Origin of the sequence: Nocardioides sp. Iso805N (assembly GCF_000364605.1) — a bacterium.
GTDB lineage: Bacteria > Actinomycetota > Actinomycetes > Propionibacteriales > Nocardioidaceae > Nocardioides.
In genome coordinates this window covers 118,343-175,163 of the sequence record NZ_KB822580.1, presented here as the reverse complement: position 1 = coordinate 175,163, position 56,821 = coordinate 118,343, and the positions used below count along the sequence as shown (strand labels likewise).

The 56,821-nt window shown below is 69.5% G+C and carries 55 protein-coding genes (2 of these 55 cut by a window edge); 15 read left to right on the top strand and 40 right to left on the bottom strand.

What is annotated here, in order from left to right:
- The 4 genes in view from glgP to H036_RS0114655 are tightly spaced (at most 48 nt apart) and all read right to left on the bottom strand, a layout consistent with a single transcriptional unit that may run on beyond the window.
- Positions 1-2,215: the 5' portion of an alpha-glucan family phosphorylase gene (gene glgP / locus H036_RS0114670; RefSeq protein WP_017935554.1), read on the bottom strand. The gene continues 398 nt to the left of window position 1, outside the view; only the first 2,215 of its 2,613 coding nucleotides appear in the window; its start codon is at positions 2,213-2,215; its stop codon lies off the left edge, out of view.
- A gap of 48 nt (positions 2,216-2,263) precedes the next feature.
- Positions 2,264-2,656, bottom strand: a complete 393-nt coding sequence (locus H036_RS0114665; protein ID WP_017935553.1) for an arsenate reductase ArsC — start codon at positions 2,654-2,656, stop codon at positions 2,264-2,266.
- A complete protein-coding gene (locus H036_RS0114660; protein WP_017935552.1) occupies positions 2,653-3,318 on the bottom strand; it encodes an aquaporin in 666 nt (221 codons plus the stop codon). The genes H036_RS0114665 and H036_RS0114660 overlap by 4 nt, the downstream gene beginning before the upstream one ends.
- The gene (locus tag H036_RS0114655) at positions 3,315-3,671 is read right to left on the bottom strand and encodes an ArsR/SmtB family transcription factor (RefSeq protein WP_017935551.1); all 357 of its coding nucleotides are present in this window, start codon (positions 3,669-3,671) and stop codon (positions 3,315-3,317) included. Before H036_RS0114655 ends, H036_RS0114660 begins: the two co-directional genes overlap by 4 nt.
- Positions 3,672-3,756: 85 nt before the next feature.
- On the opposite strand from H036_RS0114655, the gene H036_RS0114650 reads away from it, so the two are divergent.
- The 5 genes from H036_RS0114650 to H036_RS0114630 are packed head-to-tail and all read left to right on the top strand — an operon-like array spanning position 3,757 to position 12,005.
- On the top strand, positions 3,757-5,730 hold the full coding sequence (locus H036_RS0114650) for an alpha-1,4-glucan--maltose-1-phosphate maltosyltransferase (RefSeq protein WP_017935550.1): 1,974 nt from the start codon (positions 3,757-3,759) through the stop codon (positions 5,728-5,730).
- 23 nt (positions 5,731-5,753) lie between these two features.
- On the top strand, positions 5,754-7,472 hold the full coding sequence (gene treS / locus H036_RS0114645) for a maltose alpha-D-glucosyltransferase (protein ID WP_036488633.1): 1,719 nt from the start codon (positions 5,754-5,756) through the stop codon (positions 7,470-7,472).
- Complete coding sequence (locus H036_RS0114640) at positions 7,469-8,995, top strand: maltokinase N-terminal cap-like domain-containing protein (RefSeq protein WP_017935548.1); 1,527 nt, start codon at positions 7,469-7,471, stop codon at positions 8,993-8,995. The genes treS and H036_RS0114640 overlap by 4 nt, the downstream gene beginning before the upstream one ends.
- A gap of 14 nt (positions 8,996-9,009) precedes the next feature.
- Positions 9,010-11,181, top strand: coding sequence for a 1,4-alpha-glucan branching protein GlgB (gene glgB / locus H036_RS0114635; RefSeq protein WP_232421876.1), 2,172 nt, complete (start codon positions 9,010-9,012; stop codon positions 11,179-11,181).
- 59 nt (positions 11,182-11,240) lie between these two features.
- Positions 11,241-12,005, top strand: a complete 765-nt coding sequence (locus H036_RS0114630; protein ID WP_017935546.1) for an NUDIX hydrolase — start codon at positions 11,241-11,243, stop codon at positions 12,003-12,005.
- An 18-nt stretch (positions 12,006-12,023) separates the two neighbouring features.
- On the opposite strand, the gene H036_RS0114625 is transcribed toward H036_RS0114630, so the two are convergent.
- The gene (locus tag H036_RS0114625) at positions 12,024-12,941 is read right to left on the bottom strand and encodes an EamA family transporter (RefSeq protein WP_017935545.1); all 918 of its coding nucleotides are present in this window, start codon (positions 12,939-12,941) and stop codon (positions 12,024-12,026) included.
- A gap of 72 nt (positions 12,942-13,013) precedes the next feature.
- On the opposite strand from H036_RS0114625, the gene H036_RS0114620 reads away from it, so the two are divergent.
- Positions 13,014-13,916, top strand: a complete 903-nt coding sequence (locus tag H036_RS0114620; protein ID WP_017935544.1) for a LysR family transcriptional regulator — start codon at positions 13,014-13,016, stop codon at positions 13,914-13,916.
- Positions 13,917-13,943: 27 nt separating this feature from the next.
- Here the strand turns inward: H036_RS0114620 and H036_RS0114615 are convergent, their stop codons facing one another.
- The 4 genes from H036_RS0114615 to H036_RS0114600 all read right to left on the bottom strand — a co-directional run bounded on the left by H036_RS0114615 (position 13,944) and on the right by H036_RS0114600 (position 19,591).
- On the bottom strand, positions 13,944-14,903 hold the full coding sequence (locus H036_RS0114615) for a tetratricopeptide repeat protein (RefSeq protein ID WP_017935543.1): 960 nt from the start codon (positions 14,901-14,903) through the stop codon (positions 13,944-13,946).
- Between the two features lie 66 nt (positions 14,904-14,969).
- The gene (locus H036_RS0114610) at positions 14,970-17,294 is read right to left on the bottom strand and encodes an arylsulfatase (protein ID WP_157417408.1); all 2,325 of its coding nucleotides are present in this window, start codon (positions 17,292-17,294) and stop codon (positions 14,970-14,972) included.
- A gap of 122 nt (positions 17,295-17,416) precedes the next feature.
- On the bottom strand, positions 17,417-18,394 hold the full coding sequence (gene meaB, locus H036_RS0114605; protein WP_017935541.1) for a methylmalonyl Co-A mutase-associated GTPase MeaB: 978 nt from the start codon (positions 18,392-18,394) through the stop codon (positions 17,417-17,419).
- Positions 18,395-18,403: 9 nt separating this feature from the next.
- Positions 18,404-19,591, bottom strand: a complete 1,188-nt coding sequence (locus H036_RS0114600; RefSeq protein ID WP_017935540.1) for an acetyl-CoA C-acetyltransferase — start codon at positions 19,589-19,591, stop codon at positions 18,404-18,406.
- 141 nt (positions 19,592-19,732) lie between these two features.
- On the opposite strand from H036_RS0114600, the gene mce reads away from it, so the two are divergent.
- A complete protein-coding gene (gene mce / locus H036_RS0114595) occupies positions 19,733-20,179 on the top strand; it encodes a methylmalonyl-CoA epimerase (protein WP_036488631.1) in 447 nt (148 codons plus the stop codon).
- A 30-nt stretch (positions 20,180-20,209) separates the two neighbouring features.
- Here mce and H036_RS23000 read toward each other — a convergent pair whose 3' ends face one another.
- Positions 20,210-22,147 carry an esterase-like activity of phytase family protein gene (locus H036_RS23000; RefSeq protein WP_157417406.1) on the bottom strand — a complete coding sequence of 646 codons (1,938 nt, stop codon included), beginning with the start codon at positions 22,145-22,147 and terminating at the stop codon, positions 20,210-20,212.
- Between the two features lie 227 nt (positions 22,148-22,374).
- Here H036_RS23000 and ccrA point away from each other — a divergent pair, with 227 nt between their 5' ends.
- From ccrA to H036_RS0114575, 3 genes are all read left to right on the top strand, one after another.
- Positions 22,375-23,715, top strand: coding sequence for a crotonyl-CoA carboxylase/reductase (gene ccrA, locus H036_RS0114585; RefSeq protein ID WP_017935537.1), 1,341 nt, complete (start codon positions 22,375-22,377; stop codon positions 23,713-23,715).
- Positions 23,716-23,848: 133 nt separating this feature from the next.
- The gene (locus H036_RS0114580; RefSeq protein ID WP_017935536.1) at positions 23,849-25,270 is read left to right on the top strand and encodes a hypothetical protein; all 1,422 of its coding nucleotides are present in this window, start codon (positions 23,849-23,851) and stop codon (positions 25,268-25,270) included.
- A complete protein-coding gene (locus H036_RS0114575) occupies positions 25,267-26,385 on the top strand; it encodes an AI-2E family transporter (protein ID WP_017935535.1) in 1,119 nt (372 codons plus the stop codon). Before H036_RS0114580 ends, H036_RS0114575 begins: the two co-directional genes overlap by 4 nt.
- On the opposite strand, the gene H036_RS0114570 is transcribed toward H036_RS0114575, so the two are convergent.
- The gene (locus H036_RS0114570; protein WP_017935534.1) at positions 26,382-27,404 is read right to left on the bottom strand and encodes an EamA family transporter; all 1,023 of its coding nucleotides are present in this window, start codon (positions 27,402-27,404) and stop codon (positions 26,382-26,384) included. The two genes, H036_RS0114575 and H036_RS0114570, sit on opposite strands and share 4 nt — an antisense overlap.
- Positions 27,405-27,443: 39 nt before the next feature.
- On the opposite strand from H036_RS0114570, the gene H036_RS0114565 reads away from it, so the two are divergent.
- On the top strand, positions 27,444-27,983 hold the full coding sequence (locus H036_RS0114565) for a CGNR zinc finger domain-containing protein (RefSeq protein WP_017935533.1): 540 nt from the start codon (positions 27,444-27,446) through the stop codon (positions 27,981-27,983).
- A 3-nt stretch (positions 27,984-27,986) separates the two neighbouring features.
- Here H036_RS0114565 and H036_RS0114560 read toward each other — a convergent pair whose 3' ends face one another.
- The 5 genes from H036_RS0114560 to H036_RS0114540 all read right to left on the bottom strand — a co-directional run bounded on the left by H036_RS0114560 (position 27,987) and on the right by H036_RS0114540 (position 32,234).
- Entirely contained in the window at positions 27,987-29,081 is a 1,095-nt protein-coding gene (locus H036_RS0114560; protein WP_017935532.1) for a hypothetical protein, read from the bottom strand.
- Positions 29,074-29,601 carry an RNA polymerase sigma factor gene (locus H036_RS0114555; protein WP_017935531.1) on the bottom strand — a complete coding sequence of 176 codons (528 nt, stop codon included), beginning with the start codon at positions 29,599-29,601 and terminating at the stop codon, positions 29,074-29,076. Before H036_RS0114555 ends, H036_RS0114560 begins: the two co-directional genes overlap by 8 nt.
- Positions 29,602-29,667: 66 nt before the next feature.
- Positions 29,668-30,465: an alpha/beta fold hydrolase gene (locus H036_RS0114550; RefSeq protein ID WP_017935530.1), complete on the bottom strand. Its 798-nt coding sequence runs from the start codon at positions 30,463-30,465 to the stop codon at positions 29,668-29,670.
- Positions 30,462-31,256 (bottom strand): hypothetical protein, encoded by a 795-nt coding sequence (locus H036_RS0114545; protein ID WP_017935529.1) that lies wholly within the window; start codon positions 31,254-31,256, stop codon positions 30,462-30,464. Before H036_RS0114545 ends, H036_RS0114550 begins: the two co-directional genes overlap by 4 nt.
- Positions 31,257-31,271: 15 nt before the next feature.
- Positions 31,272-32,234, bottom strand: a complete 963-nt coding sequence (locus H036_RS0114540; protein WP_017935528.1) for a helix-turn-helix transcriptional regulator — start codon at positions 32,232-32,234, stop codon at positions 31,272-31,274.
- Between the two features lie 124 nt (positions 32,235-32,358).
- Here H036_RS0114540 and H036_RS0114535 point away from each other — a divergent pair, with 124 nt between their 5' ends.
- Positions 32,359-32,946, top strand: a complete 588-nt coding sequence (locus H036_RS0114535) for a DinB family protein (RefSeq protein ID WP_017935527.1) — start codon at positions 32,359-32,361, stop codon at positions 32,944-32,946.
- A gap of 11 nt (positions 32,947-32,957) precedes the next feature.
- Here H036_RS0114535 and H036_RS0114530 read toward each other — a convergent pair whose 3' ends face one another.
- The 3 genes from H036_RS0114530 to H036_RS0114520 form a co-directional block, all read right to left on the bottom strand.
- Entirely contained in the window at positions 32,958-33,494 is a 537-nt protein-coding gene (locus tag H036_RS0114530) for a TMEM175 family protein (RefSeq protein ID WP_017935526.1), read from the bottom strand.
- 27 nt (positions 33,495-33,521) lie between these two features.
- On the bottom strand, positions 33,522-35,057 hold the full coding sequence (locus H036_RS22995; RefSeq protein WP_017935525.1) for an MFS transporter: 1,536 nt from the start codon (positions 35,055-35,057) through the stop codon (positions 33,522-33,524).
- A gap of 81 nt (positions 35,058-35,138) precedes the next feature.
- Entirely contained in the window at positions 35,139-36,314 is a 1,176-nt protein-coding gene (locus tag H036_RS0114520; protein WP_017935524.1) for a 3-hydroxyacyl-CoA dehydrogenase family protein, read from the bottom strand.
- A 102-nt stretch (positions 36,315-36,416) separates the two neighbouring features.
- Here H036_RS0114520 and H036_RS22990 point away from each other — a divergent pair, with 102 nt between their 5' ends.
- Positions 36,417-38,213, top strand: coding sequence for a putative bifunctional diguanylate cyclase/phosphodiesterase (locus H036_RS22990; protein ID WP_017935523.1), 1,797 nt, complete (start codon positions 36,417-36,419; stop codon positions 38,211-38,213).
- Positions 38,214-38,280: 67 nt separating this feature from the next.
- Positions 38,281-38,967 (top strand): endonuclease NucS, encoded by a 687-nt coding sequence (gene nucS, locus H036_RS0114510; protein WP_026146068.1) that lies wholly within the window; start codon positions 38,281-38,283, stop codon positions 38,965-38,967.
- A gap of 61 nt (positions 38,968-39,028) precedes the next feature.
- Here the strand turns inward: nucS and H036_RS0114505 are convergent, their stop codons facing one another.
- The 5 genes from H036_RS0114505 to H036_RS0114485 form a co-directional block, all read right to left on the bottom strand.
- Positions 39,029-39,553, bottom strand: a complete 525-nt coding sequence (locus H036_RS0114505) for a ferritin (RefSeq protein WP_017935521.1) — start codon at positions 39,551-39,553, stop codon at positions 39,029-39,031.
- A 75-nt stretch (positions 39,554-39,628) separates the two neighbouring features.
- Positions 39,629-39,814, bottom strand: a complete 186-nt coding sequence (locus tag H036_RS0114500; protein WP_017935520.1) for a hypothetical protein — start codon at positions 39,812-39,814, stop codon at positions 39,629-39,631.
- A gap of 38 nt (positions 39,815-39,852) precedes the next feature.
- Entirely contained in the window at positions 39,853-41,904 is a 2,052-nt protein-coding gene (locus H036_RS0114495; RefSeq protein ID WP_081615563.1) for a protein meaA, read from the bottom strand.
- Between the two features lie 80 nt (positions 41,905-41,984).
- Positions 41,985-42,293: an STAS domain-containing protein gene (locus H036_RS0114490; RefSeq protein WP_017935518.1), complete on the bottom strand. Its 309-nt coding sequence runs from the start codon at positions 42,291-42,293 to the stop codon at positions 41,985-41,987.
- Positions 42,294-42,355: 62 nt separating this feature from the next.
- Positions 42,356-43,732 carry an FUSC family protein gene (locus tag H036_RS0114485; protein ID WP_017935517.1) on the bottom strand — a complete coding sequence of 459 codons (1,377 nt, stop codon included), beginning with the start codon at positions 43,730-43,732 and terminating at the stop codon, positions 42,356-42,358.
- A 35-nt stretch (positions 43,733-43,767) separates the two neighbouring features.
- Here H036_RS0114485 and H036_RS0114480 point away from each other — a divergent pair, with 35 nt between their 5' ends.
- Entirely contained in the window at positions 43,768-44,355 is a 588-nt protein-coding gene (locus tag H036_RS0114480; RefSeq protein ID WP_017935516.1) for a cob(I)yrinic acid a,c-diamide adenosyltransferase, read from the top strand.
- A 12-nt stretch (positions 44,356-44,367) separates the two neighbouring features.
- On the opposite strand, the gene H036_RS0114475 is transcribed toward H036_RS0114480, so the two are convergent.
- From H036_RS0114475 to prfA, 16 genes are all read right to left on the bottom strand, one after another.
- Complete coding sequence (locus tag H036_RS0114475) at positions 44,368-45,501, bottom strand: MFS transporter (RefSeq protein WP_332308800.1); 1,134 nt, start codon at positions 45,499-45,501, stop codon at positions 44,368-44,370.
- 53 nt (positions 45,502-45,554) lie between these two features.
- On the bottom strand, positions 45,555-45,962 hold the full coding sequence (locus H036_RS0114470; protein WP_036488625.1) for a DUF2550 domain-containing protein: 408 nt from the start codon (positions 45,960-45,962) through the stop codon (positions 45,555-45,557).
- Between the two features lie 58 nt (positions 45,963-46,020).
- Positions 46,021-46,413 carry a F0F1 ATP synthase subunit epsilon gene (locus H036_RS0114465; protein WP_017935513.1) on the bottom strand — a complete coding sequence of 131 codons (393 nt, stop codon included), beginning with the start codon at positions 46,411-46,413 and terminating at the stop codon, positions 46,021-46,023.
- Between the two features lie 3 nt (positions 46,414-46,416).
- A complete protein-coding gene (atpD, locus tag H036_RS0114460; RefSeq protein ID WP_017935512.1) occupies positions 46,417-47,871 on the bottom strand; it encodes a F0F1 ATP synthase subunit beta in 1,455 nt (484 codons plus the stop codon).
- A gap of 22 nt (positions 47,872-47,893) precedes the next feature.
- Positions 47,894-48,811 carry a F0F1 ATP synthase subunit gamma gene (locus H036_RS0114455; protein ID WP_017935511.1) on the bottom strand — a complete coding sequence of 306 codons (918 nt, stop codon included), beginning with the start codon at positions 48,809-48,811 and terminating at the stop codon, positions 47,894-47,896.
- A gap of 3 nt (positions 48,812-48,814) precedes the next feature.
- The gene (gene atpA, locus H036_RS0114450) at positions 48,815-50,455 is read right to left on the bottom strand and encodes a F0F1 ATP synthase subunit alpha (RefSeq protein ID WP_017935510.1); all 1,641 of its coding nucleotides are present in this window, start codon (positions 50,453-50,455) and stop codon (positions 48,815-48,817) included.
- Positions 50,456-50,499: 44 nt separating this feature from the next.
- Positions 50,500-51,312 (bottom strand): F0F1 ATP synthase subunit delta, encoded by an 813-nt coding sequence (locus H036_RS0114445; protein ID WP_017935509.1) that lies wholly within the window; start codon positions 51,310-51,312, stop codon positions 50,500-50,502.
- Positions 51,312-51,836 (bottom strand): F0F1 ATP synthase subunit B, encoded by a 525-nt coding sequence (locus H036_RS0114440; protein ID WP_017935508.1) that lies wholly within the window; start codon positions 51,834-51,836, stop codon positions 51,312-51,314. Before H036_RS0114440 ends, H036_RS0114445 begins: the two co-directional genes overlap by 1 nt.
- Positions 51,837-51,890: 54 nt before the next feature.
- A complete protein-coding gene (locus H036_RS0114435; RefSeq protein ID WP_017935507.1) occupies positions 51,891-52,148 on the bottom strand; it encodes a F0F1 ATP synthase subunit C in 258 nt (85 codons plus the stop codon).
- A 74-nt stretch (positions 52,149-52,222) separates the two neighbouring features.
- Entirely contained in the window at positions 52,223-53,053 is an 831-nt protein-coding gene (atpB, locus tag H036_RS22985) for a F0F1 ATP synthase subunit A (protein ID WP_017935506.1), read from the bottom strand.
- Positions 53,050-53,481, bottom strand: a complete 432-nt coding sequence (locus H036_RS0114425; protein ID WP_017935505.1) for an ATP synthase subunit I — start codon at positions 53,479-53,481, stop codon at positions 53,050-53,052. Before H036_RS0114425 ends, atpB begins: the two co-directional genes overlap by 4 nt.
- A gap of 9 nt (positions 53,482-53,490) precedes the next feature.
- The gene (locus H036_RS22980; protein WP_017935504.1) at positions 53,491-53,709 is read right to left on the bottom strand and encodes a hypothetical protein; all 219 of its coding nucleotides are present in this window, start codon (positions 53,707-53,709) and stop codon (positions 53,491-53,493) included.
- A 188-nt stretch (positions 53,710-53,897) separates the two neighbouring features.
- Positions 53,898-55,061 carry a glycosyltransferase family 4 protein gene (locus tag H036_RS0114415; protein ID WP_017935503.1) on the bottom strand — a complete coding sequence of 388 codons (1,164 nt, stop codon included), beginning with the start codon at positions 55,059-55,061 and terminating at the stop codon, positions 53,898-53,900.
- A 14-nt stretch (positions 55,062-55,075) separates the two neighbouring features.
- Positions 55,076-55,744 (bottom strand): L-threonylcarbamoyladenylate synthase, encoded by a 669-nt coding sequence (locus H036_RS22975; protein WP_017935502.1) that lies wholly within the window; start codon positions 55,742-55,744, stop codon positions 55,076-55,078.
- Positions 55,745-55,749: 5 nt separating this feature from the next.
- A complete protein-coding gene (prmC, locus tag H036_RS0114405; RefSeq protein ID WP_017935501.1) occupies positions 55,750-56,667 on the bottom strand; it encodes a peptide chain release factor N(5)-glutamine methyltransferase in 918 nt (305 codons plus the stop codon).
- Positions 56,664-56,821 carry the final stretch of a peptide chain release factor 1 gene (prfA, locus tag H036_RS0114400; RefSeq protein WP_017935500.1) on the bottom strand. It continues 922 nt past the right edge of the window, so the window shows 158 of its 1,080 coding nt (coding positions 923-1,080); its start codon lies beyond the right edge, outside the window; the stop codon is at positions 56,664-56,666. The genes prmC and prfA overlap by 4 nt, the downstream gene beginning before the upstream one ends.

Genomic DNA, 56,821 nt, shown 5'->3' with positions numbered 1-56,821 from the left:
CCAGCGAGCGGTCCGTCAGCGAGCGCGCTTCCGCCGCGGCCGGGGCGTAGAGCTCGCGCACGTAGTCACGCACCATCCGGGTGGCCAGCACCTTGGGGCCGAGCGACTTCAGGGTGTGTCGCATCATCTCGACCCAGCGCACGGGCACACCGTCCTCACCCCGGTCGTAGAACCGCGGTGCGACCTCGTGCTCGATCAGGTCGTAGAGCGATGCGGCCTCGAGGTCGTCGCGCTTGTCGCTGTCCAGATCCGCCTGCCCCGAGCCCGTCGAGGGGTCGGCCGTCGGGATCGCCCAGCCGTTGTCGCCGTCGTACCACTCGTCCCACCAGCCGTCGAGGATGGAGAGGTTGAGGCCGCCGTTCAGCGCTGCCTTCATGCCCGAGGTGCCGCAGGCCTCATAGGGCCGCAACGGATTGTTCAGCCATACGTCACAGCCCGGGTAGAGGGGCTGCGCCATCCCGATGTCGTAGTTGGGCAGGTACACGATCCGATGCCGGATCGACGGGTCGTCAGCGAGCCGGACGATGTCCTGGATCAGCTTCTTGCCGCCGTCGTCAGCCGGATGCGCCTTGCCCGCGATGACCAACTGGACCGGCCGCTCCGGGTCGAGGAGGAGCCGCTTGAGCCGCTCCGTGTCGCGCAGCATCAGCGTCAGTCGCTTGTACGAGGCGGCCCGTCGCGCGAAGCCGATCGTGAGCACGTCCGGGTCGAGCGCCTGGTCGATCCAGGTGAGCTCGGCCGTCGCCAGGCCGCGCTTGCGGTAGGAGGCGTGCAACCGACGACGGGCGTCCTCGACCAGCCGCGCCCGCAGGGTGCGCTTGGTGTGGAACACCCGATCGGCCGGCACCTTGTCGACGGCGGCCCAGAACGCGTCGGTGTCGTCGCTGTCGGGGTCGGCGCCCTCGGCCTGGGCCAGCGCGAAGAACTCCCGCGCCACCCACGTCGGGGCGTGCACGCCGTTGGTGATCGAGCCGATCGGCACCTCGGCCTCGTCGAAGGCGGGCCACAGGCCGCTGAACATCTCCCGACTGACGTGGCCGTGCAGGCGCGAGACGCCGTTGGCGCGCTGTGCCAGTCGGAAGCCCATCACGGCCATGTTGAACACGCCGGGATCGCCGCCCTCGTAGTCCTCGCTGCCGAAGGCGAGCGCGCGCTCCAGCGGTACGCCGGGCACGGCGCCGGCACCGTCGGCGAAGTACTGCTCGATCAGCGTGCGCGGGAACCGGTCGATGCCCGCCGGCACGGGGGTGTGGGTGGTGAAGACCGTGGAGGCGCGGCCCACCTCCAGCGCGGTGTCGAAGTCCAGGCGCGGACCGTCCTCGGCCACCGTCAGCTCGCGGATCCGCTCCAGGCCGAGGAACCCGGCGTGGCCCTCGTTGGTGTGGAAGACCTCCGGCGCGGGCGCGCCCGTCAGCCGGCTGTAGACGCGCAGCGCGCGCACTCCCCCGACGCCGAGCAGGAGCTCCTGGCGCAGCCGGTGCTCGGAGTTTCCGCCGTACAGGCGATCGGTGACCTCACGCAGGGCCTCGCTGTTCTCCTCGACGTCGGCGTCGAGCATCAGCAGCGGCACCCTGCCGACCGAGGCGACCCAGATGCGGGCGGCGAGCGTCTGCCCGTCGGGCAGGCTGATCGTGATGGTGGCGCGGTTCCCGTCGGGCTCGCGCAGTGCAGCGATCGGCAGCCCCGCCGGATCGAGCACCGGGTAGGACTCCTGCTGCCAGCCCTCACGGGACAACGACTGACTGAAGTAGCCGTGCTTGTAGAGCAGGCCCACCCCGATCACCGGTACGCCGAGATCGCTGGCCGCCTTCAGGTGATCGCCGGCGAGGATGCCCAGGCCGCCGGAGTACTGCGGCAGCACCGCCGCCACGCCGAACTCCGGCGAGAAGTAGCCGATCGCCCTCGGACCATCGGCGGCCGAGCGCTGGTACCAGCGGTCCTCGGTCAGGTAGCGGTCCAGGTCCCGCTGCGCGTCGCCGAGCCGCTCGAGGAAGACCTCGTCGACGGCCAGCTCGTCCAGCCGGCTGCGGGAGACTTCGCCGAGCAGCCGGACCGGATCGTGCTCCACCTGCTCCCACAGCTGCCGTTCGACCCCGGCGAAGACATCCTGCGCCGGGCCGTGCCAGGACCAGCGCAGGTTGCCGGCAAGGGTGCCGAGCGCGGCGAGCGGCTCGGGAAGGACAGGACGGACCGTGAAACGACGGATCGCGCGCATACCTCGAAACTAACGCAGGATCCGCGCTTGTCGAGCCCCTAGGAACGGCTATCTCAACCCGGCCAGCAGCTGTCGCACCCGGATCCGGATCTCGTCGCGGATCGGCCGGACCTGCTCGAGCGCGAGTCCCGCGGGGTCGTCGAGCTGCCAGTCCTCGTAGCGCGTCCCCGGGAAGTAGGGACATTCGTCACCGCAGCCCATCGTGATCACGACATCGGCCTGCTGCACCGCCTGGTCGGTGATGACCTTCGGCTGCTCCTCCGCGATGTCGATGCCGACCTCGGCCATCGCAGCCACCGCCGTCGGGTTGATCTGCTCGGCCGGCAGCGATCCTGCTGAGAGCACGACGACCTGGTCGCCGCCGAGTGCTTGCAAGAAGCCTGCGGCCATCTGGGAGCGGCCGGCGTTGTGGACGCACACGAACAGCACGGTGGAGGTCATCGGGACTCCTGGGGGTGCAGGAAGCGGATCAGGCCCAGGGCGAGCACGCCGCCAACGACCTGGGCGAGCACGAACGGCAGCACACTGGCCGGTGCGATGCCGGCGAAGCTGTCGCTCAGCGACCTCGCGACCGTCACAGCCGGATTGGCGAAGGAGGTCGACGAGGTGAACCAGTACGCCGCGGCGATGTAGCCGCCCACCGCGATCGCCACCGACTCCAGCTGGGTGCGTCGCAACGCTCCGTGGATCACCAGCAGCAGCCCGACCGTGGCGACCACCTCGGCGAACAGGTGCGCCGCCGAGGCGCGGTGATGATCCGACACGCTGACCGCTGGCAGGTCGAACATCAGGTTGGCCGCGATCGCGCCCAGGCAGCCGCCGACCAGCTGGGCGAGCACCAGCAGCACCGCCTCGGCCAGCCACAGCCGACCCAGCGCCATCTCCACGACCGTCACGACGGGGTTGAACGCGGCCGAGACGGAGCCGAACGCGATGATCAGCGCGACCAGCACTGCGCCCGTGGCCAACGAGTTCTCCAGCAGCTGCAGGCCCACGTCGTCCGGGGAGAGCCGCTGCGCCATCACGCCCGAGCCGACGACGGCGGCCACGAGGAACGCGGTGCCGAGCAGCTCGGCCACCGCGCGACGGTAGAGGTAGCTCACGCGGGAACCGCGCCGAGCAGCGTCGCCAGGTCGCCCAGCGCCTCACGTCGTACGGCGTAGTAGACCCAGGTCCCGCGCTTGGTCCGCTCCAGCAGCCCGGCCTCGTGCAGCACCTTGAGGTGATGACTGATGGTCGGCTGGGAGAGGTCGAAGGCCTCGTTGAGATCGCACACGCAAGCCTGGCCGCCCTCGTGAGCGGCGACGAGGGAGAGCAGGCGCAGGCGGACCGGGTCGGCCAGCGCCTTGAGCAGCGGGGAGATCCGCTCGGCCGTCGCGGCGGTGATGGGTTCGCTGAGCAATGGCGAGCAGCAGGCCACCGTCTGGACCGGGGTCAGCTCGATCAACTTCGACACCTATCAATATTGACAGAGATCGATCTTGCAGGCGTCCGGGCCCGCCCCTCGCATGGTCGGACCCGGTTCTGGATAGTTTGGGTGCATGGTCGGACGCATCCCTGTCATGGACGTCATGCCCGTTGTCGACCTCTGCCGACAACCGGCGAAGGCGACGCGCGGTGAGCCGTTCCCGGTCCGCGCGACGGTCTTCCGGGAGGGTCACGACCGACTGGGCTGCGAGGTGATCGCCACCGACCCTGCGGGCAGGCCCCGCCCACCGGTGCGGATGAGCCTGACCGCGCCCGGGACGGACCGCTACGAGGCGTGGGTGACCCCCGATGTCGAGGGCGCCTGGACATTCGAGGTGCAGGCCTGGTCCGACCCGCTGGCGACCTGGCTGCACGATGCGCCGATCAAGATCGCAGCCGGCGTCGACGTCGACCTGATGTTCACCGAGGGCCGGCTGCTCCTCGAGCAGGTAGAGACCGACGACGAGACAGACCAGCAGATCGTGGAGAGCGCGCTCGATGCCTGCGGCGATCCGACTCGCCCGGTCGAGGCCCGGTTGGCCGCCATCACCTCCCCCGAGCTCGCCCGCGTGCTGCACCAGCACCCGATCCGTGAGCTCGTCAGCACCGAGGGCCCGTTCCCGGCGTACGCCGACCGCCCGCGAGCACTGTTCGGCAGCTGGTATGAGTTCTTCCCCCGGTCCGAGGGCGCCACCACCGACCCGAAGTCGGGCCGGCTGCGCAGCGGCACGTTCCGCACCGCGACCAAGCGATTGGACGCGGTCGCCGCGATGGGCTTCGACGTCCTCTACCTGCCGCCCATCCATCCGATCGGCGAGGTCAACCGCAAAGGCCCCAACAACGCAGTGATGAATCCGCCCGGCCCCGCTCCCGCGGCGTGGACCGGCAGCCCGTGGGCGATCGGCTCACGGCACGGCGGTCACGACGCCATCCATCCGGAGCTGGGCAGCTTCGACGACTTCGATGCCTTTGTGAGCCGCGCCGGGCAACTCGGCCTTGAGGTCGCGCTCGACCTGGCGTTGCAGTGCGCACCCGACCACCCCTGGGTGACCAGCCACCCGGAGTGGTTCACCACCCGCGCCGACGGCACGATCGCGTATGCGGAGAACCCGCCGAAGAAGTACCAGGACATCTACCCGGTCAACTTCGACAACGACCCGGAGGGCATCTTCGCCGAGGTGCTGCGGGTGGTCCGGCTGTGGATGGCCCACGGCGTACGGATCTTCCGGGTGGACAACCCGCACACCAAGCCGCTGGCATTCTGGGAGCGGCTGCTTGCCGAGATCCGCTCCACCGATCCGGACGTGCTCTTCCTCTCCGAGGCGTTCACCCGGCCGGCGATGATGCACGGGCTCGGAGCGATCGGGTACCACCAGTCCTACACGTACTTCACGTGGCGCACCGAGAAGACCGAGATCGAGGACTACCTACGAGAGGTGGCGACGGAGTCGGACCACCTCATGCGACCGAACTTCTTCGTCAACACCCCCGACATCCTGCACGCCTTCCTCCAGTACGGCGGGCCGGCGGCATTCAAGATCCGCGCCACCCTGGCGGCGATGGGTTCGCCCAGCTGGGGGGTCTACGCGGGTTACGAGCTGTTCGAGCACGTCGCGGTGCGGCCGGGCAGCGAGGAGTACCTCGACTCGGAGAAGTACCAGCTGCGCCCGCGGGACTGGGCTGCGGCGGACGCCGACCAGCGGACGCTCGCGCCGTACCTCACCCGACTCAACGAGCTGCGACGCGCGCACCCGGCGCTGCAGCTGCTGCGCAACATCACCGTGCACAGCACCGACGACGACCACGTCCTGTGCTTCTCGAAGACAGCGGGTCCCGACACCGTGATCGTGGTGATCAACCTCGACCCGCACGGAGCGCACGAGACGACCGTCCACCTCGATCCTGCCGAACTCGGAGTGGCGGGTGAGTACTACGCGGTCCATGACGAGATCAGCGGGCAGGATTGGACCTGGGGGCGGGACAACTACGTCCGCCTCGATCCCGGGCATGAATCCGCACACATCCTCACCGTCAGGAGCAGCCGTTGAGCGCCCAGTCCCTGCAGGCCTTCATGGGCGAGTCAGCCACCAGCCAGCCCGTGACGAACCAACCGGAGTGGTTCAAGACCGCCGTCTTCTACGAGGTCCTGGTCCGCTCGTTCAAGGACTCCAACGGCGACGGCACCGGTGACTTCCGCGGCCTGACCGAGAAGCTGGACTACCTGCAGTGGCTCGGGATCGACTGCCTGTGGCTGCCGCCGTTCTTCCCCAGCCCGCTGCGCGATGGCGGGTATGACGTCGCCGACTACACCGGTGTCCTGCCCGAGGTCGGCACCGTGGACGACTTCCACGAGTTCCTCGACGCCGCTCACGACCGCGGCATCCGGGTGATCATCGACTTCGTCATGAACCACACCAGCGACCAGCACCCGTGGTTCCAGGCCTCCCGCGAGGATCCGGAGGGCCCGTTCGGCGACTTCTACGTGTGGTCCGACTCCGACGAGCTCTACCAGGAGGCGCGGATCATCTTCGTCGACACCGAGCCGTCCAACTGGACGTGGGACCCGGTGCGGCAGCAGTACTTCTGGCACCGGTTCTTCGCCCACCAGCCCGACCTCAACTTCGACAACCCGGCCGTGCACGAAGCCATTTTGGACGCGCTGCGGTTCTGGCTCGACATGGGCATCGACGGCTTCCGCCTGGACGCCGTCCCGTATCTCTACGAGCGGCCCGGCACCAACGGCGAGAACCTGCCCGAGACGCACGAGATGCTCAAGCGGGTCCGCAAGATCGTCGACGACGAGTACCCCGACCGGGTGCTGCTGTGCGAGGCCAACCAGTGGCCGGCCGACGTGGTCGAGTACTTCGGCGACCCGGAGGTCGGCGGCGACGAGTGCCACATGGCCTTCCACTTCCCCGTGATGCCGCGCATCTTCATGGCCGTACGCCGCGAGTCCCGCTACCCGATCTCGGAGATCCTGGAGCAGACCCCGCCGATCCCGGCCGGCTGCCAGTGGGGCATCTTCCTGCGCAACCACGACGAGTTGACCCTCGAGATGGTCACCGACGAGGACCGCGACTACATGTGGGGCGAATATGCCAAGGACCCACGGATGAAGGCCAACATCGGCATCCGCCGACGGCTGGCGCCCCTGCTGGACAACGATCTCAACCAGATGGAGCTGTTCACCGCGCTCCTGCTCAGCCTGCCCGGCTCGCCCGTCCTCTACTACGGCGACGAGATCGGGATGGGCGACAACATCTGGCTGGGTGATCGCGACGGCGTACGCACGCCGATGCAGTGGTCCGGCGACCGCAACGCCGGCTTCTCCACCGCCAACCCGGGCAAGCTGGACCGTCCGCTGGTGATGGATCCGGTCTACGGCTTCCAGGCGGTCAACGTCGAGGCGCAGATGGAGGACCAGTCCTCGCTGCTGCGCTGGACCCAGCGGATGATCCACGCCCGCAAGCAGCATCCGGCGTTCGGCCTGGGTACCTTCCACGACCTGGGCGGCACCAACCCGTCGGTGCTGGCCTACAGCCGCGACCTGGAGCATCCCGACGGGCGCACCGAGGTGATCGTGTGCGTGAACAACCTGTCGCGCTTCCCCCAGCCGACCGAGATCGACCTGCGCCGCTTCGAGGGCAAGCAGCTGGTCGAGGTGCTGGGCGGGGTCTCCTTCCCCGTCATCGGCGAGCTTCCGTATCTCCTGACGCTGGGTGGGTACGGGTTCTATTGGTTCAGACTCGTCGATCCTGTCGAGCCGACCGAAGAGGGAGCGCTGCTGTGACCGACGTGCCGCCGAGCACTACCGAGACCGAGGCCGGCTCGGAGGGGATCGACCGCCAGGCCGAGACCCCCGCGCCGAGGAGGCTCGATCCGAAGGTATTCGTCGACTATCTGGGCCGCACCCGCTGGTTCGGCGGGAAGGGCCGCCCCTTCACCGTCGGCGACATCCTGGTGATCGGTGAGGTGCCGGGGCGGGTGGAGGACAGCCCGTACGTGGTGGTCCACCTCGTCGAGGTCCAGTATGGCGACGTCGACCCGTCCGCGGGCGCCGGGCAGGAGCCAGCGACCGAGCTCTACCAGATCCCGCTGGCGTTCTACGAGCACCCGCAGGGCCGCCTCGACCATGCCTTCGTCGGCTGGTGGGAGGACCCGGACTACGGCTGGGTGCACGCTTACGACGCGCTCCACGACCGCGAGGCGATGGCGTGTTGGCAGCGCGCCTTCCACGCCGCCAGCACCGGGCACATCGACCCCGACAGCGATCTGCAGTTCCACCGCCTGCCGGGACACGACCTGGACCTGGACGCTCACTCCGCGCTCTTCTCCGGGCACCAGTCGAACTCCTCGGTGGCGTATGGCGAGGACGCGATCATGAAGGTGTTCCGCAAGGTCACCCCAGGCGTGAACCCCGACATTCAGATCCACGAGGTGCTGACCAACGTCGGCAGCACCCACATCGCCGACCTCTACGGCTGGCTGGACGCCGTCGTCGATCTCGGAGAGGGACCGACCACCGTCCAGCTCGCGATGCTGCAGCGTTTCCTGCGCACGGCCAGCGACGGCTGGGACCTGGCCCTGGCCTCGGTGCGCAATCTCTTCGCCGAACCCGAGGTGCACGCCTCGGAGTCGGGCGGGGACTTCGCCGCCGAGGCGGCCCGGCTCGGCGAGGCACTGGCCGAGGTGCACCGCGACCTGGCCACGCACTTCCCCGTCGAGCGCCGCGGTCGCGATGCCGCTGTCGCACTCGCCGGTGCCATGCGGGCGCGACTGGAGAGCGCAATGGCAGCCGTCCCGGAGCTCGCGCCGTACGGCGAGGCTCTCGGCGCCGTGTTCGACCGGGTCGCCGAGCTGGACGAGCTGGACGTGCAACGGATCCACGGTGACCTCCACTTGGGGCAGACACTGCGCACCTCGCTGGGCTGGAAGATCGTCGACTTCGAGGGCGAGCCTGCCAAGCCGCTGGCCGAACGGCTGCTGCCCGACTCCCCCTGGCGCGACGTCGCGGGGATGCTGCGCTCCTTCGACTACGCCCCGCACGCGGTGCTGCACCAGCAGCCCGACATCAACCCGAGCAACGTCTCGGACCTCGAGGAGCAGCTCGCCAACCGGGCCAACGAGTGGGCCAACCGTGCCCGCAACCACTTCGTGGTGGCCTACGGCGGCGACCTGACCCCCGAGCAGCGCATCCTGCTCGACGCCTATGTCGCCGACAAGGCCGTGTACGAGACCGTCTACGAGGCGCGCAACCGACCCACCTGGATCGACATCCCGCTGGAGGCGGTCGCGCGGATCGGAGCTTCATGACCACCGTGCCCCTGATGCCCATTCCCACCGACGAGCTGGCCCGGATCGTGGCCGGCGAGCACCGCAGCCCCCACGGGGTCCTCGGTGCGCACCCCCATGCCGGCGGAGTCACCGTGCGCGCGCTCAAGCCACTGGCTGACGCAGTCGTGGTGCGGTGGCCCGACGGCGAGGCGGAGCTGACCCACGAGTACGACGGGATCTGGGCCGGCGTGCTGCCGCTCGCAGAGGTGCCCGACTACCGGCTCGCAGTGACCTACGCCGGCGAGGAGCACGTGGTCGACGATCCGTACCGGTTCCTGCCCAGCATCGGCGAGCTCGACCTGCATCTGTTCAACGAGGGCAGGCACGAGGAGCTGTGGCGCGCGATCGGCGCCCGGGTGCACCGTTACGACGGCCCGGCCGGACCGGTGAGCGGTACCTCGTTCACGGTCTGGGCGCCCAACGCGCGCGGCGTACGGCTCGAGGGGAGCTTCAACTCCTGGGACGGTCGCGCGCACCCGATGCGGATGCTGGCCGAGTCGGGGGTGTGGGAGATCTTCGTGCCCGACGTCGGCACGGGAGCGCACTACAAGTTCGTCGTCCTGGGTGCCGACGGACAGTGGTCCGAGCGGGCCGACCCGATGGCGACCTACGCCGAGGTGCCTCCGGCGACCTCGTCGGTGGTGTGGGAGTCGTCCTACACCTGGGACGACGAGGCGTGGCAGGCCAGCCGATCCCAGCGTCAGGGCGTCGACCAGCCGATGTCGGTCTACGAGGTGCACCTCGGCTCGTGGCGCCGCGGCCTGTCCTACCGCGACCTGGCCGAGGAGCTGGTCGGCTACGTCGCCGACCTGGGGTTCACCCATGTCGAGCTGATGCCGGTGATGCAACACCCCTACGGCGGCAGCTGGGGCTATCACGTGACCGGCTACTTCGCACCGGACAGCAGGTTCGGCACCCCTGACGACTTCAAGTACCTCGTCGACCGCCTGCACCAGGCCGGCATCGGTGTGATCCTGGACTGGGTCCCCGGCCATTTCGCCACCGACCCGTGGGCACTGGCTCGCTTCGACGGCACACCGCTGTACGAGCACCCGGACCCGCGCCGTGGCTGGCACGCCGAGTGGGGCTCGCACATCTTCGACTTCGGCCGCCACGAGGTCCGCAACTTCCTCTACTCCAACGCCGTCTACTGGCTCGAGGAGTTCCACGCCGACGGACTGCGGGTCGACGGCGTCGCTTCGATGCTCTACCTCGACTACGGCCGCAGCGAGGGCGAGTGGCTGCCCAACGAGCACGGCGGACGCGAGCACCTGGAGGCGGTGCAGTTCCTGCAGGAGATGAACGCGACCGCCTACAAGCGCTCCCCCGGCATCGTCACCATTGCCGAGGAGTCCACTGCCTGGCCCGGCGTCACGGGCCCGACAGATGCCGGCGGCCTCGGCTTCGGCTTCAAGTGGAACATGGGCTGGATGCACGACACGCTCTCCTACCTGCGTCACGATCCCGTGCACCGCTCCTACCACCATCACGAGATGACCTTCGGTCTGAGCTACGCGTGGACCGAGAACTACGTGCTGCCGCTCTCGCATGACGAAGTGGTGCACGGCAAGGGCTCGCTGCTGCGCAAGATGCCCGGCGACCGGTGGCAGCAGCTGGCCAACCTGCGCGCCTACCTGGGCTTCATGTGGGCGCACCCGGGCAAGCAGCTGCTCTTCATGGGTGCCGAGCTGGCCCAGGAGTCGGAGTGGGCCGAGTCGCGCGAGCTCGACTGGTGGCTGCTCGACCACCCCGAGCACCGCGGCGTCCAAGCCGTGGTGCGCGACCTCAACGCGCTCTACCAGGCCACCTCGGCGTTGTGGTCGCGTGACGACGAGCCGGAGAGCTTCGAGTGGCTGGTCGCCGACGACAGCGGCAACAACGTCTTCGCCTTCGTCCGGTACGGCGCCGGCGCCGCCGGGGAGGACGGCAAGCCGCTGGTCTGCATCGCCAACTTCTCCGCCGTCCCGCACCACGGCTATGTGCTCGGCATGCCGGCCGCCGGGGTATGGGAGGAGGTGCTCAACACCGACGCCGACGGATACGGCGGCTCGGGGGTGGGCAACCTGGGCTTGGTCGAGGCCGAGCCGGTGGCCTCGCACGGGCAGCCTGCCCGGGCCACGATCACCGTGCCACCGTTGGCCACGGTGTGGCTGCGGCGTACGTGACTCGCGGGCCGGCACGTGACCTCACCTCGGGGCTGGGCCTGCGCCGCTAAGGTGACGCCATGACCGACCAGCCGCTGACGACCGTCATGACCGTCGCAGACGGCGTCGCCCGGATCACCTGGTCGCCGGGTGAGCCGGTCGACGTGGTCAGGCGTGAGGTGGCGGCGGCACTGATGACGCACGCTCGCGTGGAGGCGCTGGTCGACCCCGACGACGTGTCCGGGCAGCGCATCGCGACCTGGTCCGGGATGCGACGCGAGGGCATCATGCGTGGGCTCACCATCGAGGGTGCGGCGAGCGATCGGATCGTCTACGCGCGTCTCGCCAGCGATCTTCCACTGCAGGAGCCCGAGGGCTTTCGCGCGATCCTGAACTCGTTCCTGCCGCGCAAGCGCGCGATCGGGCAGATGCTGATGCGCGACGGCGACGACCGGGTGCTGCTGTGCCAGCTCACCTACAAGCAGGACTGGGACCTGCCCGGCGGCGTGGTCGAGGTCAACGAGTCCCCGCGCCAAGGCGTGACGCGCGAGCTCGAGGAGGAGCTCGGGCTCACCATCGCCGCCGGCGAGCTGCTGCTCACCGACTGGCTGCCGCCGTGGAGCGGCTGGGAGGATGCGCTCTGCCTGGTCTTCGACGGCGGGGTGCACGATGCGTCGCTGCCCGAGCGGATGGTGCGCGAGGAGCGCGAGATCAGGTCGGTGGCGTTCAAGACCCTCGACGAGGTGCGAGAGCTCGCGGCGGACTTCACCACCCGGCGGATCGAGTCGGCGCTGGCGCGCGCCCACGGCCACGGATCGCCGTTCTCGGAGAGCGGTCGCTTCTAGGCTCCGCAGCCGCCGGGCTCACCGCGACGCCTTCACGCGCGCCGGCTGCAACCAGGCCACCGGGCGCCTTCCCGATCGCACCCGCAGCACCCCCTGCGCGACCAGCACGCCGACGATCAGCAGCGCGCCACCGGCGAGCTCGGCACCGTTCGGCACCTCTCCGCGCAACGGCCAGGCAGTCGCTGCAGCGACCACCGGGGCGAGCAGCACCCACGGCACCACGGCCGAGGACGGGTTGCGGGCGAGCAGGGTGTTGAAGATGCCGTAGCCGACCAGCGAGGCCAGCCCGGTGGTGTAGACGGTGGAGAGCCCGGCGTGCCAGCCGAACGCCTGGAGCCCCGCGCCCACGGCGTGCGGGCCGTCGAGGACCAGCGAGAGCGCCAGCAACGGCACGGGTACGACGAGGGCCGACCAGACCGTGAGCGACAGACCGCCGCCGGTGACCCGAGCGGCCCTGGCCACGACGTTGCCGATCGCCCACGACAGAGCGGCCGCCAAGCACAGCAGCAGCGCGCCGGCCGGCACGTGACCGCCGCGGCCGAACCCCACGATCAGCAGACCGACTGCGCCGAGCAGCACCCCGGCGACCTGCGCCGCCGACGGGCGCTCCCGCAGCGTGCCCGCCGCGAGCACCACGGTGAGGACCACCTGTGCCTGCAGCACCAGCGCCGCCAGCCCCGGCGGCATGCCTGCGTGCATCGAGGCGTAGAGGAAGCCGAACTGGCCCAGGCTCATGAAGATCCCGACCGCGGCCACCGTCCGCCACGGTGCCTGCGGCCGCGGCACCAGGAAGCAGGCCGGCAGGGCGACGAAGGTGAAGCGGATCGCCGCGAACAGGAAAGGTGGCACGCCGCCCATCCCCCAGTCGATCACCACGAAGTTGAAGCCCCACACGGAGGCGACCAGGGCGGCGAGGAGCGAGTCACGACGGCTCATGGTCCCATGGTGACGAACGAGACCTTGTAGCACCAGCGAATAGAACTGCACCAAATTCGGTAGCATCACTTCATGATCGATCTCGATGCGCTCGTCTCACTGCGAGCAGTCGCCACCCATGGCTCGGTCGTCGCCGCGGCTGAGGCCCTCGGCTTCACCCCAAGCGCCGTCTCTCAGCAGATCAAGCGGCTGGAGCGCAGCAGCGGCGTACCTGTGCTGGAGCGAGTGGGGCGGGGCGTGATGCTGACGCGGCACGGCCGTCACCTGGTCGAGCGCGGCACCCGCCTGCTCGCCGACCTCGAGGAGCTCGAGGCGGGTCTGCACCGCCAGGCCGAGACGGTGGCGGGCGACGTCAGGCTGACAGCGTTCTCCACGGCGATGCGCGGCCTGGTGGCGCCGACGCTGCCGCCGGTCCTCGACGCACACCCGACACTCGAGGTCGCGCTGACCGAGCGTGAGCCCTGGGACACGATCGACCTGGTCGCCCGCGGCGAGTCGGATCTCGGCCTGGTGCACAGCTGGGGCGACGTACCGCTCCAGATCCCCGACCATGTCGTCGCCACCCGGATCGGCACCGACCTGGCGGACGTGATCATGCGCGCGGACCACGCGCTCGCACGGCAACCTGCCGTCACACCCGCGGACCTGGTCGACGAGGGCTGGATCGCCACCCCGGACGGCACCATCTGCCGGCAGTGGCTCAACCGGATGTACGTCGGCACCGGTCGGCTGCCACGCATCGCGCACGTGGCGATGGAGTTCGACTCGCACCTTGCCCTGGTGCGCGCGGGGCTCGGCATCGCGCTGGTGCCGCGGCTGGGTCGGGCCGCACTGGCCACGGACCTTGTCGCCGTACCGGCCAAGGATCCGGTGCCGACCCGCAGCGTGCTGGCGCTGCACCGGCGCAGCATGACCGACTCCCCTGCCATCACCGCGCTGCTCGACGCGCTGCTCGCGGCCGGGGCAAGGTTCTGACCCCCAGGGGTCAAAACCGCCACAGACTCAGAAGAGCGCGGAAGCCAGCGCCTGCCGCCCCTTCAGCACGCGCGGATCCTCGTTCCCGACGGCGCCGAAGAGACCGATGAGGTGCTCGCGCGCCACGTTGCGCTCATCGCCGGCGGTGCGGGCGATCAGCCCGACGAGCCGGTTGAACGCGTCCTCGACGTGACCGCCGAGCAGGTCCAGGTCGGCGCAGAGCGTCTGCGCCTCGACATCGTCGGGGTTCGCGGCCGCCGCGGCGCGCGCGGCGTTGAGGTCGACGCCGCGGGTGCGCTGCAGCACCTTCGCCATCGCCAGGCCGGCAGCGGCCTCGGTGTCGGCCGGGTTGGCGTCGACGAGCTTCTGGTACTCCGCGACGGCCTTGTCGATGTCGCCCTCGCCGAGCGCCTCCTGCGCGGCGGCGTAGCGCGGGTCCAGACCCTCGTCCTCGCCCTCGGCGGCTTCGGCGCGACGCGGCTGGTGCCGCCCGCTGAGGCCCGAGACCGTCAGCTGCTGGGAGACCTGGGTGAGCATGGTCCGCAGCTCCTCGATCGGGACGATGTCCTGCAGCAGCGGCTGCGGCCGCCCGTCGATGACGCCGACGACCAGCGGGATCGAGGGGATCTGCATCGCCTGGGCGATCTCCGGCGCCGCGTCGATGTCCACCAGGCCGACGAGGAAGCGGCCCTCGAACTCGTCGGACAGCTGCCGGAGGTCCTGCGCCATCGTCACGGATTCGGGCATCCGAGTGGCCGAGTAGAAGACCAGGAGCACCGGGGCGGTCATTGACGCCTCGAGGGTCGACTGGAAGTTGTCGCGGTTCATCTCCACGCTGTACGCCGAACCGCCGCCCGCGGCCGTGCCCGCAGCGGTGCCGCTGCCCTCGCCGGCACCGAGGGGTGCCCCAGCGGCCGGCTGTTGCGCGGGGCGCTTGAGGGCGCCGAGGTCGATCGCTCCGGGACGGGAGAAGGGCTGCTGCGTCATGGCCCCGATTCTAGGGGCGGCACCCGCCGGATCGGACCCGGGCCCGGGCCCGATCCGGAGCCGGTGTCAGTCGCGGGACATGGCGGCGTGGAAGTCGCGTTCGCGGTCGAGGTACTGGTCGTCGCCGACGTTGATCTCGACCACGCGGATCCGGCCGCCGGTGAAGGCGAACGGGGCGGAGTACTCCTTCGAGACCGGGTCGGCCGAATCGCGGCCCACGCTCAGCCCCTCACCGCAGAGCGCGAAGTGACCCGGTTGGGTCTTCCAGGGCGCCTTGGCGACCGCCGCGTCGTCGACGTAGAGGGTGACGGTTCCGATGGCCTCGCCGTGCTCGCCGTGACTCTCCTTCTGGAACTCCACGCCGAGTACGTGCGCGCCGGTGGTGAGCTCGTCGGGCGAGGAGATCTGCTGCTCCGGCGGGATGCCGAGGAAGTTGTAGGCGTACCAGAGGCGGCGTTCCTTCACGAAGAGGCTGTGTCCGCCGAAGCGGGCCCCGTTGGCGAGCAGCACGCCTTGCGCGTCGGCATCGGCGATGTCGACCTGGGCGAGGATCTTGAACGACCGTCCCCGGATCTCGGCGGCGGCGAACTCGGGCACCGGGGACGTGTTCGCGTAGTAGCGGTAGACGCCGCCCGGCGGGATGGCGGCGACCGGCATCTCCTTGACCAGATCCTCCAGCGACCGGTTGTCGATCGGCAGGACGTCGTACTTGCCGGCCTCGACGTACCAGAGGTTCACCAGCTCCTTGACCTTGTCGGCGTGCTCGGCCGCGAGATCGTGGGACTCGGAACGGTCGACCTCGGTGTGGTAGAGCTCCCAGGTGTCGTTGAGAAGGTCCGACGCCGTGCCGCCCTGCTGCGGCGCCCGCTGAGCGACCACGTGCCAGCCCTCGTGCCAGAGCGCGCGGGTGCCCATCATCTCGTAGTACTGGATGTGCTTCTCGGTCGGACCGTCGGCCTCGAAGGAGTACTTCATCGACACACCCGGCAGCGGCGTCTGGGCGTAGCCCAGCACCTGGTCAGGCATCTGGAGCCCGATGCACTCCAGGATCGTCGGCACGATGTCGACGGCATGGTGGTACTGGTTGCGCACCTCGCCGCGAGCCTCGATCCCGTTCGGCCAGGAGATGACCAGCGGGTCGGCGACGCCGCCCTGGTAGGTGTAGCGCTTGAACATCTTGAACGGCGTCGAGAACGCGGTGGCCCACCCGGTCGGGTAGTGGTTGTAGGTGTCCGGGGAGCCGAGCTGTTCGATCATCGCCAGGTTCTGCTCGGGGTCTTCGGGATAGGCGTTGAAGTACTTGTTCTCGTTGACACTGCCGTCCGGGGTGCCCTCGCCCGAGGCGCCGTTGTCGGCGGCGTACATGACGACGGTGTTGTCGAGCTGCCCGGTCTCCTCGAGGTAGTCGATGATCCGACCGACCTGGGCGTCGGTGTACTCCGAGAACCCTGCGTAGACCTCCGCCATCCGCGCGAAGAGTCGCTTCTCGTCGTCGGTCAGGGACTCCCACGGCTTGACGTGGTCCATCGCCATCGCGGCCTCGCCAGGCAGCGGGTTGATGTCGGTCAGCGCCGTGTCCTCGGGCAGGATGCCGCGCTCGACCATGCGCGGCAGCACCCACTCGCGGTAGGCCTCGTAACCGTCGTCGAACTGGCCTGCGTACTTGGCGATGTAGTCCTCGGGGGCGTGGTGCGGTGCGTGGTTGGCACCCGGGCAGAACCAGAGGTACCACGGCTTGTCGGGTGCCGACGTCTTGCTGTCGGCGATGTAGGAGATCGCCTTGTCTGCCAGGTCCTTGGACAGGTGGTAGCCCTCTTCGGGCAGGGCGGGCTGGTCGACGTAGTGGTTGTCCTCGACCAGCGTCGGATACCAGTTGTTGGTCTCCCCACCGATGAAGCCGTAGTAGCGATCGAATCCGCGAGCCAGCGGCCAGTTGCGACGCGTCGCACCCACGGCCCACTCATCCAGCGGCACGTTGTGGTTCTTGCCCACCCAGAACGTGTTGTAGCCGTTCTCCCGGAGCACCTCGCCGATGGTCGCGTTCTCCATCGGGATGTGGCCGGTGTGCCCCGGGAAGCCCTGGGCGCCCTCGGCGATCTGCGCGAAGCCGTTCTGGTGGTGGTTGCGTCCGGTCAGAAGGCACGAGCGCGTCGGCGAGCACAGCGCAGTGGTGTGCCACTGCGTGTACGTGAGTCCGTTGTCCGCGAGTCGCTGCATCGTCGGCATGTTGATCCGGCCCCCGTATGGCGACCAGGCCGCCAGGCCGGTGTCGTCGTAGAGGACCACCAGCACGTTCGGCGCCCCCTCCGGGGCGGGCGACTCTCGGAACGGCGTCCAGTCCGGGACCGAGTCCCGCACGTCGAGATTCACAACTCCGTTGAACTTGGTCACGGCCACTCCTGGATCCGAGGCAGGCTCACCCCTGGGCGAGCAGATGCCTCGACGATGCCGCCGGGCGTGCCGTGAACGGCTCACCCGATTCCGGCGACGAGGGCGAACTGCGCCCGATCCCGTCAGCCGATCAGCTCGTCCGCGGCCGCATAGGGGTCCAGAACACCACCGGCCACGGCCGCGGCGAGCTCGTCGAGCCGGTCGCTACCTTGCACCTGCCAGCGTGCCCTCAGCGCGGCCACGGCGATCGCCTCGATCTCCTCCCGGGCCCGCCGAGCGCGCCGAGCCGTCAGGGCGCCGGACTCCTCCAGCCAGGCACGGTGCTTCTCCAAGGCTGCGGCGAGCTCGTCGAGGCCGTCGCGGCTCTGCGCCGTGATCGCCAGCACCGGCGGGCGCCAGGCGCCCTCGGGCCGGGTACCGAGCGCGAGCATGCTGCGCAGGTCTCGGCGTACCTTCGCGGCGCCGTCGCGATCGGCTTTGTTGACCGCGTAGAGGTCGCCGATCTCGAGGATGCCCGCCTTGGCCGCCTGGATGCCGTCGCCCATGCCCGGGGCGAGCAGGACCACCGTGGTGTCGGCCAGGCCCGCTATCTCCACCTCCGACTGCCCCACGCCGACGGTCTCCACCAGCACCACGTCGAAGCCGGCGCCGTCGAGCACCCGGATGGCCTGAGGCGTGCTCCAGGACAGCCCGCCGAGATGGCCGCGCGAGGCCATCGAGCGGATGTAGACGCCCGGATCCGAGGCGTGCTCCGTCATCCGGATCCGGTCGCCGAGCAGCGCGCCGCCGGAGAACGGCGAGGACGGGTCGACCGCGAGCACGCCCACGCGCTTGCCGCTCTGCCGCAGCTCGCGGACCAGGGCACTGGTGGTCGTCGACTTCCCCACGCCAGGGGCACCGGTCAGGCCGATGACGTGGGCATGGCCGACGTACGGCGAGAGCGCCGCCATCACCTCCCGCAGCGTCTGACTCGCCACTCCGGACGCGTCCTCGACCAGGGAGATCAAACGGGCGACCGCCCGCGCCGAACCCGGGTGCCCGGGTCCCTCGCGGGCGGCCTCCACGAGGTCGACGACCTCGATGCTCCTGCGTGCCGACATCGGGCCCGATCAGGCCTTCGGCACGCGCACGATCAGGGCGTCGCCCTGGCCGCCGCCACCGCACAGTGCGGCAGCACCCACACCGCCACCGCGCCGCTTGAGCTCGTTGGCGAGGTGGAGTACGACGCGAGCGCCCGACATGCCGACCGGGTGACCCAGCGCGATGGCCCCGCCGTTGACGTTGACCTTCTCCTCGGAGATGCCCAGCTCACGTGCCGAGGCGATGCCCACGGCCGCGAACGCCTCGTTGAACTCGACCAGGTCGAGGTCCGCAGCACTGATGCCCTCCTTGGCCAGCGCCTTGGCCGTCGCGGCGGCGGGCTGCAGCTGAAGCGAGGAGTCCGGGCCGGCGACCTGGCCGTGCGCCCCGATCTCGGCGAGCCACTCCAGGCCGAGCTCCTCGGCCTTGGCCTTGCTCATCACGATCACCGCCGCCGCGCCGTCGGAGATCTGCGACGCGGAACCGGCGGTGATGGTGCCGTCCTTGGTCACCGGCCGCAGGCCGGCCAGCGACTCCACGGTGGTGTCGGCACGGACACCCTCGTCGGCGGCGATCACGATCGGGTCGCCCTTGCGCTGCGGGATCTCCACCGGAACGATCTCGCCGTCGAAGAGGCCGTTCTTCTGAGCGGCTGCGGCGCGCTGGTGCGACTGGGCGGCGAAGGCGTCCTGCTCCTCGCGGGTGAAGTTGTCCCGCGCAGCGTTGCAGCCGTCGGTCAGGTTGATCATCGCCTGCTTGGTGAACTGATCGAACAGTGCGTCGTAGGCCATCGAGTCGACCAGCGTGGTGTCGCCGTACTTGAAGCCCTCCCTCGACTTCGGCAGCAGGTGCGGCGCGTTGGTCATCGACTCCATGCCGCCGGCGACGACGACGTCGACCTCGCCCGCACGGATCAGCTGGTCGGCCAGCGCGATCGCGTTGAGGCCGGAGAGGCAGACCTTGTTGATCGTCATCGTCGGCACGCTCATCGGGATGCCGGCGCCCACGCTCGCCATCCGCGCGGGGTTCTGGCCCGCGCCCGCCTGGATGACCTGACCCATGATCACGTAGTCGACCTGGTCCGGCGATACGCCGGACTTCTCCAGGGCGCCCTTGATGGCGATGGCGCCGAGGTCGGCAGCCGAGAAGCCCTTCAGGCCCCCGAGCAGACGGCCGATCGGGGTGCGGGCTCCCGCGACGATGACATTTCCGGACATGGTGCCTCCATGGTGTGCGAAACGCGTGCCTCCGACATTACCGACGGGTAGACATCAGCGGGAGGGGTCCGGTCGGCGGCCGGGTGTGCCCATCGTCACACATCTTCCCTCGCCGATCGGAGGTGGACCAGAGTGGGCGCCATGAGCCTTGAGATCCCCGAGCACCTGTTCACCGCGATCGACCACGTGGGTATCGCCGTACCCGACCTGGACGAGGCGATCCGGTTCTACGACGAGACCTTCGGTCTCAAGGAGATCCACCGCGAGGTGAACGAGGAGCAGGGCGTCGCCGAGGCGATGCTCGCCGTCGGGCCGACCGACTCGAAGATCCAGCTGCTGGCGCCGCTGACCCCGGAGAGCACGATCGCGAAGTTCCTGGACAAGAACGGTCAGGGCATCCAGCAGCTCGCCTACCGCGTGGTCGACGTCGAGCAGGTCAGCGAGATCCTGCGCAGCCGCGGGGTGCGTCTTCTCTACGACGCCCCGCGCCGTGGCACCTCCGACTCCCGGATCAACTTCGTCCACCCCAAGGACGCCGGCGGCGTGTTGGTCGAACTGGTCGAGCCGGCGAAGGGCTCGGCTCACTAGGCCGCAAGCACCACCCGAGCGTCGCGCGCCTCAGCCCTTGTACGCCGCCGGAACCTGGGACAGGTCCACCTTCATGATCTCGCCGAAGTCCTGCGGCCCGGTGCCGAGGCCGCCGGCTCCGGGCAGGAGCTTGAGTGCCCCGTTGCCCAGGACCCGCTTGTCCCCGCCGTGACTGATGCTGTCAGCGGGCCACGAGCCATCCTTCGGCACGTCGGTGATGCCGAAGTCCGAGTCGTCGGCCAGGTAGACGGTGCTCGGGTTGGCCGGGTCGATCGCGACGCCCTCGACCTTGTCGTGCCCGAAGTACTGCCCGCTGGGGTCGATGTGGTCGACCAGGCCGGCGTAGTTCAAGAAGAGCTCGCCGGCGGTGCTGCGGCTGCCGGAGTCCGAGGTGGTCACGCCTGCGGCCGAGAGCGCGGAGACCGCCGTGGACGGAACCGACGTGCCGGCGATGTCCTCGATGCTCAGCCCGTTGATGTTCAGACCGGAGTTGGTCGGGGTCAGCGGGGCGGCGAGATCGCTCTTGTAGGTCACCGTGGCCAGGGTGCCGCTGATCGTCGGAGGCGTCGTGAGCAGTGGCGAATGCGGGCCGACATCGGTGGCGTTGGTCAGGTCGATCTTCCACAGGTCTTTGATCGCTGCTGCGGGGCAGGCCGCGGTGCCGGCGATGTCGTTGGCGTTGGTGCCCTCGAAGCAGCCGTCCCGCTCGTCGACGATGAAGTGGTTCGCATCCAGGGCCGTGATCTCGCTGTTGGCCTCGGCGATGTCGTTGTTGGCGGTGAAGTGCAGCGCGTAGAGGTACTCCTGCACGCTGTGGTCGCTCAGCTTCACCTTCACGATGCGTGTGATCGCTCCCTTGGCGGCTGTGGCCGCGGTGGTGCCGGTCGTGCCCTTGTTGGAGTCCAACGGCGACTGCATGATGCCGACGAGGTACTGGCCGTCAGGGGTCAGCGTCAGCCCCTCCATGCCCTTGTTCTCCTTGCGCCGGATCAGCTCCGAGGGCAGCGGGTAGATGTGCTCGGTGGTGCCGTTGGACGGGTCGGCGCTGACGTAGGGGCTGTAGCGGTACGTCTCCTTGCCGTTCGCGTCCAGGTGGACGATGTAGGGGCCGTACTCGTCGGAGACGAAGAAGCCGCCGGCCGGGTCGACCACGACGGACTCGGAGTCGATGCCGACGTTGCTGTGCGGCGCGGCGGCGCCGTACTGATCCTCGATGTCGCTGCTGGTGCCGTGAGCGGTGGCGTCGTCCGGCGGCACCAAGCCGTTCATCGGAGCGCCGGAGAAGCCGGTCAGGCCGATCACCTGGGTGAGCTCGGCATGGCCGTTCTCGAGGTGGAACTTTCCGATCGCCGGCTGGAAGCCCTGGACCGGGTCCATCTTCACGCCGTCGGGACCACCCACGTTGGGGCCGCGGTCGGTGATGCCGTAGAACCAGCCGGGGCCGTCTGCGGTGTCGGGCGACAGACCGGAGCCGTAACCGCTGCCGACGATGGGGGTGCCGTCCCAGAGGCCGTTGGGCGTGATGGTGGTGCCGTCGGGGTTGGTCATCGGGAAGAGCGTCGTTCCGTCGACCGGGGCCTTGCCCCCGTTCGCCGGGACGGTCGGAGCAGCGGTAGCGGTCGTGGTCACCGTCGCCGTGACGGTCGGGACCGGCCATGCCCCCTGGCACGCGATCAGCGCCGCCTGCGCCGCGTTGAGGGTGGCCTCGGCGTTGACCAGGTGTGTGGTCGCCTTGGCCACCACCTTCTGCTTCTTGGCCTTGGCCTTGGCCGACTTCGCCTTCTTCTTGCTCGCGGCACGCAGGGCGCCCCGGTCGTGACTGACGGTGTTCTGGGCAGCCGACACCGCACCCTTCTGCGGGGTGCAGGCGGCCGAGCTCGATCCGCCGACGGCGAAGGCGCCGAGCGGAAGCGCAGCAGCGGCCGAGACGACGGCCACCGCCACTGAGATGCGTCCTGTGCGATTCACAGCAGCTCCTAGAAGGACGAGACCGCACGATGCCGCGACGGTCGTGATCGGCGAAAGCAAAGCGGCATCAGATGTCCTCACGCCCGCGCCCAGATGGCCGCCACGTGACCGTTACGAGACGCGTAGTGTCGTCAGTCACACCTATGGCATGTCGGTATTACCCGCCAGTAGTGTCTCGTTCACGCCAGGGCCCGCGCGCCGGGCCTCCCTCTTCTCAGGAGTACGACGTGCAGCACATTCTCGATGCGATCGTCAGCGGCGAGGCCTCCTCGGAGGACTTCGCGAACCTGGAGATCCCGGATCACTTCAGAGCCGCCACCGTCCACAAGGACGAGGTCGACATGTTCGAAGGGATCCCGAGCAAGGAGAAGGACCCTCGCAAGTCCCTGCACGTCGAGGACGTGGCCCTGCCCGAGCTCGGCCCGGGTGAGGCGCTCGTCGCGGTGATGGCCTCGGCGATCAACTACAACACCGTGTGGACCTCGATCTTCGAGCCCGTGTCCACCTTCGGCTTCCTTGAGCGCTACGGCCGCGAGTCCGAGCTGGCCAAGCGCCACGACCTGCCCTACCACATCGTCGGCTCGGACCTGTCCGGCGTCGTGCTGAAGGTCGGGGCGGGTGTGACCAAGTGGAAGCCCGGCGACCGGGTCGTGGCGCACTGCCTCTCCGTCGAGCTGGAATCGCCCGACGGCCACAACGACACCATGCTCGACACCTCCCAGCGCATCTGGGGCTTCGAGACCAACTTCGGTGGCCTGGCCGAGGTCGCGATGGTCAAGGCCAACCAGCTGATGCCGAAGCCCGAGCACCTGACCTGGGAGGAGGCAGCCTCCCCCGGCCTGGTCAACTGCACCGCCTACCGCCAGCTGGTCTCCAAGAACGGCGGCGCGATGAAGCAGGGCGACAACGTCTTGATCTGGGGCGCCTCCGGTGGCCTGGGCGGATTCGCCACCCAGTACGCCCTCAACGGCGGCGCCACCCCGATCTGCGTGGTCTCGAACGAGGAGAAGGCCAAGATCGTGCGTTCGATGGGCGCCGAGCTGGTGATCAACCGCTCCGAGGAGAACTGGAAGTTCTGGAACGAGGAGGGCACCCAGCAGAACCCCAAGGAGTGGCAGCGCCTGGGCAAGCGGATCCGCGAGCTGACCGGTGGCGAGGACATCGACATCGTCTTCGAGCACCCCGGCCGCGAGACCTTCGGCGCCTCGGTCTACGTCACCCGCAAGGGCGGCACCATCACCACCTGCGCCTCCACGACCGGTTACATGCACGAGTACGACAACCGCTACCTGTGGATGAACCTCAAGCGCATCATCTCCTCCCACTTCGCCAACTACCGCGAGTCGTGGGAGGCCAACCGCCTGATCGCGAAGGGCAAGATCCACCCGACCCTGTCACGGACCTACACCCTCGACGAGGTAGGCCAGGCCTCGCTCGACGTCCACCACAACCTCCACCAGGGCAAGGTCGGCGTGCTCGCGCTCGCCCCGCAGGAGGGCCTCGGCGTCCTCGACGAGGAGATGCGCAACCAGCACGTCGACGCGATCAACCGGTTCCGCGGCATCTGATCGGCACCGACCACCACCGTGAAGCCGCCCCGGGACTCCCGGGGCGGCTTCACGCCGTCGTAACCCGGGATGTGGGACCCTTGGGAGCAGTTCCCCGCACGCCCCGCACAGCAAGGAAGAGGTAACGCCGACCATGAGCGATCAGGGCCTGTCCATCTTCGACAACGAGCCGACCACGGCTCCCGAGGAGGGCGCTGCCGCTGCGGGCAAGGCGGCCGGTACGCCGGCGAGCCCGTCGAGCGAGACCAAGTCAGCGAAGCCTGCCGAGAGCAAGCCGAGCGCCCAGAAGTCGTCCGGCGCCGACGACGAGACCCGGGTCATGCCGCGCGTCCCGGCGGCACCTGCGTCACCCGCGTCGAGCGCCCCCACCGGTGCACCGTCGGCCCCGCCCACCGGGGCCGCGCCAGCCGCCCGACCGGCCCAGGCCGGCGCTCCGGCCGGTAGCGCGCCGGCCGCGTCCCCGAGCCGCGCCGGCGGTGCGCCTGCCGCCGTACCAGGGGTGTCGTCCTCGCCGCTGCCGATCGTGCGCCGCGGTGGCTACGACCCTGCCGCGGTCGACTCGCGGATCCAGCAGCTCACGGCCGCGCACGGTGCCGCGCACAGCGCGGCCCAGAGCGCCCAGCAGCGGGCGGCAGAGGCGGAGAAGGAGATCGCCAAGCTCCGCGACGAGCTGGCCGAGCACGCCAACCCGTCCTACGCCGGCCTCGGCGGCCGTGCCTCCGCGATGCTGCGCCTCGCCGAGGAGGAGGCGGGCGAGATCAAGGCCGCCGCAGACCGGGAGGCCGCCGAGATCCACAACCAGGCTACCCGCGACGCCGCCGCGCTGCGGGCCGAGGCCCAGCGCGAGGTCGAGGAGTTGCGCAAGGCCCACTACCAGGAGATGGACGACCACCGTGCCCGCGTGAGCGCCCAGACCGAGCAGGAGCGCTCGTTGGCGCGCAGCGAGGCCGAGGATCTGGTCGCCTCCGCCAAGCGTGAGGCCGACCAGCTGCGCCTGGCCGCGCAGCAGGAGACGACCGAGCAGCGTGCTGCCACCCAGCGCGAGGTCGAGCAGGCCCGCGCCGGCGCCGACCGCGAGGTGCAGGAGGCCCGCCGGATGCTGGCCGTGGAGAAGGAGCGCCTCGCCCGCGAGGCGACCGACCACCACAACAGCTCGATGGCGGAGACCCGCCGTCTCGTGGAGGAGGCGGAGGCCCGTGCCACTGCCGCCGAGGAGCGCGCCCGTCAGGCATCCGCCCAGATCGCCGCCCAGCGCACGCAGGCCGAGACCGAGGCCGAAGGTCTGCTGGCACGCGCCAAGCGCGAGGCCGAGCAGCTGGTCAAGAGCGCTCGCGCCCAGGCGGAGACCATCAGCCAGGCGGGCCACGCCGAGGCCGAGCGCGGCCTGGCCGCGATCCGCGCCGAGGTGGAGCGGCTCAGCAAGCGCCGCGACGCGATCACCGCCCAGCTCGCTCCGTTGACCAACCTCATCGCCGGTTTCTCCCAGGACGCCGACGACGACGCCCAGGACAAGAACACGTCCAAGGGCGCCAAGGACGCCAAGGACGCTGAGTGAGTGAGGCCGCGGCCTCCGGGGACACGGAGGCCGCGCTGAGCGAGGCGCCCGCCGACGACCCCGCCCTCGGACGACCTGGCAGACCGTTCGATCGCAAGGCGCCGTACGTGATGGGCCTGCTCGGTGGCCTCGGGCTGCTCACCGCCTTCGCCGTCGGCCAGGTCCTGGTCACGATCAGCGGCGTGATCGTGGAGATCGTGGTCGCGCTCTTCATCGCGGCCGGGCTCGACCCGGTCGTGCGGTTCCTGGAGCGGCGCGGCCTGCGCCGCTCCGGCGCGGTCGTCGTCGTCATCGTGCTGGTGCTGGCGGTCATCGCGCTGTTCGTCTTCGCGCTCGCCCCGGTCATCGCCGATCAGGTCACCGCCATCGGGAAGAACGCCCCGGACTGGCTGCACCAGCTGCAGAACAACCGGCGGATCCGTGACCTCGACGACCAGTACCACTTCATCGCCAAGCTGCAGGACTTCGTCACCGGGGGCAACTTCGTCGGCGAGGTGTTCGGCGGGGTGCTCGGCGTCGGCCTGGCCGTTCTGGGTGCGCTGCTGAACGCGTTCGTGATCACCGTCATGACGCTCTACTTCCTGGCCTCGTTCGAGACGATCAAGTCGGCGCTCTATCACCTGGCCCCCGCATCCCGGCGCGAGCGCGTCGGCAAGCTGGGCGACCGGATCATCGAGGGCATCGGCGGCTACGTGTCCGGCGCCTTCGTGATCGCGCTGTGCGCCGGCGTCAGCTCCCTGATCCTGCTGATGGTCATCGGCATGAGCAAGTACGCCGTTGCCCTCGCCTTCGTGGTGATGGTGACCGACGTGATCCCGATGATCGGCGCCACCATCGGCGCGGTGATCGTGACGGCGATCTGCTTCAGCAACTCGGTCCAGACCGCGATCATCGCGGCGATCTTCTACATCGCCTACCAGCAGTTCGAGAACTACGTGCTCTACCCGCGGGTGATGTCCCGCTCCGTCGAGATCCCAGGCGTGCTCACCGTGATCGCGGCACTGGTCGGCGCCTCGCTGCTCGGTGTCGTCGGCGCACTCCTGGCCATCCCGACAGCCGCGGCGATCCTGATGCTGATCAGGGAAGTGTTCGTCCGCGCCCAGGACGAGCGCTAGCGGCTCTCCGCTGAGGTCGTCGACCGATCGGCATGGCCGGGACGCGTGCGGCGGGAGGCAGCGCCGGCCGACGGCTCCCCCGCCTTCACCGCCACCACCCCGGCGAGGATGAGCAGGCCGCCGACGAACTGCACGGCACCGGGCAGCTCGCCGAGCAGCAACCAGGCGAACAGCACGCTGGAGACCACCTCCAGCAGCGCCACGAAGCTGGCCAGCCGCGCGCCCAGCAGCCGACCGGCCGCGATGCCGGTGGCGTAGGCCAGCGCTGCGGTCACCACCCCGAGGATGAGTACGGCGGCCCACCACGGCACGTCCGCATCCGCCAGCCGGACCGTGCCAGCAGCCGCATGCAACGGCATCAGGTGGGTGACCCCGAGCAGCCCGAGCGCGGCCGCCCCGACGACCAGGCCGAGCCAGGCCAGGGCGATCGGCGGCAGGTCCACTCCACCCTCGGCGTTGAGGACGAAGTAGACCGCGGCACCGAGCATCGCGCCGAGCGCCCAGAGCACCCCTGCCACGCTCAGCCCGATGCCACCGCCGATCAGGTCGAGGACCAGCACGAGGCCGAACGCGGCGAGGGCCGCGCCGCCGACGGTGATCGGTGCCGGTCGCTGACCGTGCCGCAGCCACAGCCAGACCACGACCGCGGCCGGAGACGTGTACTCGATCAGGATCGCCGGCCCGACCTCCATGTGCCGGACGGCGGAGAAGTAGCAGAACTGGGACGCCGCGACGGCGAGCAGACCGTAGACGACGATCGTGGGCAGCTGGCGGCGGACCGCGCTCCACGGCGTACGGCTGTGGCGCAGGGATCGCAGACCGAACGGTGCCAGCACGACGGCGGCGAGGGCGACGCGGAGAAGGACCACCGAACCCGGGGTCCAGCCGATGTCGAACAGGCTGCTCGCGATCGAGCCGGACAGGCTGAAGCTCACCGCCGAAACCATCGCGAGGAGCAGCCCCACACCGAAGCGCTCGGCTCGGGCGAGTGCCGCCTCGTCATCGGTGAAAATGCTCATGACCCATGACGCTACGAAATCGTTCGGTAATCTGTCAACGTGGTTTTCGCTCATGACACTGAGGAGTCGCTCCTGGCGGCTGTCGCACTGGTCAACAGCGCCGAGGCGCCGGAGACGTTGACGACTGTGGCCGAGCTCGAGGCGTTCTACGACCGCTTCGACTACACCGGCCGCCACGATCGCACGCGCACCGAGCTGGACCAGGTGCGCGACCTGCGGCCGCGCCTGCGCGCGTTGCTGCTGGCCGACCGCGACGAGGCGGTCCGGATGGTCAACGAGATCCTCAGCGAGGCGCGCGCCGTACCGCAGCTCGTCCGCCACCAGCCCCTCGACTGGCACATCCACGCGGTGCCGCCCGAGGCGCCGTTGGCCACCCGGATCGGCGTCGAGACGGCGATGGCGATGATCGACGTGATCCGCGCCGACGAGCATGCGCGCCTCGGGGTGTGCGCCGACGGTGACTGCCTGGGCCTGGTGCTCGACCTGTCCCGCAACCGCTCCAAGCGGTTCTGCTCGGTGGCCTGCGGCAACCGCAACGCGGTGGCCGCCTACCGCGCCCGGCAGGCGGCCACCGAGTAGCCCTCACTGCGCGATGAGGCGCCCCGGTACGTCGATCAGCGGACTGCCGTGCAGCACGGCGTTGACGCCGTCGACCGCCCACGGCAGCACGTCGGCCGAGGTCAGCTCGTGCTGCAGCCCGCTCGGGTCGGCGATGCTCGGGCACGACAGGTCCACGACGTAGTCCCGGGTCCCGTCGGCAGCCGTCAGGTGCAGCAGCACCCACTCGCCCCCGCTCGCGCCGAAGCAGCTGAACTCCCCCGTCGGCTTCGCATCGGACACGGCGTCGACGAGTTGCTTGGCCGGTCCGTCGGCGAGCTGCTCCTGGTAGAGCAGCTGATAGCCCGACATCGCCGCGGGCGCGTACGCGCAGACCGTCATCGCATACGGCGCGACCGGACCTGCGGTGCCGACACTCGGCTGCTCGCCGGACATCGGTGGCGTGCCCAGCCAGTCCGCACAGGCACCGCCGGTCATCCAGTGCGCCGACGCCAGGATGGTGCGACGCAGGCGAGCGTCGCTGCTGCCGACGGTCACCGTGGTGTCGCCGTACTTCTGACTCTCCACCACGAAGCCGTGGCCGAGGTTCGCCTCGACGGGCGCATCCTTGGCTCCCAGCCACACGAACGGCATCGCGGCGCTCGTGCCCTGGGTGGCGCTCTTCGGGCATCGCGGCGTCTGCGCCACCGGCCGGCCGACATACCCGGGCAGCACACCGTCGGTCCGCTCGGCCGCCGTGAGCCGATGACCGTCGGCGCCGACGGACGGGCCCACGCCGCACGCTCCAGGTGCACCGCCCCAGCCCCAGCCGACGGGCACGTAGACGCCGACGTTCTGCCACACCTCGAGCCGATAGCCGTCGGGGGCCAGCACGGAGTGCTGCGTCGGCACGTCGGTCGGCGTACCGACGCTGGGCGCGGCGCTCGACCCGCTCCCGTGCAGGGCCGCGCCGACGCCGCCCGCGGCCACCAGCACGGCCGCGGCGGTAGCGACCCCGACCATTCGCCGGGTACGCCGCCGGCGTCCTGCGCGGGCCCGTTGTGCCAGCGGCACACGCGTGCCGACCTCGTCCGCGAGGTGGCCGAGCCCCTCGCGCAGCATCTCCTCCGGGTCACGCATCGCCGTCCTCCTCCGCAAGCTCACGCCTGAGCGCATGGAGCGCTCGGTGCACGTGCGAGCGCGCGGTCGCCTCGGCACAGCCGAGGAGCGCCGCGATCTCGCGGTAGTCCAGGTCCTGGTAGAAGCGCAGCACGACGGCCGCGCGCTGGGCCGGTGGCAGCTGCGCGCACAGCCGCCGTACGACGTCCGTGCTCGCCACCACCTCGGCCGGATCGGTCGGGCCGCCCGCGACGACGTTGCTCTCACGCACCACCGCCACCGGCGAGACCCGCCTGCGCCAGCGCCGCCACAGCGAGATGTGCTCGTTGACGATCATCCGCCGCACGTAGGTCTCGGGATCATCGACCCGCGAGACGTGCTGCCATCGCGCCAGCGCCCGCTCCAGCGCGCTCTGCACCGCATCCTCGGCCTCGCTCTGACTGCCCGTGAGCAGGTAGGCGAAGCGCAGCAGCGCAGCCGACCGCGCCGCGACCCAGTCGTCGAACGGCGGCGCCACGACCGGCGCGGGGCGAGCACTCACCCGTACATCCATGCACTACTCACGCCCCGGCGCGAGCATTCGTTGCAACGTGCCGTGGCGCGGACCTCAGGAGGCCAGGAACCGACGCAGCACCTCGGTGAAGACCTCCGGCTTCTCCGAGTGCACCCAGTGCCCGGCGCCCTTGATCGTGACCAGTCGCTTGCGCGGGAACAGTCGTGTCATCGCCTCGTCGTACTCCGGCTCGATGTAGCCCGAGTCGGCGCCGGCGATCCACAGCACCGGCCCCTCGTACGGCGCCAGCGCGTCCGCGACATCGCTCGGCCACCCGGAGAGCCGCTCGATGTCACGGGCGAGCACCTCGAGGTTCGGCTGCCACCGCCACGACGCTCCGTCGCGGCGCAGGTTCTGCAGCAGGAACGAGCGCACCGAGGCGGTCGGCACGGCAGCGGTGAGCGCGGCGTCGGCGTCTGCACGGTCGGCGATCACGGTCAGGTCGAGGCCGCGCAGGGCGTCGATGTAGCCGACGAACTCGCGGGCACTGTCGTAGTCCACCGGGGACATGTCGGCGACCACCAGCCGCTCCACCAGGTCGGGATGGCGCAACGCGAGCATCATCGCCACCTTGCCGCCCATCGAATGACCGACGAGCGCGACCGGACCCTCGTCCGCAAGCGGCGCGAGCACCTCGGTCGCCACGGTGTCGGCCATCTGTACGTAGTCCACCCGGTCGGTCCACGCCGAGCGACCGTGGTTGGGCAGGTCGACCAGCGTCACCCGGTGGTCGGTCGCAAGGGCCTTGCCGATGGTGTTCCAGTTGCGCCCCTGACCGAAGAGGCCGTGCAGGAAGACGACGGCCCTCTCACCCTCGCCGTACTGAAGGGTGTGCAGCGCGGCTTCGCTCACAGGTCGAAGCCGTCGAAGAGATCCCCGATGCCGCCGCCGATGCCGCCGAACAGGCCGCCGACGCCGTCGCCGATCCCGCCCGCGACGTCGCCGATGCCCTCGCCGAGGCCTGCGGCGAGCGCGCCCATGCCCTCACCGAGACCCTCGAACATGAAGCCCATGAACATCCAGTCCAGGACGCCGAAGCCACCGAAGTAGCCCTGCGCGTAGGGGCGGTAGGCTCGGCCGCCCTCCCAGTAGGGCACCCGGCGTGAGCCGACCATGACCTGACGCACGTCGGGCTCGGCGCCGGCGCTGACCCGCTCGACGTCCAGGGCGCAGGCCGGGACCTGGCGTACGGCGCCGCCGCCGGGCGCCCAGTCCACGTCCCCTACCGAGATGCCGTGCCGCGGGTCGAAGAAGCACGGCGGACGACGGGTGGGCAGTGGCTCACCGGCGATCCGGGCGCGCACGCAGGCGACCGCGTAGCGGCCGTCCTCGACGATCTTGGTGACGTTGCTGATGTCCTCGGGCTTGGTCATCGCCTCACCGGCCTGGCCGGCGGCCTCGTACGCGTCGAGCGCACGCTGGTAGTCGGCACGGGCGCCGTCGTCGAGCTGGCTGGCTGCGGTGTCGACATCGAGGTCGCGCAGCTGCTCGCCGAGCGCTGTGACGTCCTCCAGTGCCAGCCGCTTGACCGGCTGGAGCTCGCGTTCGGCCCGCTCCAGCGCAGCCTGCTGGCTGCGCTTGCGACCAACCACGACAACGGCGACGATCGCGATGACCACGACCAGCAGGACGATTCCACCCATGCGTCAACCTTAGAGTCAGGTAGGTGATCCGGCAGCCTCGACCAGGCGCTGGCCCAGCTCGACGGCGAGCTCGCGCACCTCGTCGGACCCCAGCACCTCGAAGGCGAAGCCGAGTCGCGCCACGTGCATCAGGACGAACGCGGGGTCGCTGGCACCCGCCTGCAGCACGCACCGGTCCGGTCCGTCCGGCTCGATCACCGCCACCGTGGCCGGCACCCGGCGGCGTACGGCCGCGGCATCGGCGTGCAGCAGCAGCCGCACCGGACGCGGATAGGCGGCCACGCTGATCGCGCGCTGCACCAGCTCCACCGGATCGGGGTGCTCACGAGGCGAGAAGCGCAGCGTGGTCGCTCGGGTGCCGGCCAGGCGGTCGAGCCGGAAGGTGCGCCAGTCCTCGCGATCGAGGTCGTAGGAAACCAGGTACCACCGGCTGCCGGTCGCGACGAGCCGGTAGGGCTCGACGCGCCGCCGGCTGCTGGTGCCGGCCAGGTCGACGTATCCGAACTCGACCCGCACCCTGTCGCGACAGGCCCGGGCCAGCACCAACAGCGTCTCGGCGTCGACCTCGAACTGGTCCCCGACCAGGGTGGCGATGGCGTCCTGCAGCGCCTGCACCTCGGAGCGGAGCCGAGCCGGCAGCACCTGATCCAGCTTGGCCAGCGTGCGCACCGCAGCCTCGCTGGCGCCGGTCACCGTCCCTCCAGCCGCCAGCCGCAGCGAGACGGCGGTGGCGATCGCCTCCTCGTCATCGAGCAGCAGCGGTGGCAGCGCTCGACCCGCGCCCAGCTGGTAGCCGCCGCCGACACCCTGGGTGGCGTTGACCGGGTAGCCCAGCGTGCGGAGCCGCTCGACATCGCGGCGGATGCTCCGCGTCGTCACGCCGAGACGCTCGGCCAGCTCCGAGCCGGTCCAGACAGGCCGCTGTTGCAGCAGCGCGAGCAGGCGGAGCACCCGCTGGGTCGTACCGACTTCCGGCATGGGTGCATCGTCGCACGACGTAGCGGACCGATCCTGTCCGCAATAGGCCCGAGACTGGTCTCATGACCTACCGGAACGAGCAGCTCCCCGACCGCTGCGCCCACCCCGACCTTGAGGAGATCTGATGTCCGCACACGCCCCCGCCGTCGTCGACGAGCGCTCTGCGCTGCACGGCTTCCTGCGTCAGCAGCAGAACGCCTTCCGCAATGCCGCCTTCGGGCTCAGCGACGAGCAGGCCGGCCTGCGCTCGACCTCCAGCGAGCTCGCCGTCGGCACCCTGATCAAGCACGTCACCGTCGGCTCGCGCACCTGGCTCCTCGCCGCTCGGGCCGCTCCCGGACGCCCTGCCAGGGCCGCCGATGCGATGAGCATGTGGGCCAGCGCCCTGCGCTGGGACGAGGAGGACTCCCTGACCGCTGCCCTCGAGGCGTACGACGAGGTCTGCGCCCAGGTGCTCGACGCCGTGGCCACGCTCGACCTCGACGCCGCCGTACCCGTGCCGGACGCCCCCTGGTTCCCCAAGGACGTCGAGGCATGGTCGGTGCGCTGGGTGTGGTTCCACCTCCTGGAGGAGCTGGCACGGCACGCGGGACACGCCGACATCATCCGCGAGAGCATCGACGGCGCGACGTCGATCGAGCTGCTCGCCGGGCGCGAGGACTGGGCTGACACGTCGTTCGTGAAGCCGTGGCGACCCGTAGGCGCCGCCTGAGCGGCCCCCGATCAGCCGGTCGACACCTCGTCGCGGCGTTCCAGCCAGCGCTCCACCCGCCGGTCCGGGACCAGCCAGATCAGCGCGACCGCGACGTAGGGGACCACGCCCAGCCACGGCTCGACGAAGGTGAGGCCGATCCCCAGCGCATAGAGCACGATCGAGGTCTTGCCCTTCCAGTCGCTGCCGAACACCTCGTCCATGTGGCTGCTCGACGGCAGCCGGCGGATGGCCAGGATGAGGATCGAGTAGGCGATCGCGGCGCCGATGAGGTTGACGCCGTACGCGATGGTCGGGACGCGGGCGAGGTGCTGGTCATCCATCCAGCTGGTGGTGAACGGATACAGCGAGAGCCAGAACAGCAGGTGCAGGTTGGCCCAGAGCACCAGCCCGTCGACCTGAGAGACGACCTGGAACAGGTGGTGATGGTTGTTCCAGTAGATGCCGACGTAGACGAAGCTGAGCAGGTAGGTCAGCAGGCCCGAGCCGGTGCTGTTCCAGAGGTCGTGGAGCGTCGGCCCCTTGGGGGCGTGCAGCTCCAAGACCATGATCGTGATGTGATCGCGAGGACGCCGTCACTGAACGCTTCCAGCCTGCTGCTCTGCATGGCCCTGATTCTGCCCGTCCGAGGGGCCGTCCGAGTTCTCGTCCGTGGGCTCGTCCGGATCGTCGTCCGCCGTGAGGGGCTGGGCGATGCTCTCCAATGCTTGCCCCTCGGCCTTCACCCCGAGGAACAGCTCGGCCACTCCGCCCAGCACCATCAACGCCGCTCCGACGAAGTAGCCGATGGCGATCGCTGTCACGTCCTTGTCCGCCGATGCTCGGTCGATCAGCCAGCCGAAGAACAGCGGCCCGCTGATTCCGCCGGCCGCCGTGCCGATGGCGTAGAAGAAGGCGATGCACAGCGCCCTGGTCTCCATCGGGAAGACTTCGCTGGCGGTGAGGTAGGCCGAGCTGGCGCCGGCCGAGGCGACGAAGAAGACGATCGCACCCATCAGCGTCAGCGTGGTCGCGTTCAGACCGCCTAGCATCATCCCCGTCACCGCGAGCAGTACGCCGGAGACCACGTAGGTGGCGGTGATCATCGCCACCCGCCCGATCCGGTCGAAGAGCGGGCTCAACGCCAGTGCGCCCACGAAGTTGCTCGCGGCGAAGACTGCCAGGTACCAGCCGGTCTGCTTGACACCGAAGAACGTCGAGAGGGTGTCTCCGTAGGTGAAGAAGAAGGCGTTGTAGAGGAACGCCTGTCCGACGAACAAGGCGAAGCACAGCACCGTACGTCGTGGGTAGCGGGTGATCACGGTCCGGGCGATCAGACCGAAGCCGATCGAGCGGCGCTGCCGGATCGTGATCGAGTCGTCGTCTCCGACCTCGTCGAGCTGTTCGCCGGTCTCCTCGGCAACGGTGTGCTCGACGTCGGCCACGATCCTCTCAGCCTCCTCGTCGCGGCCGTGGATGAAGAGCCAGCGCGGAGACTCGGGCACGTTACGTCGCACCAGCAGGATCGCCAGCGCGAGGACCGCTCCCAGCCCGAAGGCCAGCCGCCAGCCGATGCTCGGGTCGACCAGGCTCGGATCGAGCAGCGGGATGGTCAGCAACGCACCACCCGCCGCACCGATCCAGTACGAGCCGTTGATCGCGACGTCGACCCGACCGCGGTACCTCGCGGGGATGAGCTCGTCGATCGCCGAGTTGATCGCTGCGTACTCGCCACCGATGCCGGTGCCGGTGAGGAACCGCGCGGCGAAGTACCACAGCGGGGTCGGCGAGAAAGCCGTCAGCACCGTCGCGCAGGTGTAGACGCCCAACGTGACGAGGAAGAGCCGCTTGCGCCCGAGCCGATCGGTGAGCTGGCCGAAGAACAACGCCCCCAGGCAGGACCCCGCGACGTAGATCGCACCGGCGAAGCCGATGTCCCATCCGCTCATGCCCAGCCCGGTGCTGCTGGACTTCAGTGCGTCGGACATCGAGCCGACGATGGTGACCTCGAGCCCATCGAGGATCCACACCGTGCCGAGGCCGATCACCACCAGCCAGTGCCATCGCGCCCACGGCAACCGGTCCAGCCGTGCCGGAATGCTGGTCGTGATCCGCCCCGTTTCGACGCTCATGCCGGCGCAGGTACCCGCAAAGACGATCCGCCGGACCTGTCGATGCAGATCGACGGTCCGGCGGAGCGCGGTGAGCCTGGGTCAGTAGGTGTGGAAGCCTTCGCCGGTCTTCCGCCCCAGCTTGCCCTCGGCGACCTTCCGCTCCAGGGTCGCGGCCGGGGCCAGACCCGGCTCCTCGAACTCCGCGTGCAGCTCCTTCTCGATCGCCAGCGAGACGTCGTTCCCGACGACGTCGAGCAGTTCGAAGGGCCCCATCGGCAGTCCGACCTGCTCCTTGATCGCGGCGTCGATGCGGCTGAGCTCCACACCGTCCTCCGCGAGCTTCACAGCGTCGTTGAGGTAGGGGAACAGCAGGGCGTTGACGATGAACCCCGCGCGATCGCCGCAGCTGACGCCGACCTTGCCGACCTTGGCAGTGAGCGCACGCACCGTCTCGTCGACCTCGGGTTCGGTCTGAGGGGTGGTGACGATCTCGACCAGCTTCATCACCGGAGCCGGGTTGAAGAAGTGCATGCCGATGACGTCGCCGGGACGCGTGGTCGAGGCGGCGAGCCTGGCGATCGGCAGGCTGCTGGTCGTGGTGGCCAGGATCGCGCCCGGCTTCACCAGCGCGTCGAGGTCCGAGAAGAGCTCGGTCTTGATCGCCAGGTCCTCCGCGATCGCCTCGACGACGAGGTCCGCATCGGCCAGCGCCACCCGCTCGGTGGCCCCGGCGAGGCGGTCGAGCACGGCCTGCTTGTCCTCCTCGGTGGACTTGCCCTTGGCGATCGCGCGATCGATGTTCTTGGCGATGTAGCCGACAACCCCGTCGAGCTTGTCCTGGCTGCGTCCGACGAAGACCACGTCGTACCCGGCCTGGGCGAAGACCTGGACGATGCCGCTGGCCATCGTGCCGGTCCCGACCACCCCCACCCGCGTGATGTCGCGCTTGAACTCGGGCACGGTCGCTCCTGAGGAACCCGCATTGCCGTGGAACGTGCCGCCCTCGTCGGCCATCCGGTCGAGCAGCGCAACAGGCTTGTGCAGGCTGTCGCCGGTCTCCGCGTAGCGGGCGGCGAGGGCATCGCGCACCATGCCCGGACCGACGGAGTCGAGGTAGGCGAGGGGGCCCGCCGGGTAGCCGCAGCCGAAGCGCATGCCGTTGTCGATGTCGGCAGCGGTGGCGTACTCGTCCTGGAGGAACTTCACCGCATGGTTCAGGTACGGGTAGATCAGCGTCTGGGCGATCTGCTCGGGCGTGGTCTCAGGAGCGGTCATGCCGGCATCATGGCATTTTCGCTACCCGTCAGTAACCGAGGAGTGATCGGCGTCACGTTGCTTTGTATGAGTAAAGACGCCAGGTGTTCGGCAGGCGTTCACGTGGCGTCGCATCACCTTCTCGCCCACATCGCCGATCCCAGCGATGTGAAGGACACCGTGTCGACCGAGCTCGCCAGCGTGCGCGTGCCCATGCTGCGCGAGCTCAGCCTGCCCGTTCCCGTGGTCACCGGCAGGACGCGGCTGCGCGAGGTGGAGCGCAGCTTCCTCGACGACCCCGATCTCCGTGCGGTGGCGGTGATCGGGGACGGCGCCACCGCACTGCTCACCCGGCTTCACCTGGAGACGATGCTCAGCGGGCGCCTCGGGTTCGGCCGGGCGCTGCTTTCGCGCGCGCTCGTCGGTGACATCGTGATGTGGAACGGCGCCCAGTTCCCGGCGGACCACACCCTGCGCGACGCCGCCTCGGAGATCCTCGCCCGGGGTCTGCGCGACGACGACGTGCTCGTCGTGGACGCGGACCGCGAGCCGGTCGGGATCGTGCCGGTCGCGGTGATCTTCCGCGAGGTCGGTCTCGTGTTCCGCGAGATCGCGCTGCGCGACCAGCTCACCGGCCTGCCCAACCGCCGCATGCTCGATGAGCGCGGCGCCGAGCTGCTGGCCAACGGTGTCGATCCCGGCCGGATGGCGGTCCTGTACGTCGATCTCGACGGCTTCAAGCAGGTCAACGACACACTCGGTCACCAGGCGGGCGACGCCTTGCTGCTGGCCTTCTCCCGGAGACTCGCTGGCGCCGTACGACCGAACGACCTGGCGGGACGGCTCGGCGGCGACGAGTTCGCCGTGCTGCTCTTCGACGTCGACGACGGCGAGGCGACCGCTGTGGCCGACCGGATCGTCGAGGTCGCCCAGCATCCGTTCAGCCTGCACGACACCCAGCTGCGGCGCTCCGCGACCGTCGGCGTGGCCATGGGCGCCGACCTCGGTGTCTCCAGCTCGGTGCTCAGCCCGCTCGACGCGCTGCTCCAGCACGCAGACGGGGCGATGCTGCACGCCAAGCGAGCCGGCAAGGCACGCACCGGTCGGATCACCGAGCCGGAGGCAACCGGGGCACCGGAGCGGCGCGCACTGATCCGGCTGCGACTGCCGGAGGCGCTCCAGCAGGGCCGGCTACGCCTGCACTACCAGCCCAAGCTCGAGCTGCGCAGCGGCCAGATCACCTCGGTCGAGGCACTGGTCCGGTGGACCGACGAGCAGCTCGGTCAGGTCTCGGCCGGGGAGCTCGTCGCCGTCGCCGAGAACACCGGTCACATCAACGCGCTCGGCGACTGGGTGCTGCACACCGCGTGCGCACAGGCGCGGCGCTGGCGCGACGAGGGTCGCAACTGGTCGGTCGCGATCAACGTCTCCCCCGTCCAGCTGGCCGCGCCCGGTCTGGCCAGCACGGTGCTCGCTGCGATCGACGCGGCCGGGATCGCACCTCAGCTGCTGCAGATCGAGGTGACCGAGAGCAGCGCCGTGCTGGACATCGATCAGGCCAGCGAGCAGCTGCACGAACTTCAGGCCGCCGGCGTACTGGTTCATCTCGATGACTTCGGCACCGGCTACTCCTCGCTGGCGATGCTGCGCCGGCTGCCGGTCAGCACGCTGAAGATCGATCAGAGCATCGTGGGTCGGATCGACTCCGACCAGGCCGACGCGGAGCTCATCTCCGGCGTGATCAGCGCCGCACACATCCTCGGCCTGACCGTGATCGCCGAGGGCGTCGAGCGACCCAGCCAGCTGGAGCGATTGCGGTCGCTGGGCTGCGACAGCGTGCAGGGCTACCTCATCGGCCGACCCCAGCCGGCCCTCGAGCTGGACGACCCTCGGTCGATGATGCCGGCGCAGCGCTCCTAGACCACACACGGGTCGGCTGCGGGTCGGCTGCGGACCGATCGGGTCGGTCACGGTAGATTCCTCGCCCGTGAGACTCGTCGTTGCGCGTTGCCAGATCGATTACGCCGGACGCCTGACCGCGCACCTGCCGATGGCCAATCGCGTGCTCATGATCAAGGGCGACGGCTCGGTGCTGGTCCACTCCGACGGTGGCTCCTACAAGCCGCTGAACTGGATGTCGCCGCCCTGCACCTTCAAGGAGGGCCTGGCCGAGGACGGCCGACCCGAGTGGACCGTCAGCGCCGCGAAGAGCGAGGACACGCTGCGGATCCTGATCGACGAGATCCACCACGACTCCTCGCACGAGCTCGGCATCGACCCGGGGCTGCAGAAGGACGGCGTCGAGAAGCACCTCCAGGAGCTGCTCGCCGAGCACCCGGCGACGCTCGCGCCCGGGCTGACGCTCGTACGCCGAGAGTTCCCGACCGCGATCGGCCCTGTCGACCTGATGTGCCGCGACGCCGAGGGCCTCTCGGTCGCGGTGGAGATCAAGCGACGCGGCGAGATCGACGGCGTCGAGCAGCTCACCCGCTACCTCGAGCTGCTCAACCGCGACCCGCTGTTGACCTCCGGCGGGGCGGTGCGCGGCATCTTCGCCGCGCAGGCGATCAAGCCGCAGGCCAGGGTGCTGGCCGAGGACCGCGGCATCACGTGTGCCTTGGTCGACTACGACGCGCTGCGCGGGCTCGACAACGCCGAGGACCGCCTCTTCTGACGGTCATCCACGAGCGCCGTGGCCTCGAGAGTCAACAGCCCGAACGACCTCGACGCAGCGGTCAGGCGCCGGCGATCGCGGGAGCCGTCGGGTCGGCGCCCTCGGCCCCCAGGTTGCGGGCGACGTACTCCTCGATCTGCTCGACGTCGTCCTTGTTGCGGCTCACCACGGCAAGCAGATCTGACATGGTCGAGACCTCCTCGACCTGCTCGCGGATGAACCAGCCCATGAACTGCTCGGAGGCGAAGTCGATCTCCTCACGAGCGATCCGGTAGAGCTCGTTGATCTGGTCGGTGACTCGCTTCTCCTGCGCGAGCGCGAGCGCGACCGGCGCAACGACGTCGGGGAAGCCGTTGACCACCGCCGGTACGGCGGGGAGCTCCACGTGCGCGTCGGTGTCGAGGAGGTACTGCACCATCATCAGCGCGTGCTCGCGCTCCTCGGCGGCCTGCCGGTAGAAGAAGGCCGCCATCTGGGGCAGCGTCAGCGCGTCGTAGAAGACAGCGCAGGCGAGGTACTGGTTGTGCGACGCGAACTCATGGCCGATCTGGACATTGAGCTGGGCGACGAAGCGGTCGGCGACCACGGGACTCCTTGCATGGGGTTTGCTGAACAGACGATGACCGGGCCGGTCTGGACCGGCCCGGTCATCCGAAGGACTTCAGGCTGCCTTGCGCAGCTGCTTCTTGCTCACCTTACCGCCGTCGACGCGCACGAGCTTGCGCCGCTTGACGGTGTAGCCCGTCGGAAGGGTGCCGTCCTTCAGCATCCGGAGCGGGCAGCGGTCGCACTTCTTCTTCGACTCGCAGCACTCCGTCTTCGGTAGCTTCTTGACGCCCTTGGCCATGCCCGAACACTAATAGAGGTGAGGCTCACCTAACAAGGTCACGGTAGGTCATTCGCCTGCCGGATCACATCGACGAAACCGTCCATGATCTGGGTCAGTCCGAAGTCCTTGGGTGTGTACACCGCCGCCACGCCCATCTCCCTGAGTGCGTGCCCGTCCGACTCGGGGATGATCCCGCCGACGATGACCGGCACATCCGCCATGCCAGCCTCAGCCAGCTTGGCCAGCACGTCCGGCACCAGCTCCATGTGCGACCCCGACAGGATCGAGAGACCGATCAGGTGGACGTCCTCGGCGACGGCCGCCGACACGATCTGTGCCGGTGTGAGCCGGATGCCCTGGTAGATGACCTCGAACCCCGCGTCGCGCGCTCGCACAGCGATCTGCTCCGCGCCGTTGGAGTGTCCGTCCAGGCCGGGCTTACCGATCAGCACCCGCAGCCGACCGCTTCCCCCGAGTCGAGCCATGTCCTCGCCGGTGCTACGGACGCGCTCACGGACGGCCGCCAATGCCTCGCCAGCCGCACCGGTCTGGTCGGCCGCCCCCACAGCGCCCTGCACGCCTGTCGGCGCCCGGAACTCACCGAAGACGCCTCGCAGGGTGGCCGCCCACTCTCCCGTCGTCGCACCGGCGCGGACCGCCGCCAAGGTGTAGGTCATCAGGTTCTCATTGCTCTTGGCCGCCGCGGCCAGCGCGGCCAGGGCCTCGTCGACCTCGGTCTGGTCACGCTGCGTCTTCCAGGCCTCGAGCGAGGTCAGGGCGGCCTGCTCGGCCAGCGGGTCGGAGGCCATGATGGCCTCATCGAGGTTGGCGGTCAGCGGCGACGGCTCGGTGGTCACGAACCGGTTCACTCCGACGATGACCTCCTCACCTGCCTCGATCGCGGCACGGCGCCGGGCGTGCGAGGAGACCAGCTCGGACTTCATGTAGCCCGTGTCGACGGCAGCGATCGCGCCGCCCATCGCCTGGACCCGGTCGATCTCCGCCTTGGCACCCTCGACGAGCTCACGGACCTTCGCCTCGACGACCGGTGAGCCGTCGAAGAGGTCGTCGTACTCGAGGAGGTCGGACTCGAAGGCGAGCACCTGCTGGAGACGCAGCGACCACTGCTGGTCCCACGGCCGGGGCAGGCCGAGCGCCTCGTTCCAGGCCGGAAGCTGTACGGCGCGGGCGCGGGCGTTCTTCGACAGCGTCACCGCCAGCATCTCCAGCACGATGCGCTGCACGTTGTTCTCCGGCTGCGCCTCGGTGAGGCCGAGCGAGTTGACCTGGACGCCGTAGCGGAAACGTCGCATCTTCTCGTCGGTGACGCCGTAGCGCTCACGGGTGATCTCGTCCCAGAGCTCGACGAAGGCGCGCATCTTGCACATCTCCTCGACGAACCGCACGCCCGCGTTGACGAAGAAGGACATGCGCCCGACGACCTTGCCGAAGTCCGCCTCCGAGACCTGGCCCGACGCCTTGACCTGGTCGAGCACGGCGATCGCCGTGCACATGGCGTAGGCGACCTCCTGCACCGGCGTCGCACCGGCCTCCTGCAGGTGGTAGCTGCAGATGTTGATCGGGTTCCACTTGGGGATCTGGTGGACCGTGTAGGCGATCATGTCGCTGATCAGCCGCAGCGAGTGATCCGGCCCGAAGACGTAGGTCCCCCGGGACAGGTACTCCTTGATGATGTCGTTCTGGGTGGTGCCGGCCAGCTGGGCCGCGACCTCCTCGGGCGAGGAATCAGGGTTCTGCTCCTCGGCCACCACCTGGTACATGGCGAGCAGCCACATGGCCGTCGCGTTGATCGTCATCGAGGTGTTCATCTCAGTGAGAGGGATCTGGTCGAAGAGCTTGCGCATCTCACCCAGGTGCGGGACCGGTACGCCGACCTTGCCGACCTCACCCTTCGCCAGCGGGCTGTCCGGGTCGTAGCCGGTCTGGGTGGGCAGGTCGAAGGCGACGCTCAGGCCGGTCTGGCCCTTCGACAGGTTCGTCCGGTAGAGGGCGTTGGACGCCTCGGCCGTGGAGTGGCCGGCATACGTGCGCATGACCCAGGGGCGATCCTTGGGGGTGCGCTCCTGGGCGGGCTTCTCGCTGCTCATGGAACGGAGACTAGGCCCTGGTCTACTCGCTGGTAACCCCGCGCGATGTGGAAAATAACACGTCCGACATCGTCGTCATCTCACGCGGAGACAGCCGACGGCTCCACTTCCAGCAGCCGGTGCATGCGCGAGACCAGCAGCATCCGTCGCACCGCCGGACAGCAGCCGCGCAAGGTCAGGTGGTGGCCGTGCCCCTGCGCATAACGGGTCGCGACGGCGAGCACCTTGAGCGCCGTCATGTCGATGGCCGCGACCTGGCTCAGGTCGAGGACGACGTCGTCCTCATGGGCTGCGAGGTGGTCGTAGAGCGCCGTGCGCACCTCCCAGGTGCTGCGCACGTCGAAGTCACCGGCCAGCACCAGCCGGGGTCCGTCGATGAAGATGTCCATCCGCTTGCTCCCGTCCCGAGAAGTGAGCACGTGCCCACCACGATGTGGCGGGCTTCTCATCACTATGACGCGCTCGATGATCCATCGCGTTGCACCACTCCGGTCACTTTCTTCCCACGGGACACTGACTGGCGCAGCACCGCACTGGCGCGCGCGAGCGCCTGCTCCGGCGGAAGTACGGCGAGATCCGCCCTCAACTCGACGAGCCGCCGGATCAGCACCGCCGGCTCCCCCAGCTCCCGGGCGTGCTGTGGCCGGACCCGCGCGTGCAAGCGCCACAGCGGCTCGAGCAGCACCAACTGGTCGACCGCGGCGTCGAAGCGGCGCTCGCTCGCAGCAACGGACGCGGCACCGTCACCCCGGCCGAGAGCGTCGCGCAACTGCTTCAAGGCCATCAGCGCCTCACCCCGCCGCTTCCGGAACGCGTCACGGCTGCGGATCGGCAGGACGGACCAGGAGACGAGCACGCCGATCGCAGCACCCAGTGCCACCCCGACGAGCCGCTCGCCAAGCTCGCCCGCGCCGCCGACACCGACGTACCCGTGAAGCAGGGCGACCATCGCCGTCACCCCCGCCGCCCAGTAGGCGTAGCTGCGCTCCCGCGCCCAGAGCGCGACCGCCATCACGGCGAAGAGCAGCACGATCGCCCAGCGGTCGCCGGCGACGAGCCGGCCGGCGACGAGGGTGGCGACCGCGGTCCCGGCGAGCGCGCCGACCAACCGCAGCACCCCCTTGTGCAGGACGTCGCCACGCCCGCGATTCCCGCTGCACACGACGTAGCACGAGAGCACGAGCCACGGCCAGTGGTCCGGCAGCAGCCAACGTCCGAGGACGTAGGAGACGGCCAGGCCGACGGCGAGCTGGGCGGCCATGCGAGTGCTGGGTGCCAGCCGGCCGGGACGGCGTGCCGAGACCGACCCCTGGGCCTCGCGCGGCATCGGCACGAAGCCGGTCGCCCAGGCGAGCAACTGACACGCCAGCACCCATCCGAACGCCACCAGCGCGAAGAGAGCCGGCCACCAGGTGCGGGCGGTCGCAGCGCCGACCGGGACCGGCACCACGAGGAGCGCGATGAACGGGAGACTGGCCAACGTCCCGAGCCGTGTCCACCAGGCGCCGAAGCGGCGGAGGTAGACGGCGCCGGCCAGGATCGCGACGAAAGCCGCACCACCCAGCACCTGGTGATGCGCAAGCAGTCGCCCGACCTCGGACGCCGCGAGCGCGATCAGCGGCAGGGCCGCCACCCGGAGCAGGTACGGCGCAGCCACGCGCGGCCGCTCCTTCGCCATCACCCGTGCCAGCGTCACGGCGAGCACCGTCGCCAGCACCACGACGTCGAGGTGCAGCCCCAGGGCGACCTCGAGTCGCCACGCCGTGAACCAGGTGCCGAGCACGGCGATCATGGTCACGGCCGGAGCACGCCAGGAGGTGGTCGTCATGGTGCTCCTATTCTGCGCGCCCCTAGAGTCGGTGCATGGTCAACCTCACCCGGATCTACACCCGCACCGGCGACGCCGGCACTACCCGGCTCGGCGACATGAGCGAGGCCAGCAAGACCGATCCGAGGCTCGCCGCCTATGCCGACGTCGACGAGGCGAACGCAGCCATCGGCGTCGCGATCGCCGTTGGCGCCCTGGAGCAGGAGGTCGTTGCCGACCTCGTGCGCATCCAGAACGACCTCTTCGACGTCGGCGCGGACTTCGCCACCCCCGTCGTCGCGGAGCCCGAGTTCCCGCCGCTGCGGGTCGAGCAGGAGTACGTCGACAGGCTCGAGCGACTGTGCGACAGCTACAACGCCGACCTGGCCAACCTGCGCAGCTTCATCCTCCCCGGCGGCACCGCGGGCGCGGCGTACCTGCACGTGGCGCGCACGGTGGCCCGCCGAGCCGAGCGGTCCGCGTGGGCGGCCTACGAGGTGCATGCCGAGACCATGAACCTGTTGGCGATCAAGTATCTCAACCGGCTCTCAGACCTGCTGTTCATCCTCTCCCGGCACGCGAACCGGGAGCGTGGCGACGTGCTCTGGGTGCCGGGCGGCGAACGCAGCGAACGGGGCGAATGACCCCCGGCCGGATCAGCCGGCGACGTCGACCGGGACGCGCTGAGGCCGGGCCGCGAGCACGCTGAACGCAGCCGGAACCATCAGCGCGGCGACCACGAGGAGCGCCTGCAGGGTCCCGATGCGGTCACCGATCGCACCCAGGAACGGCGGTCCGATCAGGAAGGCGCCGTAGCCGATGGTGGACACGACGCTGACGCGGGCGGCCGCTCGGCGCGGGTCGTCAGCGGCGGCGCTCATCCCGACCGGGAAGCCGAGCGAAGCGCCAATGCCCCAGATCACGATGCCGACCGCTGCCACACCGAGGTGACTGCCGTAGACGGTGAGCAGCACTCCGACCAGACCGGCGCCGGTGCAGGCCCACAGCACGGGCGCGCGACCGAACCTGTCGAGTGCGATCGGGCCGAACAGGCGTCCCGACGTCATGGCGATCACGAACAGTGAGAAGCCTGCCACGCCCACCCAGTGCGGCACGTCGTAGCCGTCGATGAGGCCCAGCGACAGCCAGTCGTTGGCCGAGCCCTCCACTGCGGCGAAGGCCAGCACCATCAGGCCGATGAGCAACGTCCGCGGCTCGCGCCAGGCCGATGAGCGGCGCTCGCCCGAGGTCGCAGGCTCGGGCGCGTGCGTCTGCACCGGCAGGAACGCGCGACATGCGGCGAGGACACCGACGTACGCCGGGACGCAGACGACGAGGAGATGGATCACCGGCGCGACGCCGAGAGCGGCCATCGGGATGCCGAGCGCGCCGCCGGCGATCGATCCCATGCTCCATGCGGCATGGAACCGCGGCATGATCGTGCGCCCGAGACGGCGCTCGACCTCGGCGCCCTCGACGTTCATCGCGACATCCCAGGTGCTCATGCCCATCCCCTGGGACAGCATGCCGAGCGCAGCCAGTGGCGCCCACTCGACAACCGTGGCGCCGAGGGCTGCGACCACCAGGCCGGCCGTCACCCCGACCGCGCCGCCGCGCACGACGTTGGCCGCCCCGAAGCGCTCGATGAGGCGCCCGGAGAACGGCAGCATGATCAGGCTGCCCGCGGAGGCCGCAAGGAGGAGCAGACCGAGCTGACTGTTCGTCAGGTCCAGCGCGGAGCGGATGTCCGGCAAGCGGGAGACCAGGGAGGCGAACAGGAACCCGTTCAGCGCGAAAGCCGCAACGACGGCGTTGCGGCTCTGCAGTGGCGAAGGGGTGGCGCTCAGCGGGACCAGTCCGTTCCGGGGTGACGTGATTCGAGCCAGGCCTGGAAGCCGATCAACGACTGGGGGGCCATGGCGAGCTCGACGAGCGCACCGTCGAGCGTGCGGCACTCGACCACGAGGTGGTCCGGGTAGAGAGCAAGCTCCTCGCCGCCCTCCGGGACCCGGCTGGCCGCGTAGACCAGTCCGGTGCGATCCCAGGTCCGCTTCGGGACCGGCGCGAGCGAGAAGACCCGGAACCACTCGAGCGTGGAGCCGGAGTAGCGACCGACGCCGAGGAGCCAACCGCGCCCGGGCTTGGCAGCCCGGACGCGGTAGCTCAGCTCGAAGGTGCCGCCGTGCCGGGCGATCACCCGGCGGCGCACCATCAGACAGACGCCATAGCCGATGACGAGCAGGAGCAGCACACCGACAAGATCAAGCAGCCACTCCCACCACGTCATCCAGAACCGACCTCAGCGCGTCTCAGGACGCCTTGAGGGCGGCGTCGAGCCTGGCCTGGGCCAGGCGTACGCCGGCGTCGAACTCTGCGTTCACCCCGGCCGAGGCCTGGGCCGACTCGAGGTCGGCCCGGGCCTGCGCCGCGTTGATCTCCTGGCCGAGCGTGATGTGCTCAGCCAGGATCGAGACCCGATCGTTGGCGACCGAGATGAATCCGCCGTCGACCGACGCGAACACCTTCGCGCCGGTGGCCGGGGTGATCTCGACCAGGCTCGGGCTCAGCAGCGAGAGCAGCGGCGTGTGACCGCGCAGCACGCCGATGTCGCCCTCGACCGTGTGAGCGCTGACCTGGCTCGCGTCGCCGGACCAGACGGTCCGGTCGGCGGAGACCAGCTCCACGTGCAGTGCTTCAGCCATGGGTCACAGGCTCTTCTGGATCTCGGCCCACTTGCGCTCGACGTCGTCCAGACCGCCGCACATGAAGAAGGCCTGCTCCGCCACGTGGTCGTACTCACCGTCGGCGATCTTGTTGAACGCCTCGATGGTCTCGCCGATGGTGACCGTCGAACCCTCGATGCCGGTGAACTGCTTGGCAACGTAGGTGTTCTGCGAGAGGAACCGCTGGATACGGCGGGCGCGGGACACGATGACCCGGTCCTCCTCCGACAGCTCGTCGACACCGAGGATCGCGATGATGTCCTGGAGCTCCTTGTTGCGCTGCAGGATCTGCTTGATCCGGATCGCGCAGTCGTAGTGCGCCTGCCCGATGTACTGCGGGTCGAGGATGCGCGACGTCGACGTGATCGGGTCCACGGCCGGGTAGATACCCAGCGAAGCGATCTCACGGGAGAGCTCGGTGGTGGCGTCGAGGTGGGCGAAGGTCGTCGCCGGAGCCGGGTCGGTGTAGTCGTCGGCCGGCACGTAGATCGCCTGCATCGAGGTGATCGAGTGACCACGCGTAGAGGTGATGCGCTCCTGGAGCGTACCCATCTCGTCGGCGAGGTTGGGCTGGTAGCCCACGGCGGACGGCATCCGACCGAGCAGGGTCGAGACCTCGGAACCGGCCTGGGTGAAGCGGAAGATGTTGTCGATGAACAGCAGCACGTCCTGCTTCTGCACGTCGCGGAAGTACTCCGCCATCGTCAGGGCCGAGAGCGCCACCCGAAGGCGCGTGCCCGGCGGCTCGTCCATCTGACCGAACACGAGGGCGGTCTGGCCGAAGACGCCGGCCTCCTGCATCTCGACGATCAGGTCGTTGCCCTCACGGGTGCGCTCGCCGACACCGGCGAACACCGACACACCGCCGTGGTTGCGGGCCACACGGGCGATCATCTCCTGGATCAGAACGGTCTTGCCGACACCGGCACCACCGAACAGACCGATCTTGCCGCCCGTGACGTACGGCGTGAGCAGGTCGATGACCTTGATGCCGGTCTCGAACATCTGGGTCTTCGACTCGAGCTGGTCGAAGGCCGGGGCCTTGCGGTGGATGCCCCAGCGCTCGTTGATCTCGAGCTTCTCACCCGGCTCCAGGTTCAGGATGTCACCGGTGGCGTTGAACACGTGGCCGAGGGTCACGTCGCCGACCGGCACCATGATCGGGTTGCCGGTGTCGGTCACGCGGGCGCCGCGGACCAAGCCGTCGGTCGGCTTCAGCGAGATCGCGCGGACGACGCCGTCGCCGATGTGCTGGGCGACCTCGAGCGGCAGGACGGCCGTCTCGCCGCTGAGCTCGACCTCGACCTCGAGCTTGTTGTAGATCTCCGGCATCGCGTCCACGGGGAACTCGATGTCGACGACCGGGCCAATGACCCGGGCGATGCGACCGGTGCCCGGCCCCGACGTCTGACGCTGTTCGTCGATGGTTGCAGTCATTTCACTCACTCTTCTTCGGTGATCAGTCGTTCGCGGCGGTGGCGTCGGCGAGGGCGTTCACGCCACCGACGATCTCGCTGATTTCCTGGGTGATGCCGGCCTGGCGCGCCTGGTTGGCGACACGGGTGAACTTCTTGATGAGCTCGTCCGCGTTGTCGGTCGCCGACTTCATCGCCTTCTGCCGGGCGGCCAGCTCGGAGGCTGCCGCCTGGAGGAGCGCGAAGAAGACCCGGCTCTCGACGTACTGCGGCAGGAGGCCGTCCAGGACCGCCTCCGCCGACGGCTCGAACTCGTAGAGCGGCAGGACGTCGCCGGGCTCCGGCTTCGCCTCGCCCTCGACGACCTCGAGCGGGAGAAGGCGCACAGCGTGCGGCTCCTGGACGAGCATCGACTTGAACTGGGTGTAGACGACGTGGACCTCGTGCACACCCTCGGCGCCCTCGCCCTGACCGGCGAGGAAGGTGTCGATGAGGGTCGAGCCGATCTCCTTGGCCACTTCGTAGGTCGGCTGGTCGCTGTGACCCGTCCAGGCCTCGACGACCGGACGAGCGCGGAACTTGTAGAAGGCCTCGCCCTTGCGTCCGGAGATGTAGAGGTCGACCTTCTTGCCTTCCGCCTTGAGCTTCTCGACCAGACCCTCGGCCTCGCGCAGCACGCTGGACGAGTAGGCCCCGGCCAGGCCGCGGTCGCTGGTCACGACCAGCACCGCGGCACGGTCCGGCGACTCCGGCTCGGTGGTCAGCGCGTGGTCGACGTTGGAGTACGTCGCCACGGCGCTGACCGCACGGGTGAGCTCACGGGCGTACGGCGCGGCCGAGTTGGCCCGCTGCTGCGCCTTGATGATGCGGGACGCAGCGATGAGCTCCATGGCGCGCGTGATCTTCTTCATCGACTCCGTCGACTTGATCCGCGCGCGGTACTCACGCAGCGATACGGCCATGCGTCAGCCCCGCTTCTGCTTGACGATCTGCTCCTGCTCGACGTCCTCGGCCCCGAGCGCGTCGGCCTTCGCAGAGCCGGCCGCGACAGTGTTGCCGTCGGAGGTCTCGAACTGCGGCAGGAACGCGTCGTACGCCGCGGAGAGCTGCTGCTCAGTGTCGTCCTCGAACTTCAGCGTCTCGCGGATCGCGCCGAGCAGGCCCGCCTCCGAGGTACGCAGGTAGTCCAGGAACTCGCGCTCGAACTTGAGCACGTCGCTCGCCGGGATCTTGTCGAGGCGACCGGTCGTGCCCAGCCACAGCGAGACCGTCATCTCCTCGACCGGGTAGGGCGAGTAGGCGGGCTGCTTGAGCAGCGCCATCAGGCGCGATCCACGCTCGAGCTGCTGGCGCGAAGCGGCGTCCAGGTCGGAGGCGAACATGGCGAACGCCTCCATCGCGCGGAACTGCGCGAGGTCGACCTTGAGCGAGCCGGTGACGGCCTTCATCGCCTTGGTCATCGCCGCGCCACCGACGCGGGAGACCGAGACGCCGACGTCGATGGCCGGACGCTGGTTGGCCGCGAACAGGTCGGACTGCAGGAAGATCTGACCGTCGGTGATCGAGATGACGTTGGTCGGGATGAACGCCGAGACGTCGTTGGCCTTGGTCTCGATGATCGGCAGACCGGTCATCGAGCCCGCGCCCAGCTCGTCGGAGAGCTTCGCGCAGCGCTCGAGCAGGCGGCTGTGCAGGTAGAAGACGTCACCCGGGTAGGCCTCACGGCCCGGCGGACGACGCAGCAGCAGCGACACGGCACGGTAGGCCTCGGCCTGCTTGGTCAGGTCGTCGAAGACGATGAGGACGTGCTTGCCGTCGTACATCCACTCCTGGCCGATGGCCGAGCCGGTGTACGGGGCGAGGTACTTGAAGCCCGCGCTGTCCGAGGCCGGGGCCGCGACGATCGTGGTGTACTCCAGCGCACCGGCCTCGTCGAGGGCACCGCGCACCGAGGCGATGGTGGAGCCCTTCTGGCCGATGGCGACGTAGATGCAGCGGACCTGCTTGGTCGGGTCGCCGGTCTCCCAGTTCTGCTTCTGGTTGATGATCGTGTCGATCGCGATCGTGGTCTTGCCGGTCGCGCGGTCACCGATGATCAGCTGACGCTGGCCACGGCCGATCGGAGTCATCGCGTCGATGGCCTTGATACCGGTCGCGAGCGGCTCGTGCACCGACTTGCGGGCCATGACGCCGGGAGCCTGCAGCTCGAGGGCACGGCGACCGGTGGTGGCGATGTCGCCCAGGCCGTCGATCGGGTTGCCGAGCGGGTCGACGACGCGGCCCAGGTAGCCGTCGCCGACGGGAACCGAGAGGACCTCCCCGGTGCGGCGGACCGTCTGGCCCTCCTCGATCTTGTCGAAGTCACCCAGGATGACGACGCCGATCTCGCGGGTGTCCAGGTTCAGGGCGAGGCCCAGCGTGCCGTCCTCGAACTGCAGCAGTTCGTTCGCCATCGCCGAGGGCAGGCCCGCGACACGGGCGATGCCGTCAGCGGTCTGTGCGACCGTGCCGACCTCCTCGGTCTTGGCAGCCTCCGGCTGGTAGTCGGCGACGTACTTCGCCAGCGCGTCGCGGATCTCCTCCGGACGGATGGTCAGCTCCGTCATCTCAGATGCCTTCTCTCTCGTTCTTGAAAGTTCGTTGGTGGCCGTCAGCCCGCGAGCTTGCGGCCGGCCTCGTCGAGGCGGGAAGCGATAGTGCCGTCGATGACGTCGTCACCGATCTCGACGCGGACGCCACCGATGACGGAGGCGTCGACGACGACCTTGGCGTGCACCGGGCGGCCGTACTGCTTGGCCAGGGCGGCGGTCAGCCGCTGTGACTCGTTCTCGGAGAGCGCGCGCGCCACCCGGACGGTTGCCACCGACTCACCGTGGACGTCAGCGGCCAGTTTGCGATAGGCGGTCAGCGCCGCCGTCACCGTGCCGTAGGTGCCGGACAGCGCCTGCTTGGCCAGCGCGATCGTTGCCGGAAGGGCCTTGCCGCCCAGCAGATCCGAGAGCAGCTTCGCCTTGTCGGCGTTGTCACGGCTCGGGTCAGAGATCGCGTCGCGGAGCTCGGGGTTGTCAGTGATGACGCCACCGAGCGCGAACAGCTCGTCGGACAGCTTCCCACCCTCGGTACCCGCCGAGAGCACCGCGGCGATCTCGCTGAGTCGCTCGACGCCATCGGCCAGATCACCGCTGTGGATCCAGCGACGACCGGTCGCGTCAACGACCAGGTCGAGTGCGGTCTGGTCGAGCTTGCCACCGAAGACCTCGCGGACGAGGCCCTGCTTCGCCTCGGTCGGAACCGAGCCGTCGGTGAGGAACCGGCGCAGCGCCGGCTCCGAGCGGAGCGTCTGCGAGACCGAGTAGAGGGAGTCGGCCGCGGTCGCCGCCGCCGACACCGAGCTCGAGACCGCGGTCTTCAGCTGCTCGGTGAGGGCGGCGACGGAATCGGCGGACGCACCACGAAGGTCCATCACTCAGCCTTCTCCAACTCGGTGAGGAAGCGCTCGACCACACGGGTCTGGCGAGCGTCGTCCTCGAGACTCTCCCCCACGATGCGGCCGGCGAGGCCAGTCGCGAGGGAACCGACCTCGGCCCGCAGCGAGGCGACTGCCTGCTGCCGCTCTGCCTCGATCTGCGTCTTGCCGTGCTCGACGATCCGGTTCGCCTCGGCCTGCGCCTGCTCGCGCAGCTCGGCGATGATCGCCGCGCCCTGCTCGCGGGCGTCCTCGCGGATGCGAGCAGCCTCCTTGCGAGCGTCGGCGATCTGCGCCTCGAACTCGTCCTTGGCGGAGTTCGCCTCCTCCTTGGCCTTGTCGAGGTCCGCGAACTGCTGGCGGATCGCCTCCTGCCGCGCGGTCATCGCCTTGTTGATCGGCGGGATGACGAACTTGGCCAGGAGGAACACGATGATCGCGAAGGCGATCAACTCCACGATGAACGTGCCATTGGGCACGAGGAAGTTGCTCGCGAGCGGGATCAGGTCAGGTGTGATCATCTACCTCTTGGTCCTTTGCCTAGTTCGGGTCGTGCGCCCCTGAGCGGGGCGAGCTCACTTACCGAGGACGAAGACGAACAGGGCCATGAAGGCGAGGTTGATGAAGAACATCGCCTCGACCAGACCCACGGTCAGGAAGAAGATCGTCTGCAGGCGGCCCTGGGCCTCCGGCTGACGGGCAACGCCCTGGATGTACGACGAACCGGCGAGGCCGTCACCGACGCCGGCGCCGATCGCGCCGCCGCCGAGGGCGAGGCCGCCGCCGACGAAGGCGCCAGCGGTCTTGATGGCCGACTCAATGGTTGTTGCCACTGTTGTCTCTCCTTGGTTCCGCGCCGGGGACCGGCGCCATTGGGTTTACCTCTGGTAACGGCTGAGCGCTGCGCTCAGGCCGCGAGTTCGGGGGTGTGATCACCGTGCTGGTCGTCGTTCTCGACGTGGTCGTCGCCGTGACCGGCGCCCGCCATGCCGAAGTAGAGCACGACCAGCAGCGCGAAGATGAAAGCCTGGATGACGCCGATGGCCATGTCGAAGAGCTTCCACACGACGTTGGCGACCACGGCCAGGATGCCGCCGACCGGCGCCGGGCCGATCTTCCAGCTCACCAGGCCCGCGATCAGCGCGATCATGATCCCGCCGGCGAAGATGTTGCCGAAGAGACGCAGCGCGAGCGTGATCGGCTTGACGAGCTCCTCGAGGACGTTGAGCGGGAGCAGCACCGGGTAGGGCTCCAGGAAGTGGTGGAAGTAGGCCTTCGCGCCCTTCTCCCGGATGCCGTAGACCCACACGCCGACGATCGCCAGGAGGGCCATCGCATAGGTCAGGTTGGTGTCGGCCGTCGGAGCGACGAACACCTCGCCGTGGTGGCTGTTGATCTTGCTCGGGATCATCTCGATCCAGTTGGCGATCAAGATGAAGAAGAAGAGGGCGACGGCCAGCGGCACCACGAACGGGTGCACCCGGCCGAGGTTGTCCTCTACCTGGGTCTCGGTGTTGGAGACGACCGCCTCCCAGAGGATCTGCAGCTTGCTGGGGACGTGGTTCTCGCTCTGTCGCCGGGTCAGCTGCGAGCGCAGCACGAAGCCGAGAATGACGACGATCGCACCGGCGATGACGGTGTTCCAGATCGTGTCGGCGTTGAACGTCATGCCGAGGAAGTGCCACTCCGGGTGCTCACCGGGGTGGATCTCGATCTCGAGAGGCAGCGTGCCGCTCATTGGTTCTTCAGCTCCTTCAGCAGCGGGAGGGTGGTCATCACCAGAGCGATGAGACGGAAGATGGCGAGTCCGAGGAGGACTCCGATGCCATTGGGCCAGAAGGCCCAGGCGGCGGCGACGGCCACCACCGCCAGGATGCAGAGTCGGATCATCGTGGCCCGGGTGAGCTGGCCTCGCGTCGGGGTCTCACCGGACGTGATCACCTTGAGCAGCCAGTACTCGGTGGCGAGGTGGTTGAGCAGCCCAAGGGCGATGCCGATGATCAGTGAGATCGGGAGGATCCAGCTGCCGGCCTGGTAGAACCAGATGCTGATCACCATCATGCCGAGCGCGACGAGCTCGATCTTGCGCTGGTCCCGGATCACGCGCGCGATGCTGGCGTGGTCCGGGAGCTGCTGCATGTCGTGGTCGCTGGCGGGCTGATTCATCGGGTCACCTCAGCTGCGAAGTGCGCGACGTGCCCGCGCAGCGAAGCCGAACGCGGCGAGCACGATGCCGATCGCGACACCCAGGACGACGCCGACCGGCGACGAGCCCGCGACATGGTCGACGAGCAGCCCGAGGAGTGTGCAACCGACGACGCAACCGGCGAGGAGGCCGCCGAGACCGAGGAGGTCACGACCCCCCAGTGTTGCCGGCTCTTGTGGTTCTGGCACCGGCCGAAATTACCACAGGACGCTGCACTCAACTGTCCAGGCCAGGGGCCCGGGAAGGAGTCGCGGATTGCGGTCGTCAACATTGGCGGCCGTTCTGTGTCAATGGGCGGTCATCGTGCGGTTCGGGTCACCCCGACCAACGCTCGTGAACGCTATCACGAGCGTCCTCCAGCGCTGAAATGGATCGATCAATGCCGTTCGGACGGGTTCACGGCGAGGGCTCCCTGGGCCGGATGGCCGGGCGCGGACACCTTCGGCAGCAGGAAGGTCAGCGCGAGCGTCACCACCACCATCGCAGCCACACCGCCCCACATCCAGGGGCCGGTGTAGAGGCTGGCGAGCACGGAGCCGAAGCCGATCAGTGCGGCCCACAGCCACATGATCAGCACAGCGCGGCGCTGGGAGTGCCCGATCTCCAGCAGACGGTGGTGCAGGTGCATCTTGTCCGGGGCGAAGGGCGAGCGCCCTGCGCGGGTGCGGCGTACGACTGCCAGCACGAGGTCGGTGAAGGGCACGATCAGGATGGTCACGGGCAGCAGCACCGGCAGCAGGGTCGGCAGCAGGCTGGCCCTCGCGCCCCCGGCACCCTCGGTGAGCTGCTCGGAGGAGAACTGACCGGAGAGGCTGACGGCACTCGCCGAGAGGACGAGCCCGATCAGCATCGAGCCGCTGTCGCCCATGAAGAGCCGGGCAGGGTGCCAGTTGTGCACCAGGAAGCCACCGCAGGCGCCGGCGAGCGAGGCACTGAGCAGCGCCGCGGTGGTGGCGTGACTCAGGCCGTTGGCGCGGGTCAGCTCGTAGGAGAAGAGGAAGAACGCGACGGCGCCGATGCCGACGACGCCCGCGGCCAGGCCGTCCAGGCCGTCGACGAAGTTCACCGCGTTGATCGTCGCCACCACCACGATCCCGGTGAGCAGCGCCCCCTGAGCGAGATCCAGGGTGAAGACCGAGCCATCGGACCAGGTGATGAATGTGTACTGGATCTGGAAGTAGATCAGCACCGAGACCGCAAGCACCTGGCCCCCGAGCTTGGTCAGCGCGTCGAGCTCGAAGATGTCGTCGATCACCCCGACCGCACAGATCAGCGCTCCTGCGATGAGGACGACACCGGCGTCGTGCACCACGAACGGCTGGGACTCGGTCAGGAACGGCATGTGCCGCGCGACCAGGTAGGCGGCACCGAGGCCGCCAAGCATCGCCAGGCCGCCCAGGTAAGGGATCGGCTCGTCGTGCACGTCTCTGTCGCGCACGCGTGCCACCGCACCGGTGCGCAGCGCGATCTCCCGGGCGACGACGGTGAGCAGATAGGTGACCGCCCCGGCGACGAGGAAGAGCAGGAGGTAGGCCCGCACGCTTCTGCCTCGCCTCAGTCTTCTCGCACGACGCCCTGGACACTGACCCCGTGCGGGGCCAGGACGGCGTCGATCTTCTCCACGGAGAGCGCGCCGAGCCGCAGCAGACGCGGCTCCGCGGCGGTGGCATCCAGGATGGTCGAGGCCTCACCGCCGGGCACGGCACCGTCGTCGACGATCACGTCCACGTCAGCGCCGAGCATCTCCTCGGCGCCATCCGCGTCCAGTGCTGCCGGCTGACCGGTCTTGTTGGCCGAGCTGACCGCGAGCGGGCCGGTTCGCGCGAGGATCTCCAACGCGAGCGGATGATCGGGAACACGGACCGCGACGGTGCCGCGGGTCTCCCCCAGGTCCCACTGCAGCGAGGACTGCTGGTGCAGCACCACGGTCAGCGGTCCCGGCCAGAACTCCACGAAGAGCGCCCGCGCCCAGTCGGGGATGTCGACCGCGAGCGCGTCGACGGTCCCCGGTGCGTTGACCAGCACGGGCGGCGGCATCTCGCGGCCGCGGCCCTTGGCAGCCAGCAGCTTGCGGACCGCTGCGGGGTCGAAGGCGTCGGCCGCGATGCCGTAGACGGTGTCGGTCGGGATGACCGCCACCTCGCCGGCTCGCAATGCCTGTGTCGCGGCGGCGATCGCCGCCTCGCGCTCCTCGTCGGTGCTGGTGGAGTGGCGCGTGCTCATGGGGGTCATCGTGCCAGCCTCGCGGTCACGAAGCGCGGCCGACCTGCCAGGTCCTGGTGATCGCGTACGTCGGTCCAGCGTCCGGTGGCACTGAAGATGGCCGGGGCCAGCTCACCCTGCTCGTCGGCGTGCTCGAAGCCGACCACGCCGCCGAGGCGAAGCAGCTGCGCTGCGCGTCGCTCCAGGACGCGGATCGCATCCAGGCCGTCCTGACCGGAGAACAGGGCCAGGTGCGGGTCGTGGTCGCGCGCCTCGGCCGCCACCGACTCCCACGCCTCGAGCGGGATGTAGGGCGGATTGCAGACCACCACGTCGACAGCGCCGTCGAGGTCGGTGAACGCCGTGGCCATGTCGCCCTGCCGCAGGTCGATACCGGCACCGGCGAGGTTGCGCTCCGCCCAGGGGTAGGCGTCCTCGCTCAGCTCCACGGCGTGCACTGAGGCAGCCGGGACCTCGTCCTTGATGGCCTTGGCGATCGCACCGGAACCCGTGCACAGGTCGACCACGACAGGCGCCTCGACGGGCTCGGCGTCCGGTCCTGCTGGCACGGAGCCCGGTCCCGCTGGCACGGAGCCCGGTCCCTGAGCCTGTCGAAGGGCCTCGATCGCCCAGCCGGCCAGCAGCTCGGTCTCCGGGCGCGGCACGAAGACACCGGGGCCGACCGCGAGCTCCACGTGCCGGAAGTGCGCCACCCCGGTCAGGTGCTGCAGCGGCTCGCGAGCGGCACGGCGGGCGACCAACTGCTCGAAGGCGTCCGCACGGTCGGCGGCCACCTCGTCCACCAGGACGAGCTGGGCGCGGCCAGTGCCCAGGACATGGGCGAGAAGCTCTGCCGCGTCGTACTCGGGGCTCGCGACGCCGCCCTCGCGCAGCCGTTGCGTCGCCGCGGCGATCACCTCACGCCGCTTGATCGAGTCGCTCACTTCTCCAGCGCCTCCAGCCGAGCGGCCAGGTCCGCGTCGACCGCCGAGGAGATGACCGGACCGAGGTCGCCGTCGAGCACCTGGTCGAGGTTGTAGGCCTTGTAGCCGGTGCGGTGGTCGGAGATGCGGTTCTCCGGGAAGTTGTAGGTGCGGA

What these genes read in the sequence shown, in the direction of transcription:
- H036_RS0114665 (WP_017935553.1), bottom strand. Translation starts at nt 2,656, where the DNA reads ATGACCTCCACCGTGCTGTTCGTGTGCGTCCACAACGCCGGCCGCTCC.
- H036_RS0114650 (WP_017935550.1), top strand. Translation starts at nt 3,757, where the DNA reads ATGGTCGGACGCATCCCTGTCATGGACGTCATGCCCGTTGTCGACCTC.
- treS (WP_036488633.1), top strand. Translation starts at nt 5,754, where the DNA reads ATGGGCGAGTCAGCCACCAGCCAGCCCGTGACGAACCAACCGGAGTGG.
- glgB (WP_232421876.1), top strand. Translation starts at nt 9,010, where the DNA reads ATGCCCATTCCCACCGACGAGCTGGCCCGGATCGTGGCCGGCGAGCAC.
- H036_RS0114630 (WP_017935546.1), top strand. Translation starts at nt 11,241, where the DNA reads ATGACCGACCAGCCGCTGACGACCGTCATGACCGTCGCAGACGGCGTC.
- H036_RS0114625 (WP_017935545.1), bottom strand. Translation starts at nt 12,941, where the DNA reads ATGAGCCGTCGTGACTCGCTCCTCGCCGCCCTGGTCGCCTCCGTGTGG.
- H036_RS0114620 (WP_017935544.1), top strand. Translation starts at nt 13,014, where the DNA reads ATGATCGATCTCGATGCGCTCGTCTCACTGCGAGCAGTCGCCACCCAT.
- H036_RS0114615 (WP_017935543.1), bottom strand. Translation starts at nt 14,903, where the DNA reads ATGACGCAGCAGCCCTTCTCCCGTCCCGGAGCGATCGACCTCGGCGCC.
- meaB (WP_017935541.1), bottom strand. Translation starts at nt 18,394, where the DNA reads ATGTCGGCACGCAGGAGCATCGAGGTCGTCGACCTCGTGGAGGCCGCC.
- H036_RS0114600 (WP_017935540.1), bottom strand. Translation starts at nt 19,591, where the DNA reads ATGTCCGGAAATGTCATCGTCGCGGGAGCCCGCACCCCGATCGGCCGT.
- mce (WP_036488631.1), top strand. Translation starts at nt 19,733, where the DNA reads ATGAGCCTTGAGATCCCCGAGCACCTGTTCACCGCGATCGACCACGTG.
- H036_RS0114580 (WP_017935536.1), top strand. Translation starts at nt 23,849, where the DNA reads ATGAGCGATCAGGGCCTGTCCATCTTCGACAACGAGCCGACCACGGCT.
- H036_RS0114570 (WP_017935534.1), bottom strand. Translation starts at nt 27,404, where the DNA reads ATGAGCATTTTCACCGATGACGAGGCGGCACTCGCCCGAGCCGAGCGC.
- H036_RS0114560 (WP_017935532.1), bottom strand. Translation starts at nt 29,081, where the DNA reads ATGCGTGACCCGGAGGAGATGCTGCGCGAGGGGCTCGGCCACCTCGCG.
- H036_RS0114545 (WP_017935529.1), bottom strand. Translation starts at nt 31,256, where the DNA reads ATGGGTGGAATCGTCCTGCTGGTCGTGGTCATCGCGATCGTCGCCGTT.
- H036_RS0114540 (WP_017935528.1), bottom strand. Translation starts at nt 32,234, where the DNA reads ATGCCGGAAGTCGGTACGACCCAGCGGGTGCTCCGCCTGCTCGCGCTG.
- H036_RS0114535 (WP_017935527.1), top strand. Translation starts at nt 32,359, where the DNA reads ATGTCCGCACACGCCCCCGCCGTCGTCGACGAGCGCTCTGCGCTGCAC.
- H036_RS0114530 (WP_017935526.1), bottom strand. Translation starts at nt 33,494, where the DNA reads ATGGTCTTGGAGCTGCACGCCCCCAAGGGGCCGACGCTCCACGACCTC.
- H036_RS22995 (WP_017935525.1), bottom strand. Translation starts at nt 35,057, where the DNA reads ATGAGCGTCGAAACGGGGCGGATCACGACCAGCATTCCGGCACGGCTG.
- H036_RS0114520 (WP_017935524.1), bottom strand. Translation starts at nt 36,314, where the DNA reads ATGACCGCTCCTGAGACCACGCCCGAGCAGATCGCCCAGACGCTGATC.
- H036_RS0114500 (WP_017935520.1), bottom strand. Translation starts at nt 39,814, where the DNA reads ATGGCCAAGGGCGTCAAGAAGCTACCGAAGACGGAGTGCTGCGAGTCG.
- H036_RS0114495 (WP_081615563.1), bottom strand. Translation starts at nt 41,904, where the DNA reads ATGAGCAGCGAGAAGCCCGCCCAGGAGCGCACCCCCAAGGATCGCCCC.
- H036_RS0114490 (WP_017935518.1), bottom strand. Translation starts at nt 42,293, where the DNA reads ATGGACATCTTCATCGACGGACCCCGGCTGGTGCTGGCCGGTGACTTC.
- H036_RS0114485 (WP_017935517.1), bottom strand. Translation starts at nt 43,732, where the DNA reads ATGACGACCACCTCCTGGCGTGCTCCGGCCGTGACCATGATCGCCGTG.
- H036_RS0114480 (WP_017935516.1), top strand. Translation starts at nt 43,768, where the DNA reads ATGGTCAACCTCACCCGGATCTACACCCGCACCGGCGACGCCGGCACT.
- H036_RS0114465 (WP_017935513.1), bottom strand. Translation starts at nt 46,413, where the DNA reads ATGGCTGAAGCACTGCACGTGGAGCTGGTCTCCGCCGACCGGACCGTC.
- atpD (WP_017935512.1), bottom strand. Translation starts at nt 47,871, where the DNA reads ATGACTGCAACCATCGACGAACAGCGTCAGACGTCGGGGCCGGGCACC.
- H036_RS0114455 (WP_017935511.1), bottom strand. Translation starts at nt 48,811, where the DNA reads ATGGCCGTATCGCTGCGTGAGTACCGCGCGCGGATCAAGTCGACGGAG.
- atpA (WP_017935510.1), bottom strand. Translation starts at nt 50,455, where the DNA reads ATGACGGAGCTGACCATCCGTCCGGAGGAGATCCGCGACGCGCTGGCG.
- H036_RS0114445 (WP_017935509.1), bottom strand. Translation starts at nt 51,312, where the DNA reads ATGGACCTTCGTGGTGCGTCCGCCGATTCCGTCGCCGCCCTCACCGAG.
- H036_RS0114440 (WP_017935508.1), bottom strand. Translation starts at nt 51,836, where the DNA reads ATGATCACACCTGACCTGATCCCGCTCGCGAGCAACTTCCTCGTGCCC.
- atpB (WP_017935506.1), bottom strand. Translation starts at nt 53,053, where the DNA reads ATGAGCGGCACGCTGCCTCTCGAGATCGAGATCCACCCCGGTGAGCAC.
- H036_RS0114425 (WP_017935505.1), bottom strand. Translation starts at nt 53,481, where the DNA reads ATGAATCAGCCCGCCAGCGACCACGACATGCAGCAGCTCCCGGACCAC.
- H036_RS22975 (WP_017935502.1), bottom strand. Translation starts at nt 55,744, where the DNA reads ATGAGCACGCGCCACTCCACCAGCACCGACGAGGAGCGCGAGGCGGCG.